At 64.4% G+C, this 47,348-nt stretch carries 44 protein-coding genes and 1 pseudogene (1 of these 45 cut by a window edge); 21 read left to right on the top strand and 24 right to left on the bottom strand.

Going from position 1 to position 47,348, the window contains the following annotated elements; translation table 11 throughout:
• Positions 1 to 442, bottom strand: a pseudogene (locus EP380_RS21585) (hypothetical protein); the annotation flags it as partial.
• A gap of 166 nt (positions 443 to 608) precedes the next feature.
• Entirely contained in the window at positions 609 to 1,568 is a 960-nt protein-coding gene (locus EP380_RS21580) for an alpha/beta hydrolase (RefSeq protein ID WP_127600742.1), read from the bottom strand.
• Positions 1,569 to 1,702: 134 nt separating this feature from the next.
• Here EP380_RS21580 and EP380_RS21575 point away from each other — a divergent pair, with 134 nt between their 5' ends.
• Complete coding sequence (locus EP380_RS21575) at positions 1,703 to 3,334, top strand: flavin-containing monooxygenase (protein WP_127600740.1); 1,632 nt, start codon at positions 1,703 to 1,705, stop codon at positions 3,332 to 3,334.
• Positions 3,335 to 3,657: 323 nt separating this feature from the next.
• On the opposite strand, the gene EP380_RS21570 is transcribed toward EP380_RS21575, so the two are convergent.
• Entirely contained in the window at positions 3,658 to 4,134 is a 477-nt protein-coding gene (locus EP380_RS21570; protein ID WP_127600739.1) for a MarR family winged helix-turn-helix transcriptional regulator, read from the bottom strand.
• 559 nt (positions 4,135 to 4,693) lie between these two features.
• Here EP380_RS21570 and EP380_RS21565 point away from each other — a divergent pair.
• Positions 4,694 to 5,386: a FadR/GntR family transcriptional regulator gene (locus EP380_RS21565; RefSeq protein WP_238719982.1), complete on the top strand. Its 693-nt coding sequence runs from the start codon at positions 4,694 to 4,696 to the stop codon at positions 5,384 to 5,386.
• A 3-nt stretch (positions 5,387 to 5,389) separates the two neighbouring features.
• On the opposite strand, the gene EP380_RS21560 is transcribed toward EP380_RS21565, so the two are convergent.
• The 6 genes from EP380_RS21560 to EP380_RS21535 are packed head-to-tail and all read right to left on the bottom strand — an operon-like array spanning position 5,390 to position 11,040.
• Positions 5,390 to 6,583, bottom strand: a complete 1,194-nt coding sequence (locus EP380_RS21560) for a CaiB/BaiF CoA transferase family protein (protein WP_127600735.1) — start codon at positions 6,581 to 6,583, stop codon at positions 5,390 to 5,392.
• The gene (locus EP380_RS21555; protein WP_127600733.1) at positions 6,580 to 7,872 is read right to left on the bottom strand and encodes a CoA transferase; all 1,293 of its coding nucleotides are present in this window, start codon (positions 7,870 to 7,872) and stop codon (positions 6,580 to 6,582) included. Before EP380_RS21555 ends, EP380_RS21560 begins: the two co-directional genes overlap by 4 nt.
• On the bottom strand, positions 7,806 to 9,131 hold the full coding sequence (locus EP380_RS21550; protein ID WP_127600731.1) for a Rieske 2Fe-2S domain-containing protein: 1,326 nt from the start codon (positions 9,129 to 9,131) through the stop codon (positions 7,806 to 7,808). The genes EP380_RS21555 and EP380_RS21550 overlap by 67 nt, the downstream gene beginning before the upstream one ends.
• A 40-nt stretch (positions 9,132 to 9,171) precedes the next feature.
• A complete protein-coding gene (locus EP380_RS21545) occupies positions 9,172 to 9,516 on the bottom strand; it encodes a hypothetical protein (RefSeq protein WP_206020969.1) in 345 nt (114 codons plus the stop codon).
• A gap of 7 nt (positions 9,517 to 9,523) precedes the next feature.
• Positions 9,524 to 10,627, bottom strand: coding sequence for a thiolase family protein (locus EP380_RS21540; RefSeq protein WP_127600729.1), 1,104 nt, complete (start codon positions 10,625 to 10,627; stop codon positions 9,524 to 9,526).
• A complete protein-coding gene (locus tag EP380_RS21535; RefSeq protein WP_127600727.1) occupies positions 10,627 to 11,040 on the bottom strand; it encodes a Zn-ribbon domain-containing OB-fold protein in 414 nt (137 codons plus the stop codon). Before EP380_RS21535 ends, EP380_RS21540 begins: the two co-directional genes overlap by 1 nt.
• A gap of 233 nt (positions 11,041 to 11,273) precedes the next feature.
• On the opposite strand from EP380_RS21535, the gene EP380_RS21530 reads away from it, so the two are divergent.
• Entirely contained in the window at positions 11,274 to 12,425 is a 1,152-nt protein-coding gene (locus EP380_RS21530) for an acyl-CoA dehydrogenase family protein (RefSeq protein WP_127600725.1), read from the top strand.
• 1 nt (position 12,426) lies between these two features.
• Positions 12,427 to 13,431, top strand: coding sequence for a CaiB/BaiF CoA transferase family protein (locus tag EP380_RS21525; protein ID WP_127600723.1), 1,005 nt, complete (start codon positions 12,427 to 12,429; stop codon positions 13,429 to 13,431).
• 113 nt (positions 13,432 to 13,544) lie between these two features.
• Here the strand turns inward: EP380_RS21525 and EP380_RS21520 are convergent, their stop codons facing one another.
• Positions 13,545 to 15,212 (bottom strand): oxygen-binding di-iron domain-containing protein, encoded by a 1,668-nt coding sequence (locus EP380_RS21520; RefSeq protein WP_127600721.1) that lies wholly within the window; start codon positions 15,210 to 15,212, stop codon positions 13,545 to 13,547.
• Positions 15,213 to 15,462: 250 nt separating this feature from the next.
• On the opposite strand from EP380_RS21520, the gene EP380_RS21515 reads away from it, so the two are divergent.
• From EP380_RS21515 to EP380_RS21505, 3 genes are read left to right on the top strand one after another with little or no spacing between them, the layout of a single operon-like run.
• On the top strand, positions 15,463 to 15,960 hold the full coding sequence (locus EP380_RS21515; RefSeq protein ID WP_127600719.1) for a TRAP transporter small permease: 498 nt from the start codon (positions 15,463 to 15,465) through the stop codon (positions 15,958 to 15,960).
• Positions 15,953 to 17,260 carry a TRAP transporter large permease gene (locus EP380_RS21510; RefSeq protein ID WP_127600717.1) on the top strand — a complete coding sequence of 436 codons (1,308 nt, stop codon included), beginning with the start codon at positions 15,953 to 15,955 and terminating at the stop codon, positions 17,258 to 17,260. Before EP380_RS21515 ends, EP380_RS21510 begins: the two co-directional genes overlap by 8 nt.
• Positions 17,261 to 17,309: 49 nt before the next feature.
• Positions 17,310 to 18,422, top strand: coding sequence for a C4-dicarboxylate TRAP transporter substrate-binding protein (locus tag EP380_RS21505; RefSeq protein WP_127600716.1), 1,113 nt, complete (start codon positions 17,310 to 17,312; stop codon positions 18,420 to 18,422).
• A 56-nt stretch (positions 18,423 to 18,478) separates the two neighbouring features.
• Here EP380_RS21505 and EP380_RS21500 read toward each other — a convergent pair whose 3' ends face one another.
• Positions 18,479 to 19,873, bottom strand: coding sequence for a hypothetical protein (locus EP380_RS21500; RefSeq protein WP_127600714.1), 1,395 nt, complete (start codon positions 19,871 to 19,873; stop codon positions 18,479 to 18,481).
• Positions 19,874 to 20,043: 170 nt separating this feature from the next.
• On the opposite strand from EP380_RS21500, the gene EP380_RS21495 reads away from it, so the two are divergent.
• On the top strand, positions 20,044 to 21,153 hold the full coding sequence (locus EP380_RS21495) for a CaiB/BaiF CoA transferase family protein (protein WP_127600712.1): 1,110 nt from the start codon (positions 20,044 to 20,046) through the stop codon (positions 21,151 to 21,153).
• 81 nt (positions 21,154 to 21,234) lie between these two features.
• Here EP380_RS21495 and EP380_RS21490 read toward each other — a convergent pair whose 3' ends face one another.
• The 3 genes from EP380_RS21490 to EP380_RS21480 form a co-directional block, all read right to left on the bottom strand.
• Positions 21,235 to 22,527 carry an acyl-CoA dehydrogenase family protein gene (locus EP380_RS21490; RefSeq protein ID WP_127600759.1) on the bottom strand — a complete coding sequence of 431 codons (1,293 nt, stop codon included), beginning with the start codon at positions 22,525 to 22,527 and terminating at the stop codon, positions 21,235 to 21,237.
• Entirely contained in the window at positions 22,527 to 22,850 is a 324-nt protein-coding gene (locus tag EP380_RS21485) for a DUF6285 domain-containing protein (RefSeq protein ID WP_127600710.1), read from the bottom strand. Before EP380_RS21485 ends, EP380_RS21490 begins: the two co-directional genes overlap by 1 nt.
• A gap of 65 nt (positions 22,851 to 22,915) precedes the next feature.
• Complete coding sequence (locus tag EP380_RS21480) at positions 22,916 to 23,917, bottom strand: phosphotransferase family protein (protein WP_127600708.1); 1,002 nt, start codon at positions 23,915 to 23,917, stop codon at positions 22,916 to 22,918.
• 172 nt (positions 23,918 to 24,089) lie between these two features.
• Here EP380_RS21480 and EP380_RS21475 point away from each other — a divergent pair, with 172 nt between their 5' ends.
• From EP380_RS21475 to EP380_RS21435, 9 genes are all read left to right on the top strand, one after another.
• On the top strand, positions 24,090 to 24,608 hold the full coding sequence (locus tag EP380_RS21475; protein WP_127600706.1) for a TRAP transporter small permease: 519 nt from the start codon (positions 24,090 to 24,092) through the stop codon (positions 24,606 to 24,608).
• On the top strand, positions 24,605 to 25,912 hold the full coding sequence (locus tag EP380_RS21470) for a TRAP transporter large permease subunit (protein WP_127600704.1): 1,308 nt from the start codon (positions 24,605 to 24,607) through the stop codon (positions 25,910 to 25,912). The genes EP380_RS21475 and EP380_RS21470 overlap by 4 nt, the downstream gene beginning before the upstream one ends.
• Positions 25,913 to 25,959: 47 nt before the next feature.
• Positions 25,960 to 26,349: a Zn-ribbon domain-containing OB-fold protein gene (locus EP380_RS21465; protein WP_127600702.1), complete on the top strand. Its 390-nt coding sequence runs from the start codon at positions 25,960 to 25,962 to the stop codon at positions 26,347 to 26,349.
• Positions 26,349 to 27,488: an acetyl-CoA acetyltransferase gene (locus tag EP380_RS21460; RefSeq protein WP_127600700.1), complete on the top strand. Its 1,140-nt coding sequence runs from the start codon at positions 26,349 to 26,351 to the stop codon at positions 27,486 to 27,488. The genes EP380_RS21465 and EP380_RS21460 overlap by 1 nt, the downstream gene beginning before the upstream one ends.
• Before the next feature lie 95 nt (positions 27,489 to 27,583).
• Positions 27,584 to 28,492, top strand: coding sequence for an SDR family NAD(P)-dependent oxidoreductase (locus tag EP380_RS21455; protein ID WP_127600698.1), 909 nt, complete (start codon positions 27,584 to 27,586; stop codon positions 28,490 to 28,492).
• 4 nt (positions 28,493 to 28,496) lie between these two features.
• Entirely contained in the window at positions 28,497 to 29,726 is a 1,230-nt protein-coding gene (locus EP380_RS21450) for an acyl-CoA dehydrogenase family protein (RefSeq protein ID WP_127600696.1), read from the top strand.
• Positions 29,723 to 30,793 (top strand): acyl-CoA dehydrogenase family protein, encoded by a 1,071-nt coding sequence (locus EP380_RS21445; RefSeq protein ID WP_127600694.1) that lies wholly within the window; start codon positions 29,723 to 29,725, stop codon positions 30,791 to 30,793. The genes EP380_RS21450 and EP380_RS21445 overlap by 4 nt, the downstream gene beginning before the upstream one ends.
• Positions 30,790 to 31,632, top strand: coding sequence for a MaoC/PaaZ C-terminal domain-containing protein (locus tag EP380_RS21440; RefSeq protein WP_127600692.1), 843 nt, complete (start codon positions 30,790 to 30,792; stop codon positions 31,630 to 31,632). The genes EP380_RS21445 and EP380_RS21440 overlap by 4 nt, the downstream gene beginning before the upstream one ends.
• Positions 31,629 to 32,450, top strand: coding sequence for an enoyl-CoA hydratase-related protein (locus EP380_RS21435; protein WP_127600690.1), 822 nt, complete (start codon positions 31,629 to 31,631; stop codon positions 32,448 to 32,450). Before EP380_RS21440 ends, EP380_RS21435 begins: the two co-directional genes overlap by 4 nt.
• 24 nt (positions 32,451 to 32,474) lie before the next feature.
• On the opposite strand, the gene EP380_RS21430 is transcribed toward EP380_RS21435, so the two are convergent.
• Together EP380_RS21430 and EP380_RS21425 are read right to left on the bottom strand one after the other, a co-directional pair.
• On the bottom strand, positions 32,475 to 33,401 hold the full coding sequence (locus EP380_RS21430; RefSeq protein ID WP_127600688.1) for an NAD(P)H-dependent flavin oxidoreductase: 927 nt from the start codon (positions 33,399 to 33,401) through the stop codon (positions 32,475 to 32,477).
• A 7-nt stretch (positions 33,402 to 33,408) separates the two neighbouring features.
• Positions 33,409 to 35,148, bottom strand: a complete 1,740-nt coding sequence (locus EP380_RS21425) for an AMP-binding protein (RefSeq protein WP_238719980.1) — start codon at positions 35,146 to 35,148, stop codon at positions 33,409 to 33,411.
• On the opposite strand from EP380_RS21425, the gene EP380_RS21420 reads away from it, so the two are divergent.
• Positions 35,039 to 36,250, top strand: a complete 1,212-nt coding sequence (locus tag EP380_RS21420; protein WP_164749946.1) for a CaiB/BaiF CoA transferase family protein — start codon at positions 35,039 to 35,041, stop codon at positions 36,248 to 36,250. The genes EP380_RS21425 and EP380_RS21420 overlap by 110 nt on opposite strands.
• A complete protein-coding gene (locus EP380_RS21415; protein WP_127600682.1) occupies positions 36,247 to 37,350 on the top strand; it encodes an NAD-dependent epimerase/dehydratase family protein in 1,104 nt (367 codons plus the stop codon). Before EP380_RS21420 ends, EP380_RS21415 begins: the two co-directional genes overlap by 4 nt.
• On the opposite strand, the gene EP380_RS21410 is transcribed toward EP380_RS21415, so the two are convergent.
• The 8 genes from EP380_RS21410 to EP380_RS21375 all read right to left on the bottom strand — a co-directional run bounded on the left by EP380_RS21410 (position 37,335) and on the right by EP380_RS21375 (position 46,270).
• Positions 37,335 to 38,027, bottom strand: coding sequence for an ABC transporter ATP-binding protein (locus EP380_RS21410; protein WP_127600680.1), 693 nt, complete (start codon positions 38,025 to 38,027; stop codon positions 37,335 to 37,337). The genes EP380_RS21415 and EP380_RS21410 overlap by 16 nt on opposite strands.
• Positions 38,020 to 39,801, bottom strand: coding sequence for a branched-chain amino acid ABC transporter ATP-binding protein/permease (locus EP380_RS21405; protein ID WP_127600678.1), 1,782 nt, complete (start codon positions 39,799 to 39,801; stop codon positions 38,020 to 38,022). Before EP380_RS21405 ends, EP380_RS21410 begins: the two co-directional genes overlap by 8 nt.
• Entirely contained in the window at positions 39,801 to 40,676 is an 876-nt protein-coding gene (locus EP380_RS21400; protein WP_127600676.1) for a branched-chain amino acid ABC transporter permease, read from the bottom strand. The genes EP380_RS21405 and EP380_RS21400 overlap by 1 nt, the downstream gene beginning before the upstream one ends.
• 40 nt (positions 40,677 to 40,716) lie before the next feature.
• Positions 40,717 to 41,820: an ABC transporter substrate-binding protein gene (locus EP380_RS21395; protein WP_127600674.1), complete on the bottom strand. Its 1,104-nt coding sequence runs from the start codon at positions 41,818 to 41,820 to the stop codon at positions 40,717 to 40,719.
• Positions 41,821 to 41,865: 45 nt separating this feature from the next.
• Positions 41,866 to 42,891 carry a phosphotriesterase family protein gene (locus EP380_RS21390; RefSeq protein ID WP_238719979.1) on the bottom strand — a complete coding sequence of 342 codons (1,026 nt, stop codon included), beginning with the start codon at positions 42,889 to 42,891 and terminating at the stop codon, positions 41,866 to 41,868.
• 137 nt (positions 42,892 to 43,028) lie between these two features.
• The gene (locus EP380_RS21385) at positions 43,029 to 43,961 is read right to left on the bottom strand and encodes a cyclase family protein (protein WP_127600672.1); all 933 of its coding nucleotides are present in this window, start codon (positions 43,959 to 43,961) and stop codon (positions 43,029 to 43,031) included.
• Positions 43,962 to 43,988: 27 nt separating this feature from the next.
• Positions 43,989 to 45,050, bottom strand: coding sequence for a phosphotransferase family protein (locus EP380_RS21380; protein ID WP_127600670.1), 1,062 nt, complete (start codon positions 45,048 to 45,050; stop codon positions 43,989 to 43,991).
• A complete protein-coding gene (locus tag EP380_RS21375) occupies positions 45,047 to 46,270 on the bottom strand; it encodes an acyl-CoA dehydrogenase family protein (RefSeq protein WP_127600668.1) in 1,224 nt (407 codons plus the stop codon). Before EP380_RS21375 ends, EP380_RS21380 begins: the two co-directional genes overlap by 4 nt.
• A gap of 81 nt (positions 46,271 to 46,351) precedes the next feature.
• Between EP380_RS21375 and EP380_RS21370 the strand changes: the two genes are divergently transcribed.
• Positions 46,352 to 47,113, top strand: a complete 762-nt coding sequence (locus EP380_RS21370) for a tyrosine-protein phosphatase (RefSeq protein ID WP_164749945.1) — start codon at positions 46,352 to 46,354, stop codon at positions 47,111 to 47,113.
• 34 nt (positions 47,114 to 47,147) lie between these two features.
• Positions 47,148 to 47,348: the beginning of an enoyl-CoA hydratase-related protein gene (locus tag EP380_RS21365; protein WP_127600664.1), read on the top strand. It continues 591 nt past the right edge of the window; the window shows 201 of its 792 coding nt (coding positions 1–201); the start codon lies at positions 47,148 to 47,150; the stop codon falls past the right edge of the window.

Raw genomic sequence — 47,348 nt, 5'->3', positions numbered from 1 at the left:
GTGGATAATTGCGCGCTCCGAAAATGTTTGCGACAAGCCCGTATTCGGTGCCAAGTTCCATCGTCGCCTGCGACACGGCATAGGAAGCCTCTTCGGACACGCCCGGATCACTCATGCCCGGCATCTCGGCGAGTTGCGACATCGAGAACCGGCCCGGCGTCAGGCCCAGGAGGAGCACCGTGATGTCGGCAACGCCGGTGCGCACGAGGTCGAACTGACGGGCCGCCGGGCCCATCTGGCTGGATTCGTACAGCTCAAGTACCAGCTCGCCGCCGGTGGCTTCGGCCAGCCCGGCCTTGATCCGTTCGAATTGCTCATTCAACGGGCTGACGGGCGGCGTGAAGAGCGAGACTTTCAGGGTGGTTTCGGCCGCTGCGGGCAAAGCGGTGACCAGGGTGGCGGTCGCGAGTGCGGCGGCGCCAAGACGTGACATCAATTTCATTTTTTTCCTCCCGGATGATGGCGGGACGCCGGTTCGCGTCCATTCAACCTTGAAAAAGGTATCTGCCGACTGTTGCCACGTCAAGTATAACGTGGATTGCCAACTCGTAATTCGGCTTGGGCCGTGCCGTGTGGACCGACGGGGTTTTGACGGCCGCCGGGCCGGGTCAGAGCATCAGATGCCGGACCAGGAATTCCACACCGGCCTCGATCGCCGCATAGGAGCGCGGCAGCACGTGGGGCAGGGTCAGGAACGGGTGGATCTGGCCGGGGAAATGCGCCCCGGTCACCTCGGCTCCGGCCTCGGCCAGCTTGGCGGCGAAGGCGCGGCCCTCGTCGCACAGGACGTCACAGCCCGCCGTCATGACGAAGGCCGGAGCGACACCCGCGAAGGACGGTGCCAGCAGGGGTGAGGCGTGCCAGTCGTGAGCCTGATCCGAGGTCTCCAGATAATGGTCGATGAACCACGCCATGGTCCGGGCCGAAACCGGCATTCCGGGGAAGTCGATGCCGTAGGAGGGTTGCGACATGGTGAGGTCGGTCACCGGGTAGAACAGCGCCTGAGCGCGGGGCCGGGGCAGGTCGCCGTCGCGGGCCATGAGCGCCAGGACGGCGGCAAGGTTTCCGCCGGCGCTGTCACCGCTGAACGCGACCCGCGCGGGGTCGATCCCCAGCCCGTCGGCATTGTCGAAGATCCAGCGGACGGTCTCGGCGCACAGATCGAGGGTGCGGGGGAACTTGGCTTCCGGGGACAGCGGGTAATCGAGCGAGATCAGCGTCACATCGGCGCCGCGCACCACAGAGCGGCACAGATGATCATGCGAATCCGGGCCGCCGATCACCCAGCCGCCACCATGGAAGAAGATCACGGCGGGGGAGGGGGTTTTTCCCAGAAGCGGGCGGTAGATGCGCAGGCCAAGCGGGGCGCTGCCGGACCCGCCCGCGGCAAGGTCCGAAACCGCCCCGATCGTGGGGCACGGCAGATTCGCCGCCGCCCGCCGTTGGTCACCAGCCGCGCGGGCGTCAGCGGGGTTCATGCTTTCCATCGCGGGCACCTGCGCCTTGGCGAACATATCCAAGAGCGCGGCTGCATCGGCGTCGAGCGTCGGTTGTGTTTTATCCATCATCTTGCTCCTCCCTCACGGAAACAAACAGTGTCAGCGTTGACCTGTCAACAAAAACCGGCTACCCCTGACTGGACTTAAGCCGGCGGTGAGCAATCCCGCATGCGCCGAAGATTGAAGAAAATGGGAGGAAGAAGATGTCGGCCGCACAAACCCACACGTCGAAATATGACATTGTCATTGTAGGGGCCGGATTTGCCGGACTTTATGCGCTGTATCGCTTTCGGAATGAAGGCTACCGCGTGAAGGTGATCGAGGCCGGGAACGGCGTTGGCGGCACCTGGTTCTGGAACCGCTATCCGGGCGCGCGCTGCGATGTCGAGAGCATGCAATATTCCTATTCCTTCTCGGACGAGGTCCAGCAGGAATGGTCGTGGAGCGAGCGTTACGCGCCGCAGGGCGAGATCCTGGAATATGTCAATTTCGTCGCCGACAAGTTCGACCTGAAGAAGGACATCCAGTTCAACACCCGCGTCAACACGGCGGTGTTCGACGAGGCGGCGGGCCTGTGGGAGATCGGGTGTGAGACCGGCGAGACCTTCGTTGCGAAATACTGCCTGATGGCAACCGGCTGTCTGTCCGTGCCCATGTCCCCGAAGCTCGACGGGATCGAGCGCTTCAAGGGCGAGCTTTACCGCACCTCTTCTTGGCCCGATAAGCCGGTCTCGTTCGAGGGCAAGCGCGTCGGTCTGATCGGCACCGGATCGTCGGGCATCCAGGCCACGCCGCGCCTGGCCGCTGCGGCGGATCATCTTTACGTGTTCCAGCGCACGCCCAATTATTCGATCCCGGCCCATAACCACGAGCTGGACGACGATTACCAGCACGACTGGAAATCGCATTACCCCGAGCGCCGTGCGCTGGCCAAGCAGACCCGCAACAACACGCTGAACGCGGCGGGTGAAGGTCCGGGCGAGGGGCTGAGCTGGGACGAGCGCGAAGCGGTCTTTGAGGAGCGTTGGCAGTTCGGCGGGCTCGGGTTCATGTACGGGTTCACCGACATGACCAGCAGCAAGGTCGTGAACGATCACGCCTCGGATTTCGTGCGCCGCAAGATCGACCAGATCGTGAAGGACCCCGAGACCGCAGCGAAGCTGAAGCCGATGCATTACCCGATCGGTGCCAAGCGGATCTGCGTCGATACCGATTACTACAAGACCTTCAACCGCGAGAACGTGACGCTTCTGGACGTGAAGGCCGACCCGATAGAGACCGTGACCGAAGCGGGCGTCAAGCTGGCTTCCGGCGAGATCGAGGTGGATATTCTTATCCTTGCGACCGGGTTCGACGCGATGACCGGGGCGCTGACGCGGATCAACCCGGTCGGGCGCGGCGGCCAGACCCTGACCGAGCGGTGGGAGGACGGTCCCAAGACCTATCTCGGCATGGCGATCGATGGCTTCCCGAACATGTTCATCGTCACCGGCCCCGGCAGCCCCTCGGTGTTCACCAACATGGTGACATCGGTGGAGCAGAATGTGGACTGGGTTGCCGATTGCATGAACCGGCTGGAAACGGAGGGCGTGCAGACCATCGAGGCCACGACCGAAGCGGTCGATGACTGGACCGTGAAAGTGGGCGAACTGGCCGAGAACACGCTGCTGACCGGGCTTGGGTCGAATTCGTGGTATGTCGGGGCGAATATCGAGGGCAAGCCCAAGGTGTTCATGGCCTATCTTGGTGGTGCGGCGACGTATTCGGATATCTGCAAGAGCGTTGCGGATGATGGCTATGCCGGGTTCCGGCTCGTTTCACCTGCGGACGCGTAGCAAAGGGAAGAACCGTCGTAGTAAGCCAAATCGGGCGGGTCCGTTGCGACGTCGGACAGGCTTCCGACGCCGGTGGCAAACCGGCTTGGGAAATCCCACTACTGTGGCGGGCTGGGGGGCGCTTCGGTTCGTCTTCGCAGGCGTTTGGATCTTCCGGGGCGCGCCGAACAGGTCGAGCATGGATCATCCGTACTGCAGACCCCGGAAGACCCGGCATCTCCGGTCCGCATGCGGGCAACGCCATGCTCGGCACGGCAAGTTCGATCTTGACGGAACAGGCCGGTCCGAGCCGGTTTACGCCGGAGAGATGACAGGCCGACGGCCTAGCCGGATTTCTTGATGGTCGAGACGTTGTTGAGCACCTTGCGCAGGAACGCAAGAATCTGTTGCTTCTCTTCCTCGCTCACCCCGGCCAGCAGGTTGGCCTCGATCTCGAGCGCGACGCGGAGGATCTCCTCACCCAGTTCGCGGCCTTCCTTGGTCAGTTCGACCTTGAGATCGCGCCGGTTGATGGGCGTGACGACGGCGATCCCCTTGGTCTTAAGTCGGGCCACCGAGCGGCTGACCGCCGCTTTGTCGAGGCCGATATAATCGCATATCTGCGCATTGGTGCCGCCGTCGAATAGACCGAGATAGGCAATGATGCGCCAATCCGTCAGCCCGACGCCAAAACGGGCCAGGTATATGCTGGACGACCGCGATGCGACCTTGTTGTAAACCCATGTAATCAGAGCCGGGAAATAACTGTCGATGTCCCATGTCGACAAGTTCACATTCTCTGACGCCATATCTTTGCTCACAATCTTACCTTGCAGGCCACGGATCCGTTTCCCTGCCTTCACGACCGGCGGTAGCGGGGCATTCGCTCTTTCTAGGGTAGTTTCGATGATACGACAACCTAACCTTCGGCTCTGTGTGCGAAGGCGAACGAGGCCGCCTGCCGACCGTCCGGGCCATAGCGAAAGCGCAACCGCGGTTCCCGCGGGAACCAGATTGGGCGAACAGAATCAGGCTATTGGATCATGTCCGGGGGGCGTCCGCATGCCGTTCGCAGGTCTGCAGACAGCTCGTGGGCACAGCCGGCGCCGAGAGCGAGCCCCTGGGGAGCCCGCCGACAGGATCTGCCAGCACCAGGTCGGACGCTGAGACCACGGCGACGTTGGCCGCAACGGCGCGCGACGGGTGTTGGCGCCGCTTGTGTTGGACCCGCCCGGGTTCGAAATCAGTCCTACCATTTCGGGCCACGCGCGGGGCATGCGAGCTTCGGGGCGGCTAGCATCAAAAGGCCGAAATTGCTATTCAGAATCCGGAGATAGAAACGGATCGCATATGGTTGCCCCGGTACAGAACCCATTGGAAGTGCCTTTCAAGCCGGTCCAGTCGCACCGCAGTTTCGAACTGGTGTGCGAGCGGGTCCGCGAGAAACTGCTTCAAGGCGAATTGAAGCCGGGTGACAAGCTGCCTCCCGAACGCGACCTGGCCCGGCAGTTTGGCGTCAGCCGCAACGTGGTGCGCGAGGCGCTGCGCAGCCTCGAAATCGCCGGCGTCGTCGCGCTCAAGAAGGGAGTGAAGGGCGGGGCCTTCATCCAGGAAGGCGCGGCAAGCTCGATCACGCAGGCCCTGTCCGATCTGATCACCTTGCGTGCGGTGTCGCTGCGGGACCTGTTCGAGGCCCGTATGATGATCCTGGAAATGGTCATCGACCGGGCTTTTTCCGGGCCGGGCGAGGTGGATCTGTCCAGGCTGGATGAGGTGGTCACGCAAACCGCCGAGGCGGCGCGCGACAATGCCATCGCAAGGCGCGTGCAGCTCGCGCGGGAATTCTACCACGAGCTTGCGGCACTCACCGGCAATACCGCGATCATCTTCATGGTTGATGGGCAAACCGAACTGGTCCAGACCTTCCTGCGCTACCGGTTGGGCGAGCTTGATGCCGAAACCCTCATTGCGTCGCGCGAGGCGTTTCTGGGGCACCTGAAAGTGGGGAACACGGACGCGGCCAAGGCGAACCTGCGGGAGCACCTCGACCGCGTCCACACCAATCTCTGGTGACGGTCAGCCAAGCAACCCGCGGTCCCGGAACCCGGCAATATCGGCCTCGGAGAAGCCCAGCAGATCGGTCATCACATGCTCGGTGTGCTCACCGAGCCGCGGCGAGGCCGACCGCAGGACGGTGGGGGTTTTCTCGAAACGATAGGCGGGGCCGTTGTATTTGAGCGTCCCCATTTCCTCGTGATGGAGCGGCCAGAAATGGTCGCGGGCCTCGAGGATCGGATCCTCCAGAAGGTCCGATCCTTTGTAGGCTACCGCCGCCGGCACCCCCGCCGCGCGCAGCCGCTCGGACAGCTCAAATGCATCCTGCGGTGCGGTCAGCGCGGCGATCGCCTCGTCCAGCGAGTCCGGCCCGATTGTCCGTGCTGTATCCAGCCGCTCGGGCGCGCCGAGGGTTTCGCGCAATGCGCGCCACTGAATCTCGGTCTCGCATTCGATGACGATCCAGCGCTCATCGCCGGTGCAGCGATAGACCCCGTGCTGAATCGCACCGTCCTTGCGGTTGCCCGACCGCTGCGCCTCGTGTCCGGTGACCTGGAGGTCGAGCAGCTGCGGCGCGACGAGTTGCACAGTCGCCTCGATCTGCGCCAGTTCGACAAACTGGCCCTCGCCGGTCCGCTCCCGGTGGATCAGCGCAGCCATGAGCGCGGTGAGCGCATAGCGGGGCGAGACGCTGTCGGAATAGGCACCCTTGGGCGTCGCCGGCGGCCGATCCGACCAGCCGGTCATGTGCTGAATGCCTGCCAAGGCCGCGCCTTGCGCGCCGTACCCGGGGTGCCGTGACCAGGGGCCGGTTGCGCCATGCAGCGAGGAGCTGAGCACAATGATCCGGGGATTGATTTTCTTGAGGTCTTCGTAGCCCAGGCCCCATTTCTGCATCGTGCCGGGGCGAAAACTATCGGCGACGATGTCGGCCCATTCGACCAGCGGTCGTATGATGTCGAGCCGGTCCTCGTGGCTCATGTCGACCGCCATCCCGAGTTTGGAGGAATGGAAATCGGCGAAGAAGCCGGATCGGTTGATGCCCGGCTTGTTGTCGATGAAAGGCCCGCCCAGCCGGATCGAATCCGGGTGCTTGAAGCTTTCGACCTTCACGACCGTTGCGCCGTTGTCCGACAATTGCTTGGTGGTGATCGGACCGGCGGCGGCCCACATGAAGTCACAGACCTTCAGCCCGTCAAAGATTCCTTTGCTCACTTTGCCGACTCCGTTTGCTGTGCGTTGATCGCATATGTCGCGGTATGCGCCCCGGCTTTCGGCGCCGGGCGCGGCGCACGCAACGGCGTTTCGGACATCCGCGCCCAATTGGTCGGCAGCTTGACCGACAATTTTCGCAGCGGGTCCTCAAGGACCTGGAAATAATCTCGCGCCGCATGCTGCGGGTTCACAAGAATGTCGCCCAGCGAGTTGATCGGCGCCAGCAGGATACGCTCGGCCACCGCGCGGGTGGTCAACTCTTCCAGCGTCTTGGTCTCGATGAAGCGTTTGATGACATCGGTGACGGTGTCATAATCCTCCTGGCTGATGAAGAACTGGCCGTCACCGTTCCAGTCGCGGCTGGTCAGGATGTCGTCGGTGATCCCGTCCTCGGCCATCCATTTCAGCAGGGCGTCATAGGATTTGATCCGGGCCGAACCGCCGCCGCCGCCGACCGGGCCGAAGACGACGAAACCGTCTTTGCAGGGCCACACGAGACGGGTGAAGAACTGGTTGGCGCGCTCCTTGCGGATCGCCCCGCCGCGCAACTCGTTCAGTTGCAGGATCTGCCAGGCCATGGTGGTGTTCAGAAGCGTCCAGATCACGCACTCTTGCACCGAAACGTCTACCCGCTGTCCTTCACCCGTCCTAAGCGCGTGGTAATAGGCCATGAGTGCGGCATTCGACGCCTCGGCCCCGGCCTGAATGAGCCCGACCGGAACGCCGATGCGCACCGGCGGGCGGTCCACGTCGCCGTTCTGGTAAAGGTGACCGCCAAGCGCCTGAAGCGTCGTGTCCGTCGCCGGCGTATGGTCATAGGCATGGCCCCGCCCGAATGGCAGGATCTCGGCCCAGACGACCGCCGGGTTGGCGGCGCGCGCAATCGCGGCCAGCCGGTCCATCTCTTCCAGGCTCATGCGCTGGAAGTCGGTAACCACGATATCGGCGGTCCTGGCCAGCGCCTCGAAAACGGCAAGACCCGCGTCGGTGGCAAGGTCCGCCGTCACGCTCGACTTGCCCAGGTTGAAGACGATCCAGCTTGCGCTTTCCTCGCCCCCCTCGATCGGGATCAGGGGGAGGTCGCGTCGCGCGGGCTCGCCCCCCTCCGGTTCCAGCTTGATCACTTCGGCCCCGAGGTCTGCGAGCGCTCGCCCGCAGACCGCCCCGGAGAGCGCGGATATTTCGATCACACGTACGCCGGACAGCGCAACTTTGCCGTCGCTCACAATTCGTACCCCAGCGGCTCGCCCAGATCGGCCCGCATCAGCACATTGCCGCTGTCCGCCCAAGGCGTCTCGACCGGCAGCTTCAGCGACAGGGCGCGCACCTTGTAAAGGTCGGGATCGGCATAGCGGTCGGGCAGCTTGCCGGTTTCGGCATAGGCACCGGCCACTTCCAGGAGCATGCGCCGGGTCATGGCGATGCCTGTGTCCGACGTGCAGAGATTTTCCTTGGTCCGGTCATAGACGCGGGCAACGCCGGACTGGCAGGCGGCATCCTGCACCCAGAGGCCCGGCAGGCCAGAGAACCACTTGGTTTTCTGCGAGTCGTAGTCGAACATGTATCCGGTTTCGCGCCGATATTTGGAGATGTAGCGGCCATACGGCACTTCCGGCCCCTGATCGTCGTGACCAGGGTTCGAGTGGTGCCCCGTTTCGCGCCCGTGAAAGCCTTCGGTGAACACCGGGCGGGATTTCGGGTGCAGCGGCTCGTTCGGACGGTAGGAGAACATCAGGCAGAGCGTGGTTTCATCATCGATTGGCACCCAGGCGTGGCCCGAGAGCTCATAGAACTCGTTCGCCTGCGGCGGCACCATGCTGTAGAACGGCATGACGAACTGGTTCACGCGCCAGTAGAGCGTCTTGTCATCCACCTCGCGCCGGGCGGCGATGGACATGCCGAAATCCTGACGGATACATTCGAACCTGGGGCGCAGGTCGCGGGCCTGAACCCACTGGTTGATCGAGCCGCCGTCGTCGATGCGACCATGCAGGATCGCGGCATGGGCGGAGTCGATTTCGCCTTCCAGTGCCTGGAGCCAGTTGCATTCCTGCACCCGGAAGGTGATGACCACGTTTTCGTCCGGAACCATGTTCCATTCGAAATTCGGCAGCGGCGGGCGGTTGTTCGCATCTTCGGGGCCCATATAGGTCCAGACCACGCCGTTGCGTTCGACACAGGGATAGGACTTGATCTTGACCTTTTCCTTCAGCCGCGACCGGACGGGTTCGGCGGGCATGTCCACCACGTCGCCCTTGGTGTTGAATTTCCAGCCGTGATAGACGCAGCGCAGACCGCAATCCTCGTTCCGGCCATAGATCATCGGCGCACCGCGGTGCGGGCAGACCGGGTCGACCAGGCCGACGGAGCCTTCGCTGTCGCGGAAGATGATCATGGTCTCATCCAGGATCTTCACGGTCTGGGGCTGCGCGTTCTTCTCCAGATCGGCGCTGGCGAAGATCGGCAGCCAGTAGTTGCGCATCAGCCCGCCCATTGTGGTGCCGGGACCGACGCGGACGAGGGTTTCATTGTCTTCGTGGGACAGCATGTGGTGTCTCCTTTCAGTGGGTCTTGCGCGTTTCGAAAACTCAGTTTGATCGGCTCTGCCGGTATTCTTCCGGCGACTTGTCCAGAAATGCGGTGACTTCGTCGCCAAGGCCAAGAAACCGCGCCCACCAGCCGGGTGTCGATGTGGCCAGCGGCGGGCGCGGAACGGGCGGGAGGTCGCCCTGTTGCAGGCGTCTCAGGATCTCGGCGAAGCGCATCCGCTCGATCTCAAGAAACACCTGTTCGACATCCAGACCCTGGGCGTGGATATCGCCCAGTTCCGGATAACTCAGGCGGCGCAGCCAATCGCCGCCTTCCACTTCTACAGGTTCGGCCAGAAGCGTGTAGGGGATGTTCAGATAGTCGCGGACAGTCACAGGGGTCATGGGTCTCTCACGCCTCCGGTTCAATCATCAGGAAAGAGGAATCGTCGAACGGGCCATTATGGACGAGGATCGGCCCGACGCCGGCCTGCTGCCGCGCCCCGGCCTTGCCGGTGGCCTGCAAATAGGCCTCGCGCAGGTGGCCCATTCCATGCATCCGGCCTTCGCCCAGGCTGCCGCCGAACGTGTTGAGCGGCAGACGTCCGTCCGCGTTGCCGTGCCCGTCGCGAATGAAGGACCATGCGCTCCCGGGCGGACACAGGCCAAAGCCCTCCAGCCATTCCCAGATCATCGACGAGAAACCGTCGTAAAGCTGGGCCTGCGTGACATCCGCCGCGCTGCGCCCGCTCGTCTCGAACACCGCATTCGGGGTGGTGAAGCCGCTCCAGCCCGTGACCCGGGCGGCCGCCGCGCCAGCGGGCAGATCTGCGGCCCGGCACATGACAAAGGCCATCGCGCCGCAGACCGGCATGTCGCAATCCAGAAGCCCGTGGGGCGTGGCAATCATCGGGGCGGCAAGGTAGTCGTCCAGTCTGACGCTCCGGTCGCGCCAGACTGCATCGGGGTTGTTCGCGGCGTGCCGGCGGGCCAGCGCCACTACTTCGTAAAGATCCGCACGCGTTGCGCCATGGGTCGCCATGTACCGTTGTGCCCGGGTGCCGAAACGCGCGCCCGCCGTGGTGAAGCCGAAGGGTTTGGTGAACTGGTCGTTGCCGAACGCCTGATCGGCCCCGGAGGTCGCGTAGGACAGCCCCGGCAGATTATACATCGCCCTGAGACCGAGCACGAAACGGCTGTTTGCGGCGCTCAGGGCATTGGCGGCGAAGCTCACCATATCGGTCGGGTAGCGGCGGAACAGGTCCGCGCCATATGTGAGCGGCAGGTTCAAGGTGGCGGCGATGGTCTTGAGCGAGATCTCGTCGCCACCTTCGGCATGGGGCGAGCCGGCATTGGTTGCGAAGGGCGCGCCGACATAGCCATCGACATCGTCCGCCGAGATCCAGGCATCCGCAAGCGCGCGCCGGATCGCCTCGACCGACAGGTCGGTAATGGACCGATCCGTCTTGCGCAGGATCTCGGACGCGCCGAAGCCAGCGATGACGACGCCGCCCATCACTCCGCCTCCGACGATCCGACCACCGGAAAACTGAACCCATTCGGGTCCGGACGGAAGGTGAGCGTCAGCGGCGCATCGGGCGCCAGCGTTTCGACCACGCCGTCTTCGTCGAGCGCCACCAACGTCGCCCGCGGGTCTTCCTCCAGCGAGACTTCGACCACCGTCACCGGCGGCTCACGCCCCGGCAGCGCGGCGATGTGGATCCGGCACCACCCCTTGAGCCGCCCGCGCCCCGACAGCGTGACCCAGTCCAGCGCCCCGCTGCGACAGGAGGGGCAGGCGGGTTTCGGCGGGCAGACGATCCGCCCGCACTCCCGGCACTTGGGCAGGGACAACCCGCCCGCCCGCCCGGCATCCCAGAACCGGCGCGTGTCGGCATTCGGACTCGGTTGTGGGCGATGATTCTCCATACTTCTCAACGTATTGCTATGATTTGATCGGACCTTACAAGGGTTCTACCATTAAATCAATACGATGAATCCGATACGACCTTCAACGGCCATCGTGGCGCGGGACACCCATCCCAGCATATCGAGAACCAATCGAATGAAACTTAAGTACTTTAATATCATAAGGTTACATTTGTTGACATTAAAAGGTACTACCTTTTAGAGTATGTAAAATGCGAACAGTGGAGGAGCCAATGCTCGAATCGTTTGATCAATCCGAAGAGCTTCAGATGTTCCGGGAAGCCGTGCGCAAAATGAGCGAGAAGGAATTCGCGCCCATCGCCGCGCAGATCGATGATGAAGACGCCATGCCTGACAAGGTCATGCCGCTTCTGCGCGACATGGGGCTAGTTCAGCTTCAGGTGTCGGAGGCATATGAGGGTCCGGGCGGTACGCTCCTGATGAACTGCATCGCCAAGGAAGAGGTTGCACGCCATTCCTTCGCGGTCTCGCATCTTGTCGGCGCCTGCGATTTCGCCATGGTCCTGCCCCTGCGCGCCTTCGGGACCGAAGAGCAGCGCCGGCACTTCCTGCCGCAAGTGGCGACCGGCAACATCACCGCGGCCATCGGCCTGACCGAGCCGGGCACGGGTTCGGACGTGTCGGGGATCAAGACAACGGCGCGTCGCGATGGCGACCATTGGGTTATCAACGGGCAGAAGACCTTCATCACCAAGGGCGACACCGCCAAGTTCATCAATGTGATCGCGCGGACCAGCGAAGGGACACGGGGCGGCGGCCTGTCGTCCTTTCTGGTGGAACAGCGCACGCCCGGGCTGACCATCGGCGGCGCGGTCCGCAAGATGGGCCTGCGCGGGATCAAGTCCGTGGACCTGTTCTTCGATGACCTGCGTGTGCCGGCCGAGAACATGATCGGCGCGGAGGGTCAGGGCTTCAAGAACACCATGCACTGCCTCAACTACAACCGTCCCACCGTCGCCGCCTCGGCGCTCGGTCTGGCCCAGGGTGCGCTCGACGCCGCCGTCGCCTATGCGAATGAGCGCGAACAGTTCGGGCAGAAAGTCATCCAGTTTCAAGCCATCGGCCACAAGCTTGCCGAGATGCGGATCCAGATCGAGGCGGCGCGCGCGCTGCTCTACCGGGTCTGCGCACTGGCCGACAGCGGCGCGACCAACGGGTTGGCTGAAATGGCTTCCTGCGCCAAGGCGTTCGCCAGCAACACCGCGATGCAGGTCACGACCGAGGCTGTGCAGGTCTTTGGCGGCGCCGGATACCTGTGCGACAACCCGGTCGAACGGATGATGCGCGATGCCAAGGTGACCCAGATCTACGAGGGCACGACCGAGATCCAAAAGCTCATCATTGCACGCTCGATGGTGGCTTGAGATGGGTCCGCTCGCGTCGCTGCGGATCGTCGAGTTCGAAGGGCTCGGCCCGGCGCCCTTTGCCGCAATGACCCTGTCAGATCTTGGCGCGCGCGTCACCCGCATCACGCGGGCGGGCGCGCGCACCAGGCCGCCGACGTTCCTGAACCGGGGACGCGATGATGTGCCGCTCGACCTGAAGACCGAGGCGGGGATCATAGACGCGATGGCGCTGATCGCCGAGGCGGATGTGCTGGTGGAAGGGTTCCGGCCCGGCAAGATGGAAAGTCTCGGTCTCGGCCCCGCCGATTGCGCCGGGCTGAACCCGAAACTGGTCTACGCTCGGATGACAGGCTGGGGGCAGGCGGGGCCGCTGGCCCATCTGGGTGGGCATGACATCAATTATCTCGGCCTTTCCGGCGTGCTCAGCCTCTTGGGTGAACCCGACCGGCCCCCGCGCGCGCCGCTGAACCTGATCTCCGATTTCGGCGGGGGCGGGATGTACCTGGCACTCGGGATCCTCGCGGCGGTGATGCAGGCGCGGGAGACCGGGACGGGTTGCATCGTCGATGCCGCCATGGTCCATGGCACCGCCCATCTCGCCTCGATGCCACAGGCATGGATGGCGGACGGGCGCTGGCGTGGTGGGCGGGGGGACAACGTCCTCGATGGCGGTGCGCCCTTCTATCGCTGCTATGTCACCGCCGATGGTGGCTACATGGCGGTGGGCGCGCTGGAGCCCGTGTTCTTTCGGGCCCTGGTCGAAGCGCTGGACCTCGACCGCGCCTATCTTGACGGTCAGAACGACCGCAGCCTGTGGCCGCTGATAGAAGCCGACATCGCCGAACGGTTTGCGGGCAGAAACCGTGACCACTGGACCGCCGTGTTCCGGGAGATCGATGCCTGCGTTTCGCCGGTACTGTCGATGGCCGAAGCCCAGGCGCACCCGCAGATGCAGGATGTGTTCGCAATGCGCGACGGTGTTCTGCAACCGACACCCGCGCCCCGCATCCTACCCCTCGCCTGACGGGTCGGGCAGGGCAGGGCGCCTGCGCCCATCGGGTCGGCGGCACCCGATCGGGGACGGCCAGGGCCTGGGGCGGCGATCACGGCGTCGAGATCGCCTGGGTCCCGCCCGGATCACCGCGTGGTCGAGTGGAGCGCCTCGTTCATCAGCTCGGCCAGATCGGCCGGCTGGGTCACCACGCTGCCATGGGCCGGGGCGATCCGGCGCGGCGGGTAGGCGGCGAACAGCCGCTCCATCTCGCCGATAAGCCCCTCTTTCTCGGCAAAGCGCGTCCAGTATAGCGCCAGGTCGAGCACCTGTTTGCTGTCGGCGACCGTGGGCGGGGTCGGCAGTTCGTCCGAGAAGAGCGTGCATTCCTCGGTCTCGTAATGCGAGAACCCGAAGGCGTCCGACACGAACATGGTTGCGGTCAGATCGTCCCAGGCCCAGAGCGTGTTGGGCAGGTCGTGGATGATCGCAGGCAGGAACGTGATGGTGCGCCCGCCCAGGTCGATGCTGTCGCCCGCCGCAACCGTATGGAATCGGCCTGCCGCGAACGCCTCGGGATAGGCGAGGTGGAAATTGCGCACATCGCCGACGACCTGCGCCTCGGGAAAGGCGTCGAGTAGCCCGCCCAGATTGCCCGCATGGGGATATTCCTCATGGGTCGGGAAGATGAAGAGCTTGCGGTCGCCAAGATGGGCGCGGACATAGTCGGCCGTCGGCGCGGCGTCCTTGGCGTGGCTGGTGTCCACGATCAGCGCCGCTTCGTCGCCCAGCACCAGATAGGCCGTGCCGTGGGAGTGGAACGACCGACCATACATCTGCGCATGGAAACAGCCGCCCAGCAGGTGCATTCCGTCGCCCATGTCGCGGGTGTTGAAACCGGAGTAAATCATGCGATTGGTCGCCACGACGCTCTGATCCTGCGCGCCGGGTTGCGGCTGGGCCGCCGGGGCCGCGGGCCGGTTGCGGCCCAGATCGCGCAAAACGTCCAGAAGCACGGACTGATAGAGCTTCACCGCTTCCGCGCCCACGATGGGGCAACCGCGCGACGGTGCGAGAATATCGACCTCCAGCCTCGAAAACAGCGCCTCGAGCCCGTCGATGATCTCGGTCAGGTTCGAGAACGTCAGCCAGTCGAATTTGGCAAGGAGATGCCGGCGCATCCGGTCATGGAGGGTGGTTCGCACGGGAACATCCCGCATCACCGGTTCGGCGCCCTGCCCATGGGTCGCCGAGGAAAAGATGTCGGAGGTGAACAGGGTCCGGGTGCCGTTGTCATAATACCAGATCGTCGACAGGAGCCTCAGCGGTGTCTGCACCGGCTCAAGCCAGTGATCCGGGCCGAGCATGATACGGGTGCCGGGCAGGGCAGGGTGCTGATCCACCCCGAAGCTTTTCATGTGCAGATGCGCGCTTGCATCGTCGAAAAAGTCGAGCGGATTGATGACGCCAGGAGTATAGGCCGTCTCGACCCCGTAAGCGGTCACCAGATTCGGCAGGTTCGAGATTACGTCCGGCTCGTTCCGCGTCACCGCGACCCTCGTGACCTTTTCACCCTCGCACAGAAGCCGCGCAAGCTGCGCCGCAATGGTGTCGCGATGCGCCGCCACACCCGCCTCAACCAGCGCTACCCCCTCGCGACCACGCAGAAAATAGGCATTGAGGGGCTCGCATTGCCCGTGGAACGAGGGATCGCGCCAGCTGATCCGCCCGTCGATTTCGACGCTATCGCCCAGAAGGTGAAGGGTTTCGCAGTCGAGCGAGACAGGCAAGTCATTAACTCTGCACTTTTTCATTCGTCTTTCGCCTCCCCGTATCAGACCGCGAACGCGGCGGCGCGCACGAACCACCTCCCCCAAAAACCGGGGAATTGAATTGACATTTCGGGCAAATGAATTTTTGGTTGGACCATTCGCCAATTCAGTTGCGCAACACTTTAATGTTGAACTATCAACATTAAAACCTGGTAGGGTCAAGTGAATCGCCGACGGACGGAGAGGGAGGATAGTTTTGATATTTGATCAACCCGCGTGGGTTCGGTGGATCGTGCGCATCAATCTTGGGGTTGGTGGTCTGGCGATCGTCGCAATGCTGGTTCACATCATCATTGATGTGACCGCGCGGCACCTGTTCAACATCGCGGTGCAGGGCACGCTCGAGATCGTGTCTTTCTACTACATGGTCGGGCTCGTCTACCTGGCGATCCCGCTTGTGCAGGCGCGCGACGACCATATCTTCGTCGAGCTCTTCACGGCGAACACCTCGCCGAAGCGGCAGGATGTGATGGATGCGGTGATCCGTGTCTTCTCGGCCACGCTGTTGCTGTTATTTGCTTGGGTGACGGTGCGGGAAGCGCTGCACCAGACCTCGATCGGCGCGGTGGTCGAGGCCGGGACAGATACCGTTCCGGTCTGGCCGACCCGCTGGCTTATCCCGCTGTCGATGGTTTCGACCGCAATCCTCAGCCTCTGGCAGTCTGCATATCTTTTCCGCCATGCCGGCGAACGACGCGAATCCCAGGGCGAGGAACATACTTATGGATAACGTCCTGATCGGCTGTCTGGGCCTTGGCGCCATCCTTGTTCTGCTTGCGCTGCGCGTGCCTATCGCGGTGACGCTGATCAGCGTCTCGCTCGCGGGGATCTACGGCATCGTGGGCGAGCGTGCCGCCATGGGCTCGCTCAAGACCATTCCCTATGAATTCGTGGCGCATTGGTCGCTTTCGGCGATCCCGATGTTCCTGCTCATGGGGGCGGTTGCCTTCAATGCGGGCATCGTCAGCTCGATCTACAAGGCCGCGCGACTATGGCTTGCGGGATTACCCGGCGGCCTTGCCATCGCGTCGAACTTCGCTTGTGCGGGCTTCGCCGCCGCCTCGGGTTCCTCGGTCGCCACGTCCAGCGCCATGGGCCGCATCGCCGTGCCCGAGATGCTGAAGTTCAAATACGACAAGGGGCTTGCCACCGGCGTCGTGGCCGCGGCCGGCACGCTTGGCTCGCTGATCCCTCCCTCGATCCTGATGGTGCTCTACGGCACCTTTGCCGAGGCCTCGATCTCGAAGCTGATGATTGCGGGGATCATTCCGGGCATTCTGACCGCCGGCATCTATGCGGTGATGATCGCCGCCCGGTGCAAGATCAATCCCGAGCTGGCCCCGCCGGTAGACTTCAAGCCGAGTTGGAACGAACGCTTCGCCTCGCTTCGGGACGTGTGGCCCATGCCGCTTCTCATCCTGGGTGTTATCGGCGGGCTCTATTCCGGCATCGTCACCGCGACCGAGGCCGGTGCGCTGGGCGCCTTCCTGTCCATCGTGATCGCCGCGGGCTACCGCCGCCTGACCTGGGATGTGATGCTGCAAAGCATCAAGGACACGCTCTACGGCACCGGCGTGATCTTCTTCGTCTCCATCGGCGCCGTACTCCTGTCCCGCTTCATCGCCCTGTCTGGCATTCCCTTCGCGATGATCGACTTTGCCGAGCATTTCGGCGTGCAGGGCTACGGGATCGTGCTGTTCTGTGGCGTCGTCTTCCTGATCCTCGGCATGTTCCTGGACCCGATCGGGCTTCTGCTGATCGCGCTCCCGGTCTTCCTGCCGATGATCGAGGCGTCGGGCTTCGACCTGATCTGGTTCGGCATCCTCGTCATCAAGTTCGTCGAGATCGGCCTGATCACCCCGCCGGTCGGCCTGTCCGTCTACACAATCAAGGGCGTCGTCGGAAACACCGTGCCGCTGGGGACGATCTTCAAGGGCATCCTGTGGTTCCTGGCCTGTGAACTGCTGGTCGTCGTCCTGCTCGTCGTCTTTCCCAAGATCAGCCTCTTCCTGCCGGGGCTGATGCAATGACCGAAAACTTGACCCACGCAAAACCGAACAATCTGGAGAGGAGAAACCCATGCGTACCAAACTGATCCTGGCCGCTGCATTAGGCACCGGCCTCGCGGTCCCGGCCATGGCCGAGACCTACAACTATGCAACCTTCGTACCGCCCGCGTCGTCGAACAACACGCTCGCGCTCGAACCGGCCTTCGCCAAGATCGCCGAAGAGAGCGGGGGCTCCATCGAGTTCAAGCTCTTCGCCGGTGGCCAGCTTCTGGGCGGGCGCGAGATGCTCGGCGGCCTGCGAGACGGGATCGCCGATGCGGGCTTCGTTGCGCCCAACTACTTCATCTCGGAACTGCCCAACGCGGCGATGCTGCCTGACATGATGCCCTTCGGCGGTGACCCGGTCGCGGTGGCGGGCGCGATGCTGGAGACCATGTTCTTCGACTGTCCCTCCTGCATGGCGGACTACACCGACAACAACCTGGTCTATCTCGGCGGTCAGGTGCCCACCCCCTATCGCATGCTTTGCTCAAGCGAGCTAGACGGTTCGGCGGACTCGCTCAAGGGTCTTCGGATGCGCGGCGGCGGCACTGCCATGTCGCGCACCGCGGAAGCGCTCGGCGGGATTGCCGTGTCGATGACCGCGGGCGACATGTACGAGGCGATGGAGCGTGGGCAGCTTGACTGCATCGTCGGCCCGACCGCCTGGCTCAAGCAATACAGCCTTGCCGAAGTGGTGAAGACCGTGATCGAAGAGCCGCTGGGCGTCGTCGCGGGCCTTGGCCTAGTCACGTTCAACAGGCAGTCCTGGCACGACCTCGGCGAAGAAGGCCAGCAGATGGTCCTGCGCCAGATGCCCTTCATCGTCGCCCAGTCCACCGTCACAGGCTATATCGGCGATGACGAGCGCGCCAAGGAAACGGCCGTCGCCGACCATGGCGTGAACTTCGTCCAGGGCGAAGAGTCGATGAAGGCCGCCCTTCAGGCCGCCAATGACGCGGCCCGCGACATCATCTTGGCGGAAGCCGCCGAACGCGGTGTCGAAGACGCGCAGGCGATCATGGACGCCTATGTTGCCAACCTCGAAAAATGGCGCGCGATCTCGGAGGAGCAGATCAAGCGCGATGCCGCTGTGCTGGAGCAGGTGCTTTGGGACGAAATCTACAGCAAGGTCGATCTTTGATCTGACGGACTTCAATCGGATTGGAAGAGGGCGCTTCGGCGCCCTCTTTCTTTGTGTCAGTAGACGATCAGAAACCCGATGGAGGCGATGACGAGGATTGCGACCGCCGTCGCGCCGTTCCACCGCAGCCCGACCTGCGAAGCCGGGCGGTCGAGCGCACCTGACGCGATGGCGATGGTCGCCGTCATGGGAGACACGATCACCGCACAGGACCAGCCGATGAGCGCGGCCAGCATGAACATCGCATCCGGCATGTCGATGCCGACCCCGGCAATCGCCGCCACGAAGAGCGTTCCGGTGATGACCGGGCTGATCCCGACCATGGACAGGGCAAGGATCAGCCAGGCCACGACCACCGCCAGTACGCCCGCCGAAAACCCGGCCTTCAGCACGATAGCTTCCACGACGCTCGCGGGGACCATGGCGGCAAGGGCGAGGCCGACGAAGCCCGATGCGGTCATCACGCAGATCTCGCTGGTCGAGCGGGGGAGGAGACGTATGGTCTCACCCCCCATCCGGGCCAGCGACGCGCCCGGTGAAACGGCCCCCCGGTTCGCCAGCATCCACAGCACCGCGTAGCTCGGCACGATGATCAGGATCGCCGCGCGCAGCGGAACGCCCAGAAAATGCTCGGCGAGCCCGGCAGCCCCCGCGATGACGACGAGAACAAGGACAAGGCCGAGGAGGTCCTGAAGCCGTCCCCGACCGCTCTTCGCCGGAGGCACGTTCCTGGCCCGCGGCTCCAGCAGGTCAAAGGCCCAGGAGACGGCGAGGTAGAAGGCCAGCGCGCTCAGCCCGTAGGGCAGGAAGCCAAACCAGGTCAGGCCGGGGAAGATCGGGAGCAGCAGGTTGATCGCCACCCCCAGCGGGGACCAGTAGATGCCGGGCGCAAAGCCGCGCAGGATCGCGTTCACCACCCGGCGGGTCTGAATCTCGCGCACCCGCTCGTTCGGCGCGGTGGCGTTCACCGTGCGCAGCGCGATGTTCAGAAGCAGGAGGAAGCCGCCGACATTCAGCAGCACGCCGAAAATCTGGCTGCCGATGGCAAGCAGCCCGAAGCGGCGCGAGGGGGGCTGCTCGACGACGAAATGCCCGGCCCCGGTGACCATGGGCGACCCTTCGGCGGCAACCCGCAGCACCGTCATCACCGCGACCAGCGCGGGCAGGTACATGGTGCGCGAGGCGATGACCTGGAATTCTGCCCAGCTCACGCCGACCGCGATGCAGCCGATCACCACCACTGCGGACATGGCCAGCATAATCCGCGCATTGGGTTTCAGCCCGCGCCAGCCGACCAGCACGAAGGCCAAGACCAGAATCAGCGCCGGCCCCGCCAGCGCATGTTGCCCGGTCACCAGGTCGATGAAGGCAAGCACGATGGCGGGCATGATCAACGCAATGGGAATCGCGCCCCGAAGCCCGGTTCCATCTGGCGTCGGGTCCGACATCATCGTCCGATAACTCGCCTTTGGTCATGCCTTTCCAACCAGGAAAGAAGCGTCGAAAAATCCGCCATGTTTCTTTGTTTTATCATATCTTCCCGCCCATCTCGCAGGACGGTTCCAGCTTGCGATCAAATGGACCTACCATTAGAGTTTAGCGGGAACCGAGGGAGAATAAAATGACTGATGCACCAAAGGCGCCGTTCCGGGTGATCGATTTTTCACAGGTCATGGCGGGGCCTTTCTGCACCCGGCTCCTTGCCGATGTCGGTGCGGAGGTCATCAAGGTCGAACCCGAAGGCGGCGAATCCATGCGCGGCCGTCCTCCGGTGCGCGACGGTGCGTCCTCCTATTTCGGGGCGCTGAACGCGGGCAAGCGCAGCGTCACGCTCGATCTGAAATCCGAGCAGGGGCTGGCCCGGGCCCGCGCGCTCATCGCCTCGGCGGACGTGGTGGTGGAAAACTTCCGACCGGGCGTGATGGCGCGCCTCGGTTTGGGTTGGGACAGGCTGTCCGAGCTGAATCCGCGCCTGGTGTATTGCGCGATCTCGGGCTTTGGCCAATCCGGTGCGGCGGCGACCCGACCGGCCTACGCGCCGATGATCCACGCGGCCTCCGGTTTCGACCTCACACTGATGGGCTTCGATCCCCCGGCCAACCGCCCGGCTCCCACCGGCATGTTCTTTGCCGATGTGCTGGCAGGCGTCTTTGCCTGGGGTGCGATCCAGGCCGCGCTCCTGGAGCGTGAACGCTCGGGGCTGGGGCAACTTGTCGATGTCGCGCTGATGGATTGCATCCTGTCGATGATGGTCTATGAGGTACAGGAGGTGCAATTCCCGCAAGCCAATCCGCGCCATGTCTACGTGCCGGTGAAAACCATTGACGGCTTCATCGTGACCGTGCCGCTCAGCGACAAGAATTTCCAGGGACTTCGAACCATGCTGGGCGATCCTGACTGGGCCAAGGACCCGATATACGCGACCGCCGTCGGGCGGCAGACCCACTGGGCCGAGATGATGGTCGAGATTGAAGCGTGGACCCGGTCGCGCAGCGGCGACGATTGTGTCGCGGCACTCATGGCCGCAGGTGTCCCGACCTCCCGGTACAGGACGGTAGCCGAGGCGTTGACCAGCGACGAGGCGCGCGAGCGTGGTATCCTGGCACCGGTCAGCGACGCGTCGGGCGAGTTCAAAGTGCCGAACCCGCCGTTCAAATTCTCCCGCTCAAGAGCCCATGTGGGTAACCGCGTGCCTGAGGTGGGCGAAGGCAACGACGAGTTCTTCGGCTGACCTTTCGGCCTGCCCTGGGTGCGGTGCTTGAGGCACCGCACCCAGGCCGCAATGGCTCCTGGCATTCTCATCCCAGCGGGGCTAGGCGTCTTCGGACGCGCGCGATTTCCGTCCGACGAAACCGAACAGGTGGCCGGCGATCTTGCGCATCTGGATCTCTTCCGAACCTTCGGTGATCCGGTAGCGACGGTGGTGGCGGTAGATGTGTTCGAACGGCTTATGCCGCGAATACCCCATGCCGCCGTGGATCTGCATCGCCCGGTCAGCCACCTCGCAGACCAACCGATTGGCCCAGTAGTTGCACATCGACACCTTGTCGGACAACGTCCTGGCGATTTCGGTAGCGGGCATCCGGTCCATTTCCCAAGCGGTCTTGCGGATCAATTGCCGCAGCATCTCGATCTGCGTCGCGGCCTCGACAAGTGGCCACTGGATTGCCTGGTTGACCGAGAGCGGCTTGCCGAACGGCGCGCGTTCCTTGGCATATTTCACACTTTCGGCCAGGCAATAGCTAGCCGCGCCCAGCGAGCTTGCGGCCTGCCGAATGCGGTTTTCGTGGACGAAAGCCTGTGCCAGTGCCAACCCGTTCTCTGGCGGGCCAAAGATGGCGTCTTCCGGCACCCAGACATTGGTGATCGAGATCCGCGGGTGGTCAGTCGGCATATTGAAGGTCCAGAGCCACTCCTCGACTTTGATGCCGGGGTCGGTCGCATCGACAATGAAGGCGCTGATCCCCTTGGCGCTGCCTGCTTCGCCGGACGTGCGGCAGAAGACGGCGACATGGGTCGCCTTGTGCAGGTTGGTAGTCCAGCATTTCTCGCCGTCGATCCGCCACCCGGGCACACCGTTGCGGGTTTCGCGGACCGCTGTCGTCTCCATATGGGTGGCGTCAGACCCGTGCTCGGCTTCGGTCAGCCCAAAGGCGATCCAAGTCTTTCCGGTGATCGCGCCTTCGATGAAGCGTTCCTTCTGGGCTTCGGTGCCATAGTCGCGCAGCATGATGACCTGCGGCAGGTTGGCGACAATGGAATGCTCGTTCTGAAGGTCGGTGTGCAGCCCCAGCCCCTTGGCGGCCAGGTGTTCGCGGATCACTGCCATCCACAGGTTGGATCCGCCCTTGCCGCCAAATTCCTTGGGCACAGCAAACCGCAGGTGGCCGGCAACATCAGCGCGTCGCTTGGCTTCGCGTTGCAGCTCTTCCCATTCCTTGCGCGGCAGGCCGCCCCCCTCGAAATCGGTCCGCGCCCATTCGCGGCGATGATCGAAGAAGCGGATATTGTCGTCCTGTTCTTCCAGTGGCTTGATCTCACGCTCGATAAAATCGTCAAGCTCGCCAAGATAGGCGACAAGATCTTCGGGAAGGTCAAAATCCATCATTCTTCTCCTTTGGGGCCGTCCAGTTCGGTCTCGCGACGGAAAGCGGCGTATTTGGGCTGGTCGATCGACAGCCGGTCCAAGGTGGTCGCCCAGAGGAATTCGGCCAGCGCCTCGGGGTCGAGCGCGGGGGATCCGGTCCGGATCGCGGTCGAAAGGGCAGCTTCCATCTCGTCTGGCATCGCGTCGCTGTTTAGGAGCTCGCGCAACCTGTCCTGTTTCCGGTCCGCAGCGTCCGGGCCGAAGGTCAGTTCGCGGGCGACGATGTCGAGCACGTTGGCGGCGACAAGCCCCTCGAAGCGGCGCTCGCCCAGAATCTGCAAGACATCCTTGCGGAGCCAATCTGCGACAACGCGGACAAGTTCGACGGCATCTGGCGTAGCTGTGGTCATTTACGCGCCCTCGGCAGGATCAATCGCAGGAGGTCGATCTCGGTCTCGGACGTGCGCCGACCGATGGCGGCACGTTCGACCGTGCGGTCGCCGCGGCGGAACTCCTCGGCGAATTCCACGCAATCCAGACCCCAGCGCAGCGTGCCCATGACTTCCCAGAAGCGCACGCGCTCCGGGTCGACGGCCTGACCGCCCGCGGCCTCGTATGCGGCGAAGAGGTCTTCACGGCTGCCGAAGCCTCCCGCCGGTTTGTCAATCTGCCCGAACCGCCAGGATCCCACGCAGAACCAGCCCAGGTCCTCCATCGGATCGCCCAGATGGGCGAGTTCCCAGTCGAGAATGGCGCGCAACCCGTCCGGACCGACCATCAGGTTCCCGGTGCGAAAATCGCCATGAACAAGCCGGACCTGTCCGGGATCCGGCAGATTGCGTTCGAGCCAGGTCAGCGCAAGGTCGAAGACCGGGCGATGTCCGGGGTGCCCGTGGTGGAGACGCGACAACACCTCCAGCCGGGCAGCGGCGTCGATCGTCGGCAATGCACCGAGCTTCTCGACCGAGGCCGCATGTATCCTGGCAAGCGCAGTCCCGCATTGCCGGGGCAGGTCCGGCCGGATGTCGGCCAGCGCCGGATCGCGCAGGATCCGGTGGCCAACAGTCTCTCCGTCGAGCCAGTCCATGCAGAGCGAGGCGCCAAGCGGATCCTCCGCGCCGGTGTTCCAGTGGACACGCGGAAGCGGCGCACCAGCGGCGGCGGCGGCGGACATCGCGACCGCTTCGGTCGGCAGGTCGATCCGGGGTTTCAGGCCCTGTTTCTTGCGGGACAAGGCCGGAACTCGCCGCAGGACCAACGAAACCGAATCGCCGCCCCTGTTTGCGGCGAACCGCCAACATTCCTGGCTCGCGCCACCGGCCAACTTGACAAGTCCGCCATCATATTCCGCGCCACCCCAGAGGCGGGGCACGGCATCAATCAAGGCTTGGGAGAGGGAGTCGGTCATCGTTTCTCTTAATGGTTCTTCCATTAACCACATGCCTATTGTAGGGATAGCAAACTCGCAAGCCCCAATTTCCGCGGCGTCACTTCAGCACAGACGTCTTGACGAATGGTAGGATATTTGAAAAACACCACCAAAGAGACGGAAAACAATAGCCGTCAGACAGGGAGGAGCGATGAAACTTCTGGCAAGATTGGTCCCACTTTTGTCGTTATGGCTCTACTGGGCCGGCGCGATATGCGTGATCCTGATGGTCACGCATATCGGTGTGGATGTGATCGCGCGGCTGGCGTTCGGGCGGCCGACAATCGGCATGGTCGAGACCGTGACCAACTACTACATGATAGCCGCCTGCTTCCTCCCGCTTGGTTATGTCCAGTACCGGCGCAACCTTCTGACGGTCGAGGCTTTCACCCTGTCATTGCCGAAGCGGTGGTTGCGGATCCTCGACATCGGGGCGTTGTCGGTATCCGCAGCGATTTCGGTCGCGCTGGCATGGCATTCCATCCTGAAGGCGATCGACCAGACCCAGAAGGGGGAATACCTTGACATCACGGCATTCGACTTCCCGCTCTGGCCCGCGCGCTGGATGATCGTCTTCGGCTACGGGGCGGTGCTCCTGGTTCTGATCTTGCAGATCATCCTTCTGATTTCCGGGCGCGACCTGGGCGAGCCCGAGGTGGTTGAAGCATGAGCGGTACGTTGATTGGAGCCATCGGCATTGTCGCAATGCTGGTCCTCATGGCGTTGCGCGTGCCGATCGGCTTCGCCCTGTCCACCGTGTCCTTCGTGGGTATCTGGGCCGTGCGCGGCGGGCGTCCTGCCGCTTCGACCTTCCAGAACCTGCCGTTCGAATTCAACGCGCACTGGACGCTGACGGCGGTTCCGATGTTCCTGCTGATGGGGTCCATCGCGGGCAACAGCGGGCTGACGCGGGATCTGTTCGACGCGCTTCGGCTGATGCTCGGTCGTGTCCGCGGCGGGCTGGCCATCGCCACGAACTTTGCCGGCGCGGGCTTTGCGGCGGCCTGCGGGTCGAGCCTGGCCACGACGGCGACGCTTGGCCGTATCGCGGTTCCTGAAATGCTGAAGGCGGGGTACGCGCCGTCGCTGGCGACCGGGGTCGCCTCGGCGGTCGGGACGCTGGGCGCGATCATTCCGCCGTCGATCATGATGATCGTCTATGCGATCTTTGCCGAGGTTTCGGCGGGCAAGATGCTTGTCGCCGGGATCATCCCCGGGATCCTCACCGCCGCCATCTATGCGCTCATGATCTACCTGCGCGTTCTAGCACAACCTTCGATCGCGCCGAAGGTCGAGGCCGACAGCCGAAGCCCATCCGAGAAGATGAAGGTGATCATCGGCTGCTGGCCGCTGCCCGTTCTGAGCCTTGGCGTGATCGGTGGCATCTACAGCGGCATCGTTTCGCCGACCGAGGCGGGTGCGCTGGGCGTGATCCTTGCGGCGGGCGTGGCGCTGATCCGGCGGACCCTGACCCTGAAGGTCCTGCGTGAAAGCCTGCACGAGACGATATCGACCACCGCGTCGATCCTGTTCATCGCCACCGGCGCGCTGCTGTTCACCCGGTTCCTCGCGATCAGCGGGCTGCCCTATGACATCGCGCGACTGGTCGACTCGCTCGGCACCGATCCGCTTCTGATCGTGCTCCTGGCGTCGCTGGTCTATCTGGTCTTTGGCTGTTTCCTCGATCCGATGGGCGTTCTGCTGCTGACCCTGCCGGTCATGCTGCCGATCTTTCACGCCGCCGACATCAACCCGATCTGGATCGGCGTCATCCTGGTGAAGTACCTGGAAATCGGGATGCTCACACCACCGCTTGGCCTGAACGTCTTCGTCATGAAGGGCGTGGTCGGAAAGAGCGTGCCGCTGGGCGCAATCTTCCGCGGCACCGCATGGTTCCTGCTGGCCGAAGTGTTCGTGATGTTCCTGCTGATCGCCTTCCCGAAAATCACGCTTCTGCTGCCCGATCTGATGTGACGGCGGGGCATGCAACGAACAGACAGACTGAACGATAAGGACAAGACATGACAAACGGATCGGCAGCCCAGGCCCCTGATCGCGAGTATCAGGAGTTTCTCAACGAAGGTCGCTTCGTAATCCAGAAATGCGGGGCCTGCGGCGCGTATCAATTCGCACCGCGCGTCTTGTGCACAAGCTGCGGCTCGGACGCGCTGGCCTGGCAAGACGCCAGCGGACAGGGCGTGGTCTATGCGGCGACCACCATTTGCCAAAAGCCCGAACGGGGCGGCGATTACAGCTATGTCCTTGTCGAACTGGACGAGGGCGTGCGCATGATCTCGACCGTCTTGGACCGCCCGCCGCTGGACGTGGCCGTCGGCCTGCCGGTGGTGGCCGAGATCGAGGCGGGCGATCCTGCGCGTGTTGTGTTTCGTGGCGTGGAAGGAGCGGCCTGATGGATCTGAGATCGAAATCCGCAATCGTCGGCGTCGGCCAATACGGTATCTCGGCGGCACCGGGCATGAGCCATATGGAAATCATGGGCCATGCGGTAAAGGCGGCCCTGGCCGAGGCGGGGCTGACCCTTCAGGATGTCGACGGTCTGTTCACGACCAATATGAGCAACCTGCTGCCCGGTCTGTCCGTGGGCGAGTACCTGGGGTTGCAGCCGCGCTTCACCGACGCGACGAATTACGGCGGCTCGGCCTTTGTCGCCTTTCTGCAATCGGCCACGGTGGCGATTGAAACCGGGCTCTGCGACGTGGCGCTGATCTGCTACGGCTCGAACCAGCGCAGCGCGGCGGGCAGGCTGGTCAGCCCGGTGGAGCCACAGCCCTACGAGGCGCCCTATCATCCCCGCAACCCGATCGGGGCCTATGCGCTGGCGACCTCGCGGCATATGTACCAATACGGCACGACCCGCGAAGACCTCGCATCAGTGGCCGTGTCGATGCGGAAATGGGCCGAGTTGAACCCCGAAGCGACGATGCGCGATCCGATCACCTTGGAAGAGGTGCTTGCGGCGCGGCCCGTCGCCGATCCGCTGACCGTACGGGATTGCTGCCTGGTCACCGATGGCGGCGGCGCTGTGGTGCTGGTCTCGGCCGAGAAGGCCCGCGAAATGTCCAAGACCCCGATCTATGTGCGTGGCTTCGGCGTTGCACATACCCACAAGTCGATCATGGAAATGCCCGACCTGACGGTTAGCCCCGCGGCTCTGTCCGGGGCGCGTGCCTTCGCCATGTCCGGCCTCGCGCCGCAGGACATCGACGTGGTCCAGCTCTACGACGCCTTCACCATAAACGCGATCCTGTTCATGGAAGACCTCGGGTTCTGCGAGAAGGGGCAAGGGGGCAAGCTGTTCCGTGACGGGTTGACCGCGCCGGGCGGAACCATTCCGGTGAACACCAACGGGGGCGGCCTGTCCTGCACCCATCCGGGCATGTACGGGATTTTCACGATCATCGAGGCGGTGCGGCAGCTGCGCGGCGAGGGAGGCGAAAGGCAGGTCGCCGATTGCGCCACGGCTGTGGTCCACGGCAACGGCGGCACCTTGGCAAGCCAGGCCACGGGCGTTCTCGCACTCGAGGCCTGAGCGAAGCGGGGTCCACCTTTCTTGGGGTGGAACCCCGCTTTTTCTAATGGTACTACCAATTATAGCCTGAACCAGACACATGAAAGGGAAACAACATGGCGGGACCTCTTGACGGAAAGGTCGCTATCGTCACCGGTGGCGGACGGGGCATCGGACGCGCTCTTGCGCTCGGCTTGGGTGCGGCGGGAGCCAAAGTCGTGGTCAACGACCTGGGGACTAGCCTCCAAGGAGAATCCGACGGCGCCAACCCGGCCGAAGACGTCGCCGCCGAGATCATTGCCGCCGGGGGCCAAGCGGTCGCAGACAACAACAGCGTGTCCGATCCGGACGGTGCCGAAGCCATGGTGAAATGCGCGGTCGGCAATTTCGGTCGGCTCGACACGGTCCTGAACAACGCCGGCATCGTGCGCGACGGATTGTTCCACAAGATGAGCTTCGATAATTTCGACAGCGTCACCAAGGTTCATCTCTATGGCAGCTACAATGTCAGCCGTGCCGCAGCGACCGTATTTCGCGAGCAGGAATCGGGAAGTTATGTCCACTTCACCTCGACCGCCGGCCTGATCGGCAACCTGGGTCAGGCGAACTACTCTTCTGCCAAGGCGGGGATTGCGGGTCTGTCGCGGTCGATCGCGATCGACATGAAGCGCTTCGGCATCCGCTCGAACTGCATCGCGCCTTTCGCCCTGACCCGGATGGTGACCTCGGTTCCCACCGGCGACACGCCGGAATTTGCCGAAAAGCGAAAGCACATGACTGCCGAAAAGCTGGTCCCGATGAGCGTCTTCCTGGCCAGCGATGATGCGAGCGACGTGACCGGACAGGTCTTTGCCGTGCGCGGGAACGAAATCTTCGTGATGAGCCAGCCGCGGCCCATTCGCGGTCTCCATCGTGCCAACGGCTGGACCCACGACGACATCCGTGACGTGTTCATGCCCTCTGTCAAAAACGACCTGACCCCGTTCGAGACCACGATGGACGTGTTCTTCTGGGATGCCATTTAAACCGATGCCCTCTGTCGATCCTATAGACGGCCTCCTGAGCGAGGCTGACCGCACCTTCCGGCAGGAGGTGCGGGATTTCATCGCCGTGGCGCTTCCTGCCGAGGCACGACGCAACGCCGACATCGGCCGCCACGCCACAAAGTCCGAAGTCGTTTTCTGGCAGAAGGCGCTGAATGCACGGGGTTGGGCCGCACCATCCTGGCCCGAAGAATATGGTGGAGCGGGCTGGTCACCCCTGCGCCAGTTGCTCTTCAACCTCGAATGCGGCCTCGGCGCGGCGCCCAAGGTGCCAGCCTTCGGCACCCGTATGGTCGGGCCGGTGATCTATGCCTTCGGATCGGAGGCGCAGAAATCCTTCTACCTGCCGCGCATCCTTTCGGCGGACGATTGGTGGTGCCAGGGCTTTTCCGAACCCGGCGCCGGATCCGACCTCGCCGGTCTACGCACCCGCGCGGTGCGCAAGGGCGACCGATACGTGGTCGATGGCCAGAAGATCTGGACCACCAAGGCCCAACATGCCAACCGCATGTTCGCGCTTGTGCGCACCGACGACAGCGGGCGCAAGCAGGACGGGATTTCCTTCCTGCTCCTCGACATGGACAGCCCTGGCATTGAAGTGCGCCCGATCATCTCGATCGACGGCAGCCATACGCTGAACGAGGTGTTCCTGTCCGGCGTCGAGGTCCCGGCGGAAAACCTCGTAGGCGAGGAAGGGAAGGGCTGGGCCTATGCCCGCTTCCTTCTGGCGAACGAACGCAGCGACATCAGCGGCGCAGGCCGCAGCCGCCGGCAACTGGCCCGTATCCGGGCCGCGATGCACCTGCCGCAGCCGGACGGCCTGCCGCTGGCTCAGGCGCCGTCCTTCATGGCCGCGCTGGCCGAGGTCGAGATCGCGCTCACCGCGCTGGAACTGACCGAGCTGCGTTACCTCGCGGTGCAGGCGCAGGGCGGAGACATCGGCGGGGGTGCCTCGATCCTCAAACTGCGCGGCACCGAGATCCAGCAGGAAATGACGCGGCTCCTGCGCGAAGCCATCGGCGCCGAAGCGGCCATGGCCGGGCCCGAGGCGACCGGCGCGCTCGCCAGGCTCGACGCTGCGGCTGCCGAGCTGAGCGAAGGCGTCATCGAGGAATATCTCTATGGCCGTGCGTCCTCGATCTATGGCGGCACCAACGAGATTCAGCGGTCACTGCTCGCGCGCGGGCTCTTGGGCGCAGAAGGGGGTCGGGGATGAGCGAGATGTTTCTGCGCAGCGAAGATGCCGGGATGATCGCCGAAAGCGCCCGACGCTGGATCGAGTCCGAGTATCGCGCCGATGACAGTGGGCATTCGGTCGACAACTGGGCCGCGATGGCCGAGCTTGGCTGGCATGCCATCGCCCTGCCAGAGGACTTGGGCGGACTCGGCCTTCCCGCCGGAGCGACGCTTGCGCTGGCCGAGGAATGCGGACGCGGGCTTGTGACTGAACCTGTGGTCGAGGCGGCTCTCGTCGCTGCGACGCTGGCCGGAACCGTGCTCGACACAGCGGCGCTGGACGGCCTTGCCGAAGGGCTGGTGACAGGCTCGCGGATCGCCATGGTCCTGGGCCTTGGCGCGCCGTTTGAGCCAGGCGCAGACGGAACCCTCACCGGCGTGGCCCGGCATGTGCCGGGTGGTGCGCAGGTGACCGACTACCTCGTGCTTGCTCGCCAGGCAGGGGGGGAGCTCGCGCTTTTCGCGCTCGAGGGCCAAGTCGAGCGCCGCGTATATCGCTCGGTCGACGGGCGCGCCCTGGCCGACATCATACTGACCGCCACCCCGGCGACCCGGATCGCCGATGGCGAGGGGCTGCGGACCACAGCCGCTCGGACGCAGAGCCTGCGTCGCGCTGCGCTGGCAGCTGAAACGGTCGGGGCCATGGAACGCGCCATCGAGGTCACGTCAGGCTACCTGCAGGAGCGCACCCAGTTCGGCCAGCCGCTGGCCAGGTTTCAGGCCCTACGCCACCGTATGGCTGATATGCATGCCGATGCCGAGCTGGCCCGCACCATGGCCGCGATGCTCGTCGCACCGGACGGCACCCCGGCCGAGGCGGGGCTGGCCGACCGGGCGCTGGCCCAGATCACGACCGCCGCCCGGACTATTGGCGAAAGGGCCATCCAGCTTCATGGCGGCATGGGCATGACGCAGGAAATGGCCATCGGCGGGTACTTCAAACGGTTGCTCTACCTGTCGATCGCGCTCGGCGGCGAAACCGCGCCACGTAGCCGGATCGCATCGGCGCTTGTCGCAGAACCGGAATACGAAAGGAAATCATCATGATCGACGAGGCCGAGCTCCGCGCATTTTCATTCGGCGAGATTCAGTTCGAGGTCACCCCGCGCGACGCAATCCTTTATGGGCTGGGCGTGGGTCTGGGAAATGACCCGACCGACACCAATCAGCTGCGCTACGTCTACGAAAGCGCGCTGGAAGCCTTTCCCACCATGCCCGTGGTCCTGGGAAGCCCGGGCATGTGGTTCGCGAAGGCCGGGCTCGACTGGCGCAAGATCGTGCATGGGGCACAATCGCTCACGAATTACCGGCCCGTGCCGATCGGGGTGCCGCTGGTCGCGGCCTCCCGCGTTGCGGCGATCTATGACAGGGGCGCCGAACGCGGTGCGGTGGTCGAGGTCGACCGCAATATCGCCACGGCCGACGGAACCCCGGTGGCCACCACCGTCTCGACCTATATCTGTCGCGGCGACGGCGGCTTCGGCGGAACTGTACCCGAGCCGGTCGACGACTGGGCCGCACCCGACCGTGCGCCGGATGCGGTGGTGACGCTGCCGACCCTGCCGCAACAGGCGCTGATCTATCGGCTGTCCGGCGACATCAACCCGCTTCACGCCGATCCCGCCGCCGCCGCAAAGGCCGGGTTCGACCGCCCGATTCTGCACGGGCTTTGCACCTACGGCCTGATGGCGCGCGGTGTTCTGGACTCCTTCGGTGGCCGCCTGGCCGAGATTTCGGGGCGACTGAGCCGCCCGCTTTTCCCTGGCGAAACGCTGAAGCTTTGTGCTTGGCGCGACGCCGACTCTGTGCTGTTCGAGGCCTCGGTTCCCGCGCGCCAGACCCGTGTTTTCGCAGCAGGCCGTGCCCGGCTGGAGGATGCGGAATGAACGACGCGGTCCTGACCCGGCTCGATGCCGGCGTGCTGACGATCACGATGAACCGGCCCGACCGGATGAACGCATGGAACGGCGACATCGAGGAGGGTTTGCGCGCCAGCCTCGCCGCGGCCGTTTCCGATCCCGAAGTGCGGGTGGTGGTCATCACCGGGGCCGGCCGGGCGTTCTGCGCCGGGGCGGACACCGAATTTCTGAAGGCGCTTCAGGACGGCACCGCCAAGCTGCCCGAACCGCCGGGCGAAGATCCCTGGCCTGCGGGTACGCCCGAGATCTATCGCGGCAAGTTCTCGATCCCGGCCGCGGTGCCCAAGCCCGTCATCGCGGCAGTCGACGGGCCCGCCGTCGGTATCGGGTACGTTTTGTCGCTCTTTTGCGATATCCGTATCGCGTCCGACCGTGGCGCGTTCATCGGCTCGTTCTCGCGCATGGGGCTGATCGCCGAGAAGGGGATCGACTGGGCCCTGACCAATGTCGTGGGACAGGCCCGTGCGATGGAAATCCTTCTGAGCGGGCGCAAAGTCGGCGCGGAAGAGGCATTGCGGATCGGTCTAGTGACCCAGGTCCTGCCGGTCGAGGATTTCGCCGCGTCGGTGCAAGCCTATGCCGCCGAAATGGCCACCGCGATCTCGCCCCGCTCGGCCGCGATCATCAAGCGCCAGGTCCAGCAGCTTCGTTTCGACGATATCGACACGGTGATGGCCCGCGGCGAGCGGGAGCTCGCGGAAAGCCTGAAAAGCGCGGATTTTCGCGAAGCCATGGCGGCGATGAAGGAGAAGCGCCCCGCTGCCTTTCCCGGCCTCGGATCCTGACGGCCGGGCCGGGTTCAAAGGCGCCTAGGCGGCGCCCTCCGGCATGATCCGCGTCAGCGCGGCGCGGTATTCCGTCTCCAGCGTATCGACGATTTCCGCGGCGGTCTCGACCTTGGCCGAACTCGCCACGCCCTGGCCCGCAGACAAGATGTCAATCCAGGCCCGCAACCCTTCTGGCCGCGGGGTGTCGGGATCGAGCCGCGCGCCGGCGGGCAGGGTCTTCGGATCGAGACCCGCCTCGACCACCGAGGCGCGCAGGTAATTCGCCGCCACGCCGGAGAAGAGCGGCGTATTGACAATGTCATCCGCCCCCGCCTCAAGGATCATGGCGCGGTGCCGCTCCGGCGCGAGTGATTCCGTCGCCGGGATGAAGCGCGTACCGACATAGGCCGCATCCACCCCGGCTGCTTGCGCTGCCAGAACGCCCGCTCCGGTTCCGATCCCGCCGCCCAGCAGCAAGGGACCGGCAAAAAAGCGGCGCACCTCGGCGGCGAAGGCAAAGGGTGACAGTCGCCCGGCATGTCCACCCGCCCCGGCGGCAACAAGGACAAGCCCGGACGCACCCTGATCCAGCGCCTTTTCGGCATGCTGGACAGTCGTCACATCATGCAGATGTATCCCGCCATACCCGCGCACCGCCTCGGAAATGTCGCGCGGCGCGCGCAGGCTGGTGATCACGACCGGAACCTTGCGGTCGACGCAGACGGCAAGGTCGGCCTCCAGCCGCGTATTGGTCGGCGCGGCGATGAGGTTGACGCCCCAGGGCGCACCGGGCGGCAGGCGCCCGGCGATCTCGTCGCACCAATCTCCGAACGCCTCTGTGCTGCGGGCATTCAAGGCCGGAAACGTCCCAAGGATGCCCGCCTGTCCCTGCGCGACGACAAGATCCGGGCCAGAGACCAGGAACATCGGCGCACCGACGACAGGCAGGCGCAGGTCGGTGAATACCATCGGTGGCTCAGACTGGTTTGGCGAACTGGTCGCGCAGTTTCCGCTTCATCAGCTTGCCGCTTTCCTCACGCGGCAACTCGGGCAGGAAGGTGAAGGTCTTGGGTATCTTGAACTTGGCGATCCGTTCGGCCAGGAAGCCGCGCAGATCGTCCTCGCTCGGCGCCGCGCCCTCCGCCGCCTTGACATAGGCCGCCACGACCTCGCCGAATTCGGCATCCGGCAGCCCGATCACGGCGCAATCGGCCACGCCGGGATGCTGGATCAGCGCCGACTCGATCTCGGCCGGGTAAATGTTCGTCCCGCCGAAGATCACCATGTCGCGCTTGCGGTCGCTGATATAGAGATAGCCTTCCTCGTCGGTATAGCCGACATCGCCGATCGAGATGAAACCATCCTTCTCGGACTTCGCCCGCTCCTCCGGGCGGTTGATATAGGTGAAGTCGGAGTAGTTCTCGTTGCGCATGTAGATCTCGCCCGGTTCGCCCGGCGGCAAAAGCTCGCCTTCGTCCGAGTAGATGCGCATCTCGCACCCTTCGACGCATTTTCCGACCGTGCCGGGACGCTTGAGCCATTCTTCGGAATCGCAATGGATTGCAATACCCACCTCGGTGCCGCCATAGACTTCGTGCAGGATCGGTCCAAGCCAGTCGATCATCGCCTGCTTCACTTCCGGAGGGCAGGCGCTGGCCGTATGGCTGATCCAACGCAGCGAGCTGACGTCGTATTTCTCGCGGGTTTCGCTGGGCAGTTTGAGAAGCTTGATGAACATCGTCGGCACGGCCGTTACGGTGTTGATCTTGTATTTCTCGACCGTGGCAAGGAACTGCTCTGGATCGAAACGCGGGGCGAGCACCAGAAGCTCGCCCCGCGTCGCCGCATAGCGGGCGAAAGCGTTCGGGGACGCATGGTACAGCGGTGTGGTGATCAACGTGCGCACATCGGGCGCCAGCCCATACGTGTGGCGGAACACTCCGACATTGCGGGCGGCAAGCGCCGGGTCCATGGCCTCGCGCTTCACACCCTTCGGCTTGCCGGTTGTCCCGGAGGTATAGATCACGGCACCGCGCGGCGCAGCGTCCGCCTCGGTACGAGGTTCGCTTTTCTCGATGAAATCGTCCCAGGTCTCCATGCCCGCAGGGACGCCGCAAGTCTCGGACGGGATCCTGTAGGAGTCTGCAATAAACGTCGGCGTCGGCACGATCAGCACATGGCAGCTCTCGGGGACGCGACCTGCGATCTCGTGCCACAGATCGGCATGTGCGATCAGCAGGTCGGCCGCGCAATCCTCGACCACGTAAAGCACTTCGTCCGGCGACGAATGCCAGTTGATCGGCACATAATAGCAACCGACCTTCTGTGCGGCGACGCTGGCCTCGATACAGGGTATGTCGTTGCGCAACAAAGTCGCGACCGTATTGCCTTCGGCAAGGCCCATGGCCCCGAAGCCGCCGGCCGCAAAAGTTGCGCGGCGCTCCAGTTCATCCTGCTCGGTGGTCCGTTCGGGTGTCGTGATGCTCGCAAGACGCACTGGCGACTGAATTCCTTCCATGCTTCCCCCAGAAGTTCGATCCGTGTAGTGTTCAACGATATTAATGGTATAACCATTAAGAATGACAATGGCTAGCAAGGATTTTTCTATGAGTCGAGAAACTCTGTTCGACGGCCTGCGGGTGATCGATTTTGCCAACTTCATTGCAGGGCCAAGCGCGGCGACGATCCTGGCCGATTTCGGCGCGGATGTAATCAAGGTCGAACCGCCAGGTATCGGCGACGGCGCGCGGCGGACCTTCCGGCTTGAGAACCTGCCAAATTCCGAGCGGGATTATGTCTGGGATCTTCTGGGGCGCAACAAGCGCTCGATCTGCCTCGACCTGCGGCGCGAAGAGGGTCGCGACATACTCATGCGTCTGGCGCAGGATGCCGACATCGCGGTCACCAACATGTTGCCGCGTCAGCGCAAGGCGCTCGACCTGGACTATGAGAGGTTTCACGCGCTCAACCCGCGCCTGATCTATGCGCTTCTGTCCGGGCATGGCGACTGCGGGCCAGAGATGAACCGGCCCGGCTTCGACGCGACGACGTTCTGGGCGCGTTCTGGTCTGGCCGACCTTGTGCGGCCCTCGGTCGAGGCGCAGCCAGCGTCGCTCACCGCCGGAGCGGGCGATCAATCCACGGCGCTGGCGCTGTTCGGCGCGATCATGACGGCGCTCTGGCGGCGCGAACGGACCGGACAGGGCGGGCGCGTGTCGTCGACGCTGATCGGCAACGGCATCTGGTCGAACGGTGTCTATGTGCAGGCCGCCCTGAACGGGGCCGAGATGGTGTATCGCGAACCGTACACCCGGCCCCGCAACGCGATGACGAATTTTTATCCCAGCGCGGACGGGCGCTGGCTGATCCTCTCGCTGATCAAATCGGACGAAGCCTGGCCAACGTTGCTGGAGGTGCTGGACCGGCAGGCGCTGGCCAGCGACCCGCGGTTCGATACGCCACAGGGACGGCGCGACAACGCCACCGCACTGGCGGCCGAGCTGACCCAGGCGTTTCGTGCGAAACCGGCAGCGGACTGGCGCGCGCTGTTCGAACGCGCCGGGCTGACCGTGGGCATGGTGGCTCAACCCGGCGATGCCCGCGACGACGCCCAGATGCGCGCCGCCGGTGCGATCGTCGAGGCCGCGCATCTTCCCGGCGGCCTGACCATCGACAGCCCGCTGACCATCGACGGGATCGAGAAGCGCCCGCCCGGCCCCGCGCCCGAAAAGGGCGCGCATAGCCGCGAGATTCTGGAAGCGATGGGCTTTTCCGCGGACGAGATCGACGGGTTCTACAACTCGGGCCTGATCGAATGAGCGAACACTGGCTGGTTGCGGGTGCGTCGGGGTTGGTCGGCAATGCCTGCCTGCGCCGGCTTTCCGGCCGCCCGGGCGCGAAGGTCACCGCTCTGTCGCGCAGGCCGCCGTTTGCCACATTCGGCGCCGGTCACCTTTCGCTCGACCTGACCGATCCCGCCGCGATCGAGGCGGCGGGCGCGGCGCTTTCGGACGTGACCCATGTGATCTATGCCGCGCTTCATGAAGAGGCCGAGCTGGTCTCGGGCTGGACCCGAAAGGGGCATGTGGACACCAACACCGCGATGCTGCGCAACCTTCTGGACGGGCTTGCGCGCCATGCGCCGGGCCTGGCTCATGTGACACTTTTTCAGGGGCCCAAGGCTTATGGCGTGCATGTCGGCCCGCTCCCGATCCTGGCGCGCGAGGATGTGCACGAACGGCGCGACATACCGAATTTCTATTGGGATCAGGAGGATCTGGTGCGACAGGCGGGGAAAGCGGCGGGATGGGACTTCACCATCCTGCGGCCCGTCTTCGTGCTGGGGCAAGCCATTGGCGGTGCGATGAACTGGCTCGCCGCCATCGGGGTCTATGCGGCGCTGGCCCGGGCGCGGGGCGAACCCTTGTCGTTTCCCGGCGATCCGCAGCTTCTAAAGCAGGCGACCGACACCGATCTTTTGGCCGCCGCCGCCGAATGGGCGGCGGGCAGCCCGGCGGCGGCAGGGCAGGCGTTCAACGTCGCCAACGGCGAGGTGTTTCGCTTCGGCGATGTCTGGCCCGGCATCGCACGCGCCTTCGGGATGGAGCCGGGCGAGCCCCGTCGTCAGAGCCTTGCCGAAACCCTGCCGGGGCAGGCCCCGGCCTGGGACGCGATCCGGCAGGCGCAGGGGCTTGCCGCACCCGGGCTTGACGCCTTCGTTGGCTCTTCTGCCCAGCTTGCCGATTTCTCGATGGGGTACGGCACGCAGGCGATCCGCTCGCCGGTGATCCTGTCCGAGGTGAAGATCCGGCAGGCCGGGTTCACCGAGGTGCTGGATAGTGACACGATGTTCGCCAAGTGGATTGCCCGGTATCAGAAGGCGGGCCTGCTGCCCGCCCCCGATCAAACGCCGAGATAGGCGCGGCGGACTTCCTCGTTGTCTATCAGATCCGCCGCATCGCCCTGCATGGTGACGCTGCCGTTGGTCAGGACATAGGCCCGGTTGGCCCAACCCAGCGCGGCCAGTGCGTTCTGCTCGGCGACCAGAACGGCCGTCCCGGCGGCGCGCACCTCGTCGATGATACGCCCGATCTCCTGCACAATGACCGGGGCCAGCCCCAGCGTCGGCTCGTCCAGCAAAAGCAGCCGGGGCCGCGCCATCAGAGCCCGACCGATGGCTAGCATTTGCTGTTCGCCGCCCGACAACGTTCCCGCCGCCTGCGTGGCGCGTTCGGACAGGCGGGGGAACATCCGGCGGATCGCATTGCGGTCCTCCTCGTGGCCGCCGCCGGGCCGCCCGAGCGACAGGTTCTCGTCCACGCTCATCCGGGGGAAGACCGCCCGGCCTTCGGGTGACAGCGCCAGCCCGCCCTGGATACGGCGCCGCGTCGGCAACCCGGCAATCGGGCTGCCGTCAAGGTCCAGCCGTTTGCTTGCAGCCGGAACCAGCCCCATCAGGGCCTTCAGCACCGATGACTTGCCCGCGCCGTTGGCGCCGATCAGCGCGACGACCTCGCCCGCCGCGATGGACAGAGAGATGCCATCGACCGCGCAATTGCCGCGATAGCTGACCTCAAGACCTTCGACCTCAAGCATTCTCGCCCTCCTTGGAGCCGCCCAGATAGGCTTCGACGACATCGGCTTGACGGGCGATCTCGGCCGGGGCGCCGTCGCCGATCTTGCGCCCGTGATGCAGGACCGCGATGCGGTCCACGAAGCTCATCAGCATGGTCAGGTTGTGGTCCACGATCAGGATCGTCATGCCCCGGTCGCGCAGGTCCGCCAGAACATCGCGCAGGCGATTGGCCTCGACCATGTTGAGACCGGCCGCAGGCTCGTCAAGCAGCAGAAGATCGGGCCGAACCATCAGCGCCATGCCGACACCCAGAAGCTTCTGTTCGCCATAGGGCAGGTCGACAGCGGCGTCATGGGCGCGGTGCGACAGGCCGACTTCGGCCAGCCCGGCCCGGACGATACGCCGCCGTTCGGCTTCCTCCCGGCGATAGCGGGGCGTCTTGAGCAGCGTGGCCCAGAAGCCCGAAGGGTGCTGCATGTTGGTGGCGCAAAGCATGTTTTCGACCACACTGAGGCGCGGAAACACCGCCGAGTGCTGGAACGTCCGGACCAGGCCCTTGGCCGCGATCTTGTGCGGCGCGAGCCCGATAATGTCTTCTCCGCGCAGATGGATGCTGCCCGCACTGACGGTCTGGAACCCGCTCAGCATGGTAAAGAACGTCGTCTTCCCCGCCCCGTTCGGCCCGATCAGGCCAAGGATCTCGCCTTCGGCAACCGTCAGGTCCACGTTGTCCACGGCGGTCAGCCCGCCGAACTGGCGACTGACCCCCTCGATTGTGAGGATCGGCGCGCAATCGGGTCTGTCCTTCTTTTCGGGCAGCGCCTGGGCCATGTCCTGATCGGACACGGGCTCCGGCGCATCCTCCGCTTTTGGTTTGCGCCGGGGCAGGAGATCCAGCACCGACATGAGGCCGCCCGGGAACACCACGACCGTGGCCAGAAGGATCAGTGCGAAGAGCGCGGTGTTGAGCTCGCCGATGCCCCGGAACATCTCCGGCAGGATGGCAAACAGCGCGCCGCCGATCACGGGGCCCGCCAGCGTGGCCCGACCGCCGAAGATGACGGCCAGGACACCGATGGCTGAGTTGTCGATGCCAAAGACGGTGGGGGACACCACGATGATCTTGGGCACCAGAAGCGCCCCGGCCAGCGAGGCGAGCGCGCCGGACACGGCCATGGCGCGCATGCGCACCCAGCGGGTCGGAACGCCAAGCGATTCCGCCAGGTTCGGATCGTCGCGGGTGGCGTGCCAGCGGCGGCCCATCGGCCCAGCGACCAGGTTTGCAAGTCCGGCCCAAGCAAGAACCAGCACCGCAAGCACCCAGAACAAATAGCCTTGGGCATCGTTCCACCCGACCAACCCGGTGCCCGGCGCGCTTTCGGGCATGGCCAGAAGCCCCATGGGGCCATTGGTGAGCCCGACAAGGTTGGCGGCGAAATATTCCAGAAGGCCGGCGATCACCAGTGTCGCGATGGCGAAATACGCGCCGTTCAGCCGGGCCGACAGCGCGCCAAAGGCGATGCCGAAGACCACACCGGGCAGCAGCGCAAGCGGAACGGTCACCCAGTATCCCAGCGTCGGCGCGAGGATCGCGCTGGTATAGGCGCCCAGGCCCAGAAACGCGGCATGACCGAAGGTGATAAAGCCGATCTGCCCCACCACAATGGCGACGGACAGGGCGAACAGCGCCAGCACACCGCCATAGGCCAGCACGTCAAGAATATAGGCGGACCCGGTCAGGGTCGGAATCAGGGCGGCTGCGGCGAGGCCCGCGGCAAGGACAAGAAGTCTCATCAGGCTTTCCCGAAAAGGCCGTTGGGCCGGGCAATAAGTATGAGCAGCATGAGGCCGGATACCGTGGCGCTTGCCATGCCCTGGTCGAATGTGAGGGACAGGACCGATTCAAGGATGCCGTAGAGCGCGGCGAAGGCGACCGTGCCCCAGACCGATCCCAGCCCGGCGGCAACCACGATGACGAAGGCGGTCATCAGCGCCCCCTGGCCGATATTGGGGCTGAAGGCCGACAGCGGGGCCAGCAAGGCGCCGCCCAGCCCGCCGATTGCGGCGGACATGGCAAAGGTGACAAGGATCACCTTGCCGGTGTCGATCCCGACCGCGCGGGCGGCGAATTCGTTTTCGGCCAGGGCGCGCAGTTCGTTCCCGAAGCGGGTCATGCGGATCAGGTAGAGCAGGGCGAGAAGGGTCAGCCCGGCCACGATGATGATAAACAGGCGCTGATTGGTCAGCATGAGCGGCCCGACATGCAGGACTCCGGGGATACCGTCGAACCGCGCCGGCGCGGGCCCGCGGGAGGCAAGTACGGCCTCGTGGATCAGAAGACCCGCTGCGAATGTTGTGAGCAGCACATCCTGGTGCCCGTCTCGTCGTCGCACCACCGGGCGCACCGCAGCGAGGTGTAGGACGACGCCCAGAAGGCCGGCGGCAGCCGCCGCGACGGGGAGTGTCAGGACATAGGGCAGATTCAGCAGCTCGGCCGCATAAAGCGCCGCCAGGGCACCGATCATGACCACCTGACCATGACCGAAGTTGATCACGTGGAGCACGCCGAAGACCAGCGTCAGCCCAAGTGCGATCAGCGCATAGTTCAACCCGATCGACAGGCCGTTAACGATTTGTTGAGCAAGCAGCATCCGTATCTTCCATTGCATGGGCACCGCCTCCCCGTTCGGGGAGGCGGCAGAGGTCGGGTCAACGGGCCTGGATCGTGCCGTTGACGTTCACGACTTCGACCAGACGGTTGCCATTGGCGGTGGCCTGGTTATCGACAAAGTCGAGCGTCCCGCGCGGGGTCTCGAATTCGCCGTCGCGCAGGGCAGCGGCAATGGCGTCGGTGTCGTCGGCGCTGCCCGCGACCGTGACTGCATGCGCCATCAGGTCCACGGCCTCATAGCCAAGGAAGCTCAGCTTGCCGGGAGTTTCGCCAAACTTGGCCTTGAAGGCTTCGACAAAGGCGACGTTGGCGTCGTTTTGCAGGCTCGCGTCCCAGATGTCGGCGGAATAGGCGCCTTCCATGGTGTCGCTGGCCAGCCCGATGAGCTGCGGCGTCAGGTTGCCGGGCATCGGGAAGAGCGTGGCGTCGATCCCGGCCTCGCGGATCGCCCGCATCATCGCCGCGCCCTGTTCGGTCGCGCCCCAGACACCGGCGACGAGGGTCGGGTTCTGCTCCTTGATCCGGGTGGCGATGGACGAGAAATCGGTCTGCGCCATGATCTCGTAAAGGTCGCTTTCGACAACCTGATCACCGAATTCCTTCTCCAGCAGCCCCGAGACGAGGCGACCGTAATCGCCGTTTTCGGCGATGATCGCGATCCGGGCTTCCGGATCGACTGCATCGACAAACTGGCGCAGGGCCAACACGTTCTGGGCAAGGGTGAAGTTGGTGCGGAAGCCGCGCTCGTACTTGGTGATGTCCGGGTGAATTGCGGGGGCGGCGATCATGACGCCCTGGTTCTGCTGCACCACCTGCAACAGCGCGACCGCGACGGCGCTGTTATACCCGCCGACGATCAGCTTCACGCCGTCTTCGCTGAACAGACGACGCCCGGCCGACACCGCCTGCGCCGGTTCATAGCCATCGTCATAGGCGATCAGCTCGATGGGGCTGCCGCCGACACCGCCAGCTTCGTTGATCATCTCGGCGGCCAGATCGGCGCCGCGCTGAAATTCCTCGCCCCCGATGGTCTTGATCGGCGCGACAAGGCCGATCTTGAGCGCATCCTGTGCCTGAGCCGCGCCGGACAGGGCAAGGGCGGCGACTGTCGCCGCCAGGGTCTTCTTGATAAAGGTCTTCATGGGTCTCCTCCGTTGGTCTTTGGGTTTTGTTCCGGGTCGTAAAGCTCAATAGGGGCTTACGGGTGCAAGCCAGCGGGCCGGGTTCGCGACCAGCATTTTCTCGATATCGGCCTCGCTCACCCCTGCCTTCGCAAGGCGCGGGAGCACCTCCTGCGGGATAAGAAGCTGGGTCCAGTCGGCGGGAAATCCGCTGCGTTCGGGATCGTCAGGCCACCAGTCTGTGTGGATCGTGGCGTCATGCGAGAGGACGATCCGGTCGGCGAACCCGTCACGCACCAGTGCCGCCACCGTCGCGACCCGCTGATCCAGACCGGGCTGGCCCGGCATGACGAAACCGAACCTGTCGGCGCCGATCATCGACCCCGCCTCCATCAGGCTGCGCAGGTAGTCGAGATCGCTGGAATCGCCGGAATGGCCGATGGTGACACAGGCAAGGTCCACACCTTCCTCGGCAAAGATACGTTGCTGGTCTAGGCCCACCTTGCCCGCCGCGTTGGTGTGGGTGGTGATCGGCACGCCGGTCATCCGGTGAACCACGGCGGCCACCCTAAGAATGCGGTCGATATTCGGGGTTACTCCCTGCCGGTCGGTGCAGACTTTGATCGCCCCGGCCTTGATCCCGCTGCCCGCGATTCCCTCGCGGATATCCTTCAGGAACATCCGCGCCATCAGATCCTGTTCGCGGCCCTCGCCTGGCCCGGGGCCGAAGCGTTTGAAGGGGAAGGGCAGCTCGTCATAGGTATAGATGCCGGTCGACACCACGATGTTGAAATCCACGTCACGGTTCGCCTCGGCCAGAAGTGCGATGTCGCGGCCATGGCCACAGGCAGTGCAGTCGATCATTGAGTCGATGCCGGCCGCCTTCAGCTCTTTCAGCCGCGTGTTGATCTTGCGGACCGCCGCATCGCGGCCTTCGGGAAAGGCAAACTCGGGGTATTCGAGCTGATTCCAGTCGCTGAGCATCACCACATGCTCGTGGCTCAGCACTCGTCCCAGCTCAGAAATGGGTCGCGGACCGCGCACGGTCTCTACGGCTACGTCCTTGGTCGACACCTCGTGGTCCTCCTCCAAGCGGCATCACCTCAATTCCGGTGGAGCCTAGGCTGCAAAGCCTGATACGGTTAATGGTTCTATAATAGAATGGTAGCAAAATATAGCGACATGTGGCGCCCCGACGAACGGCGGCTTCGGCTCCGGATGGCCCCGGCCTAGAGCATGGCGACTGGCGTCAGTGGGGTGCCGACACCGCCGACGACCTTGACCGGCGGAGCGCTGAGAAGGCAGGACCAGCGCCCCTCGGCGGCGCAGGCCTCGGCAAGCGCGTCGAAGTTGAAAATTTCGCCCAGCGTCATGCCCACGTCGCGGATCAGCACGCAATGGAGCGGGAGCGACCCGGCCAGGCCCATTTCTGGCCTGGTCACCTCGACCGCCCAGTTATCGACCGCAACCGCCGCGATGTCGCGCGCGTGAAGCCAGTCTGCGGTCTCCAGCGACAGCCCCGGCTCGCCCGCCCAGAAGCCCGCAACATCGCGGTCCTGGGTCCAGTTGCGGATCCAGCCGGTGCGCACCATCAGAATGTCGCCCGGCCCTGCCGTCACGCCTTGCGCCTTTTCCGCCGCGTCCAGCAGGTCGGGGCCGATGGCGAACCCGGCGGGCAGACGGTCGACCCCCTGGAGCCGCGCGATATCCAGAAGCACCCCGCGCCCGACCACGCCGGTGCGGGCGATTTCGTGGATCGACAGGGCAAGAGAGCCGTTCCGGGTGGTGATCGTCCCGGACTCGTATCCGTTATAGAGCAGCCCGTCATAGCCGACATGGCCCAGACCGTCCCATTGGGTTACGGATTGCAGGGGCATATAGACGTAATCGTCGGCCACGAACATCCGGTCGGCGCGATGCGCGAAATCGACCGGAGTCAGCGACATCAGGTGGCTCGGATTCACCCGCGATCCGGTTCCGGCCTGAATGCCGTCCTTGGTGACCTCGATACCGAGGTCAAAGATCGTTCCGCTTCGCACCTCTGCCACCGCGGCCAGCCGCCGGGCGTCGGTGATGTGGTTGAGGGTTCCAAGGGCATCCTCAGACCCCCAGCGCCCCCAGTTCGAAAGCCGCTTGCCGACCTCTCTGAATTCCTCTGTCATGTTCCTCTCCTCCCTGGTGCCGCCGTGTCAGCCCGAGGCGCCGGCGCGTTCGGCCAGTCGCCAGGCGGTCTCGGCCAATGCCGGCGCGCGGGCGGCGGCTTCCCGGGCCCGTGGCGAGGCGGCGTTCCCCTCCCGCACCCGCCCGGCGATCCCTTGCAGGATGCAGGCGAACCGGAAGGTGTTATAGGCGAGGTGCCAGTCGAGCTTCGGCGCATCGCTGCGACCGGCGGCCCGGCAATAGGTCTCGACCATCTCGTCCTGCCCGGGTATCCCCAGCGCATCCAGATCGGCGCCACCAAGCCCAACCTGGCGACCGCCCGAGACATGCCATTGCATCAGCATGTAGCTGAGATCCGCCAGCGGATCGCCCAGCGTGGACAGCTCCCAGTCGATCACGGCGGCCACGCGCGGCGCGGTCGGGTGCAGGATGGTGTTGTGGAGCTGGAAGTCGCCATGAACCACGGTGGTGCGGGTCTGGTCGGGGATCGAGCCGGGCAACCAGTCGATCAGCTTTTCGAAGGCCGCGACCTCGCCCGATTGCGACAGCCGGTATTGCTTGGTCCAGCGCCCGATCTGACGGGCATAGTAATTGCCCGGCGGGCCGAAATCGGACAGGCCCAAAGCGTCCGGATCGAAGGCATGAAGCGCCGCCAGCGTTTCGGCCAGCGACTGAAACACGGGGCGCCTGTCGGCGCGGTCCAGGTCGGGAAGCTGCTGGTTCCAGAAGACCCGGCCCTCGACCGCCGACATCACGAAAAAGATCGAGCCGATGACCGTTTCATCGAGGCAGAGCGCAAAGGGCCGCGGCACGGCATAACCCGCGACATGGAGCGCCGACAGAACCCGATGCTCACGGTCCACCGCATGTGCGGACGGAAGGAGGTTTCCCGGCGGGCGGCGGCGCAGCACGTAATTGCCCGCACCGCTGCGCAACAGGAAGGTGGGGTTGGATTGCCCGCCGACGAACTGGTCCACCTGCAAGGGGCCGGTGAAGCCCGGCACATGGTCGATCATCCAGCTTTCCAGCCGGGCCGTGTCAATCGCGTTCCGCGTTTCGACCGGCGCGGTGTCCGGCTGTCCTGCGCTCATGCCAAGGCCCTCCGCCGCTCCATCCGGGCGATCGTGCGCCAATGCACCTCGTCCGGCCCGTCGGCGATCCGCAACACGCGCAGGGTGGCATAGGCATCGGCAAGCCCCGCATCCTCGGTCACCCCGGCTCCGCCAAAGGCCTGGATTGCATCGTCGATGATCTGGATCGCCTTTTGCGGCAGCCCGATCTTGATCAGGGCAATCTCAAGCCGCGCTTCCTTGTTGCCCACCTTGTCCATCCGGTCGGCAGCCTTGAGGACAAGAAGCCGCATCATCTCGATATCCGCGCGAGCGGTGGCGATGCGGGCGTCCCAGATCGAGTTCTCGATAACCGGGCGGCCGAAGGTGGTGCGTGCGGCCAGCCTGCGGATCATCTTGTCCAGCGCCTCTTCCACGATCCCGATGGCGCGCATGCAATGGTGGATGCGCCCCGGCCCCAGCCGTCCCTGCGCGATCTCGAAGCCACGGCCCGGCCCCAGAAGCACGTTTTCTGCGGGGATCCTGACATTCTCCAGAAGCACCTGCGCATGGCCATGTGGCGCGTGATCGAAACCGAAGACCGGCAACATGCGCTCGATGGTGATGCCGGGTGTGTCGAGCGGCAGAAGCACCTGCGATTGCTGTTGGTGCAGCGCCGCGTCCGGATCGGTCTTGCCCATCAGGATCGCGAACTTGCAGCGCGGATCGCCAAGGCCGGAAGACCACCATTTGCGCCCGTTGATCACGTAATGGTCGCCGTCCCGCTCGATCCGGGTCTCAAGGTTCGTGGCATCGGACGAGGCGACCTCGGGTTCGGTCATCAGAAAGGCCGACCGCATGGTGCCGTCCATCAGCGGGCGCAGATAGCGGCGCTTCTGCTCCGGCGTCGCGTAACGGATCAGGATTTCCATGTTGCCGGAATCAGGCGGGCTGCAATTGAACACTTCGGACGACATCGGCAGCCGCCCCATCTCCTCGGCGCAGAGCGCGTAGTCGAGGTTGTTCAGTCCGGCCCCGTGGTAATCGTCGTCCTCATGCGGCCCCGGTGGAATGCACAGATTCCAAAGCCCTTCGGCACGGGCCTTGGCCTTCAGATCATCGAGGATCGGCGCGGGTGCCCAGCGGTCGCCTTCGGCGCGCTGGCGCTTGTAGTCCGGCAGGGCAGGACGAATCACATCATCAATGAAGGCGCGCGTACGATCCCGCCAGTGAAGCTGGCGCGCGCTGTAATCGAAATCCATGCTGGGCGTCTCCTCTTTTGTTGACAACGTATCGCCATCGGTAGCATGAAGTAAAGATAGGTACATTCAATGATAGGACCAATGGACAGCAAATCGCCATACGATGACCCAGAGAGGTTGCGCGAACCTCGGGTCAGCGGATTGGCGAACCTGCGCGACCTGGGCGGTCACGAAACGGTCGGCGGCCCAACTCGATGGCGCAGAGCGCTTCGATCGGACGGGCTGCACGAGCTTGATCCTGACGGTCTTGCCGCTCTCCGGGCCCTTGGCATTGCGACCGTGATCGACCTGCGCAGCGCACGTGAAGTTGAAGTCCAGCCAAACCCCTGCGCCACCGATCCCGCCTTCGACTATGTGAATGTCCCGCTGTTCGAAAAGCTGTCACCCATCGACATCGATGCCTCGCGCGACGACTTCGATCTGAGCCAACGTTATGTCGAGGCCCTCGACACCTGCCAGAGCAGATTTGCCGGCGTGTTCCGCACCATCGCGGCGGCGGGCGAGGGTGCGGTGCTAGTCCATTGCACGGCGGGCAAGGACCGTACCGGCCTGGTGGCCGCGATGTGGCTTCTGCTCGCCGGCGCGACGCAAGAGGCCGTGGTCGCCGATTACCTCGCCACCGAGCGGCAGGGCCGCCCGCTGCTTGAGAAGCTGAAAGCCCGCAACCTCGCGCGGAGCCGCCTTCCCGAAGAAGTGGTCGCCGCCTTCTATCTCTGCGAGGCGCGGATGATCATGACCTTCATCAACCATTTGACGGCGCGCGGCGGTGCCGCCCGCTATCTGGCCCGATGCGGCCTTGGCCAAGCCGACCTGGAGCACGTCCGGCGCCACCTGGCGGGCTGACCACACGGCGACGACATAAAAGAGAGGAGAACCCATGACCAAGACGACACTGGAACATTGCACCGTGGAGCGGGAGGGGCATGTCACGATCGTGACGATCAATCGGCCCGACGCGATGAATTCGTTGCACTACGCCGCGGACATCGAGCTTTCAGGCGTCTGGGACGACTTCGAGTCTGATCCCGACCAATGGATCGGCATCCTGACCGGGGCAGGGGACAAGGCGTTCAGCGCG

Source organism: Nitratireductor alexandrii (genome assembly GCF_004000215.1).
In the GTDB taxonomy this organism is placed as follows: Bacteria; Pseudomonadota; Alphaproteobacteria; order Rhizobiales; family Rhizobiaceae; genus Mangrovimarina; species Mangrovimarina alexandrii.
Note: the sequence above shows the minus strand (reverse complement) of the source record. Positions and strands in the feature narration are given on the sequence as shown.

Bases quoted from the DNA above. Each gene is read 5' to 3' on its own strand.
- EP380_RS21395 (WP_127600674.1), bottom strand. From the start codon at position 41,820: ATGAAGACCTTTATCAAGAAGACCCTGGCGGCGACAGTCGCCGCCCTT.
- EP380_RS21500 (WP_127600714.1), bottom strand. From the start codon at position 19,873: ATGATGTCGGACCCGACGCCAGATGGAACCGGGCTTCGGGGCGCGATT.
- EP380_RS21455 (WP_127600698.1), top strand. From the start codon at position 27,584: ATGGCGGGACCTCTTGACGGAAAGGTCGCTATCGTCACCGGTGGCGGA.
- EP380_RS21540 (WP_127600729.1), bottom strand. From the start codon at position 10,627: ATGGGCGGCGTCGTCATCGCTGGCTTCGGCGCGTCCGAGATCCTGCGC.
- EP380_RS21490 (WP_127600759.1), bottom strand. From the start codon at position 22,527: ATGGATTTTGACCTTCCCGAAGATCTTGTCGCCTATCTTGGCGAGCTT.
- EP380_RS21400 (WP_127600676.1), bottom strand. From the start codon at position 40,676: ATGCAATGGAAGATACGGATGCTGCTTGCTCAACAAATCGTTAACGGC.
- EP380_RS21370 (WP_164749945.1), top strand. From the start codon at position 46,352: ATGGACAGCAAATCGCCATACGATGACCCAGAGAGGTTGCGCGAACCT.
- EP380_RS21385 (WP_127600672.1), bottom strand. From the start codon at position 43,961: ATGACAGAGGAATTCAGAGAGGTCGGCAAGCGGCTTTCGAACTGGGGG.
- EP380_RS21520 (WP_127600721.1), bottom strand. From the start codon at position 15,212: ATGAAAAAGTGCAGAGTTAATGACTTGCCTGTCTCGCTCGACTGCGAA.
- EP380_RS21575 (WP_127600740.1), top strand. From the start codon at position 1,703: ATGTCGGCCGCACAAACCCACACGTCGAAATATGACATTGTCATTGTA.
- EP380_RS21545 (WP_206020969.1), bottom strand. From the start codon at position 9,516: ATGACCCCTGTGACTGTCCGCGACTATCTGAACATCCCCTACACGCTT.
- EP380_RS21525 (WP_127600723.1), top strand. From the start codon at position 12,427: ATGGGTCCGCTCGCGTCGCTGCGGATCGTCGAGTTCGAAGGGCTCGGC.
- EP380_RS21420 (WP_164749946.1), top strand. From the start codon at position 35,039: ATGAGTCGAGAAACTCTGTTCGACGGCCTGCGGGTGATCGATTTTGCC.
- EP380_RS21475 (WP_127600706.1), top strand. From the start codon at position 24,090: ATGAAACTTCTGGCAAGATTGGTCCCACTTTTGTCGTTATGGCTCTAC.
- EP380_RS21505 (WP_127600716.1), top strand. From the start codon at position 17,310: ATGCGTACCAAACTGATCCTGGCCGCTGCATTAGGCACCGGCCTCGCG.
- EP380_RS21460 (WP_127600700.1), top strand. From the start codon at position 26,349: ATGGATCTGAGATCGAAATCCGCAATCGTCGGCGTCGGCCAATACGGT.
- EP380_RS21410 (WP_127600680.1), bottom strand. From the start codon at position 38,027: ATGCTTGAGGTCGAAGGTCTTGAGGTCAGCTATCGCGGCAATTGCGCG.
- EP380_RS21440 (WP_127600692.1), top strand. From the start codon at position 30,790: ATGATCGACGAGGCCGAGCTCCGCGCATTTTCATTCGGCGAGATTCAG.
- EP380_RS21445 (WP_127600694.1), top strand. From the start codon at position 29,723: ATGAGCGAGATGTTTCTGCGCAGCGAAGATGCCGGGATGATCGCCGAA.
- EP380_RS21380 (WP_127600670.1), bottom strand. From the start codon at position 45,050: ATGAGCGCAGGACAGCCGGACACCGCGCCGGTCGAAACGCGGAACGCG.
- EP380_RS21510 (WP_127600717.1), top strand. From the start codon at position 15,953: ATGGATAACGTCCTGATCGGCTGTCTGGGCCTTGGCGCCATCCTTGTT.
- EP380_RS21580 (WP_127600742.1), bottom strand. From the start codon at position 1,568: ATGATGGATAAAACACAACCGACGCTCGACGCCGATGCAGCCGCGCTC.
- EP380_RS21495 (WP_127600712.1), top strand. From the start codon at position 20,044: ATGACTGATGCACCAAAGGCGCCGTTCCGGGTGATCGATTTTTCACAG.
- EP380_RS21450 (WP_127600696.1), top strand. From the start codon at position 28,497: ATGCCCTCTGTCGATCCTATAGACGGCCTCCTGAGCGAGGCTGACCGC.
- EP380_RS21375 (WP_127600668.1), bottom strand. From the start codon at position 46,270: ATGGATTTCGATTACAGCGCGCGCCAGCTTCACTGGCGGGATCGTACG.
- EP380_RS21430 (WP_127600688.1), bottom strand. From the start codon at position 33,401: ATGGTATTCACCGACCTGCGCCTGCCTGTCGTCGGTGCGCCGATGTTC.
- EP380_RS21480 (WP_127600708.1), bottom strand. From the start codon at position 23,917: ATGACCGACTCCCTCTCCCAAGCCTTGATTGATGCCGTGCCCCGCCTC.
- EP380_RS21465 (WP_127600702.1), top strand. From the start codon at position 25,960: ATGACAAACGGATCGGCAGCCCAGGCCCCTGATCGCGAGTATCAGGAG.
- EP380_RS21405 (WP_127600678.1), bottom strand. From the start codon at position 39,801: ATGAGACTTCTTGTCCTTGCCGCGGGCCTCGCCGCAGCCGCCCTGATT.
- EP380_RS21470 (WP_127600704.1), top strand. From the start codon at position 24,605: ATGAGCGGTACGTTGATTGGAGCCATCGGCATTGTCGCAATGCTGGTC.
- EP380_RS21550 (WP_127600731.1), bottom strand. From the start codon at position 9,131: ATGCTGTCCCACGAAGACAATGAAACCCTCGTCCGCGTCGGTCCCGGC.
- EP380_RS21435 (WP_127600690.1), top strand. From the start codon at position 31,629: ATGAACGACGCGGTCCTGACCCGGCTCGATGCCGGCGTGCTGACGATC.
- EP380_RS21535 (WP_127600727.1), bottom strand. From the start codon at position 11,040: ATGGAGAATCATCGCCCACAACCGAGTCCGAATGCCGACACGCGCCGG.
- EP380_RS21530 (WP_127600725.1), top strand. From the start codon at position 11,274: ATGCTCGAATCGTTTGATCAATCCGAAGAGCTTCAGATGTTCCGGGAA.
- EP380_RS21415 (WP_127600682.1), top strand. From the start codon at position 36,247: ATGAGCGAACACTGGCTGGTTGCGGGTGCGTCGGGGTTGGTCGGCAAT.